Origin of the sequence: Novosphingobium sp. MD-1, assembly GCF_001014975.1 — a bacterium.
Classification (GTDB): domain Bacteria; phylum Pseudomonadota; class Alphaproteobacteria; order Sphingomonadales; family Sphingomonadaceae; genus Novosphingobium.
This window is the reverse complement of sequence record NZ_BBXA01000029.1, coordinates 288,358-346,028: the sequence shown is the minus strand read 5'-3', so window position 1 is coordinate 346,028 and position 57,671 is coordinate 288,358. Positions and strand designations below refer to the sequence as shown.

At 65.9% G+C, this 57,671-nt stretch carries 51 protein-coding genes (2 of these 51 only partly in view); 9 read left to right on the top strand and 42 right to left on the bottom strand.

Features of this window, described 5'->3' with window-relative positions:
- The 21 genes from NMD1_RS13045 to NMD1_RS12945 all read right to left on the bottom strand — a co-directional run.
- A protein-coding gene (locus tag NMD1_RS13045) for a ribonuclease J (protein WP_125955073.1) crosses the window boundary here: on the bottom strand, window positions 1–1,233 show its 5' portion. Its footprint begins 420 nt before the window's first position; the window shows 1,233 of its 1,653 coding nt (coding positions 1–1,233); it begins with the start codon at window positions 1,231–1,233; its stop codon lies off the left edge, out of view.
- Window positions 1,230–2,009 carry a type III pantothenate kinase gene (locus tag NMD1_RS13040; protein ID WP_125955072.1) on the bottom strand — a complete coding sequence of 260 codons (780 nt, stop codon included), beginning with the start codon at window positions 2,007–2,009 and terminating at the stop codon, window positions 1,230–1,232. Before NMD1_RS13040 ends, NMD1_RS13045 begins: the two co-directional genes overlap by 4 nt.
- Complete coding sequence (locus NMD1_RS13035; RefSeq protein WP_124807912.1) at window positions 1,993–2,724, bottom strand: biotin--[acetyl-CoA-carboxylase] ligase; 732 nt, start codon at window positions 2,722–2,724, stop codon at window positions 1,993–1,995. The genes NMD1_RS13040 and NMD1_RS13035 overlap by 17 nt, the downstream gene beginning before the upstream one ends.
- Before the next feature lie 21 nt (window positions 2,725–2,745).
- Complete coding sequence (nuoN, locus tag NMD1_RS13030) at window positions 2,746–4,209, bottom strand: NADH-quinone oxidoreductase subunit NuoN (RefSeq protein WP_125955071.1); 1,464 nt, start codon at window positions 4,207–4,209, stop codon at window positions 2,746–2,748.
- A complete protein-coding gene (locus NMD1_RS13025; RefSeq protein ID WP_125955070.1) occupies window positions 4,209–5,744 on the bottom strand; it encodes an NADH-quinone oxidoreductase subunit M in 1,536 nt (511 codons plus the stop codon). The genes nuoN and NMD1_RS13025 overlap by 1 nt, the downstream gene beginning before the upstream one ends.
- On the bottom strand, window positions 5,741–7,804 hold the full coding sequence (gene nuoL, locus NMD1_RS13020; RefSeq protein WP_125955069.1) for an NADH-quinone oxidoreductase subunit L: 2,064 nt from the start codon (window positions 7,802–7,804) through the stop codon (window positions 5,741–5,743). Before nuoL ends, NMD1_RS13025 begins: the two co-directional genes overlap by 4 nt.
- 10 nt (window positions 7,805–7,814) lie before the next feature.
- Window positions 7,815–8,120, bottom strand: coding sequence for an NADH-quinone oxidoreductase subunit NuoK (nuoK, locus tag NMD1_RS13015; RefSeq protein ID WP_124807916.1), 306 nt, complete (start codon window positions 8,118–8,120; stop codon window positions 7,815–7,817).
- Window positions 8,120–8,737, bottom strand: coding sequence for an NADH-quinone oxidoreductase subunit J (locus tag NMD1_RS13010; protein ID WP_124807917.1), 618 nt, complete (start codon window positions 8,735–8,737; stop codon window positions 8,120–8,122). The genes nuoK and NMD1_RS13010 overlap by 1 nt, the downstream gene beginning before the upstream one ends.
- Before the next feature lie 12 nt (window positions 8,738–8,749).
- The gene (gene nuoI / locus NMD1_RS13005) at window positions 8,750–9,235 is read right to left on the bottom strand and encodes an NADH-quinone oxidoreductase subunit NuoI (RefSeq protein ID WP_124807918.1); all 486 of its coding nucleotides are present in this window, start codon (window positions 9,233–9,235) and stop codon (window positions 8,750–8,752) included.
- Window positions 9,232–10,323: an NADH-quinone oxidoreductase subunit NuoH gene (gene nuoH, locus NMD1_RS13000; protein WP_199558122.1), complete on the bottom strand. Its 1,092-nt coding sequence runs from the start codon at window positions 10,321–10,323 to the stop codon at window positions 9,232–9,234. The genes nuoI and nuoH overlap by 4 nt, the downstream gene beginning before the upstream one ends.
- 118 nt (window positions 10,324–10,441) lie before the next feature.
- A complete protein-coding gene (nuoG, locus tag NMD1_RS12995) occupies window positions 10,442–12,451 on the bottom strand; it encodes an NADH-quinone oxidoreductase subunit NuoG (protein WP_125955068.1) in 2,010 nt (669 codons plus the stop codon).
- Complete coding sequence (locus tag NMD1_RS12990) at window positions 12,451–12,990, bottom strand: hypothetical protein (protein WP_125955067.1); 540 nt, start codon at window positions 12,988–12,990, stop codon at window positions 12,451–12,453. Before NMD1_RS12990 ends, nuoG begins: the two co-directional genes overlap by 1 nt.
- Before the next feature lie 119 nt (window positions 12,991–13,109).
- Window positions 13,110–14,402, bottom strand: a complete 1,293-nt coding sequence (gene nuoF / locus NMD1_RS12985) for an NADH-quinone oxidoreductase subunit NuoF (RefSeq protein WP_125955066.1) — start codon at window positions 14,400–14,402, stop codon at window positions 13,110–13,112.
- A gap of 3 nt (window positions 14,403–14,405) precedes the next feature.
- The gene (locus tag NMD1_RS12980; protein ID WP_124807921.1) at window positions 14,406–15,074 is read right to left on the bottom strand and encodes an NAD(P)H-dependent oxidoreductase subunit E; all 669 of its coding nucleotides are present in this window, start codon (window positions 15,072–15,074) and stop codon (window positions 14,406–14,408) included.
- Complete coding sequence (locus NMD1_RS12975) at window positions 15,074–15,397, bottom strand: nuclear transport factor 2 family protein (protein ID WP_125955111.1); 324 nt, start codon at window positions 15,395–15,397, stop codon at window positions 15,074–15,076. Before NMD1_RS12975 ends, NMD1_RS12980 begins: the two co-directional genes overlap by 1 nt.
- A gap of 38 nt (window positions 15,398–15,435) precedes the next feature.
- Entirely contained in the window at window positions 15,436–16,647 is a 1,212-nt protein-coding gene (locus NMD1_RS12970) for an NADH-quinone oxidoreductase subunit D (RefSeq protein WP_125955065.1), read from the bottom strand.
- Window positions 16,644–17,462, bottom strand: a complete 819-nt coding sequence (locus NMD1_RS12965) for an NADH-quinone oxidoreductase subunit C (RefSeq protein ID WP_125955064.1) — start codon at window positions 17,460–17,462, stop codon at window positions 16,644–16,646. Before NMD1_RS12965 ends, NMD1_RS12970 begins: the two co-directional genes overlap by 4 nt.
- 10 nt (window positions 17,463–17,472) lie before the next feature.
- Window positions 17,473–18,033, bottom strand: a complete 561-nt coding sequence (locus NMD1_RS12960; protein ID WP_124807925.1) for an NADH-quinone oxidoreductase subunit B family protein — start codon at window positions 18,031–18,033, stop codon at window positions 17,473–17,475.
- The gene (locus tag NMD1_RS12955; protein ID WP_124807926.1) at window positions 18,030–18,404 is read right to left on the bottom strand and encodes an NADH-quinone oxidoreductase subunit A; all 375 of its coding nucleotides are present in this window, start codon (window positions 18,402–18,404) and stop codon (window positions 18,030–18,032) included. Before NMD1_RS12955 ends, NMD1_RS12960 begins: the two co-directional genes overlap by 4 nt.
- Before the next feature lie 161 nt (window positions 18,405–18,565).
- A complete protein-coding gene (locus NMD1_RS12950) occupies window positions 18,566–19,996 on the bottom strand; it encodes a coniferyl aldehyde dehydrogenase (RefSeq protein WP_125955063.1) in 1,431 nt (476 codons plus the stop codon).
- Between the two features lie 38 nt (window positions 19,997–20,034).
- Window positions 20,035–20,805, bottom strand: coding sequence for an A24 family peptidase (locus tag NMD1_RS12945; RefSeq protein WP_233497610.1), 771 nt, complete (start codon window positions 20,803–20,805; stop codon window positions 20,035–20,037).
- 198 nt (window positions 20,806–21,003) lie between these two features.
- Between NMD1_RS12945 and NMD1_RS12940 the strand changes: the two genes are divergently transcribed.
- Complete coding sequence (locus NMD1_RS12940) at window positions 21,004–22,200, top strand: acetyl-CoA C-acyltransferase (RefSeq protein WP_125955062.1); 1,197 nt, start codon at window positions 21,004–21,006, stop codon at window positions 22,198–22,200.
- 28 nt (window positions 22,201–22,228) lie between these two features.
- Here the strand turns inward: NMD1_RS12940 and NMD1_RS12935 are convergent, their stop codons facing one another.
- Complete coding sequence (locus tag NMD1_RS12935) at window positions 22,229–22,705, bottom strand: SH3 domain-containing protein (protein ID WP_233497609.1); 477 nt, start codon at window positions 22,703–22,705, stop codon at window positions 22,229–22,231.
- A gap of 118 nt (window positions 22,706–22,823) precedes the next feature.
- Here NMD1_RS12935 and NMD1_RS12930 point away from each other — a divergent pair, with 118 nt between their 5' ends.
- From NMD1_RS12930 to NMD1_RS12920, 3 genes are all read left to right on the top strand, one after another.
- Window positions 22,824–23,867, top strand: a complete 1,044-nt coding sequence (locus NMD1_RS12930) for a D-glycerate dehydrogenase (protein WP_125955060.1) — start codon at window positions 22,824–22,826, stop codon at window positions 23,865–23,867.
- 108 nt (window positions 23,868–23,975) lie between these two features.
- On the top strand, window positions 23,976–25,283 hold the full coding sequence (locus NMD1_RS12925) for an ammonium transporter (protein WP_370449657.1): 1,308 nt from the start codon (window positions 23,976–23,978) through the stop codon (window positions 25,281–25,283).
- Window positions 25,284–25,423: 140 nt separating this feature from the next.
- Window positions 25,424–25,879, top strand: a complete 456-nt coding sequence (locus tag NMD1_RS12920) for a PilZ domain-containing protein (protein ID WP_124807932.1) — start codon at window positions 25,424–25,426, stop codon at window positions 25,877–25,879.
- Between the two features lie 40 nt (window positions 25,880–25,919).
- Here NMD1_RS12920 and NMD1_RS12915 read toward each other — a convergent pair whose 3' ends face one another.
- The 6 genes from NMD1_RS12915 to NMD1_RS12890 form a co-directional block, all read right to left on the bottom strand.
- Window positions 25,920–27,341 carry a nitronate monooxygenase family protein gene (locus NMD1_RS12915; protein WP_125955059.1) on the bottom strand — a complete coding sequence of 474 codons (1,422 nt, stop codon included), beginning with the start codon at window positions 27,339–27,341 and terminating at the stop codon, window positions 25,920–25,922.
- Window positions 27,342–27,350: 9 nt separating this feature from the next.
- Entirely contained in the window at window positions 27,351–28,112 is a 762-nt protein-coding gene (locus NMD1_RS12910) for a class I SAM-dependent methyltransferase (protein ID WP_233497607.1), read from the bottom strand.
- On the bottom strand, window positions 28,109–29,236 hold the full coding sequence (gene prfB / locus NMD1_RS12905; RefSeq protein ID WP_124807934.1) for a peptide chain release factor 2: 1,128 nt from the start codon (window positions 29,234–29,236) through the stop codon (window positions 28,109–28,111). The genes NMD1_RS12910 and prfB overlap by 4 nt, the downstream gene beginning before the upstream one ends.
- Before the next feature lie 114 nt (window positions 29,237–29,350).
- Entirely contained in the window at window positions 29,351–29,899 is a 549-nt protein-coding gene (locus NMD1_RS12900; protein WP_124807935.1) for a peroxiredoxin, read from the bottom strand.
- 88 nt (window positions 29,900–29,987) lie between these two features.
- Window positions 29,988–32,501, bottom strand: a complete 2,514-nt coding sequence (locus NMD1_RS12895; RefSeq protein WP_125955058.1) for a penicillin-binding protein 1A — start codon at window positions 32,499–32,501, stop codon at window positions 29,988–29,990.
- A 52-nt stretch (window positions 32,502–32,553) separates the two neighbouring features.
- Window positions 32,554–33,357, bottom strand: a complete 804-nt coding sequence (locus tag NMD1_RS12890) for an N-acetylmuramoyl-L-alanine amidase (protein WP_223806454.1) — start codon at window positions 33,355–33,357, stop codon at window positions 32,554–32,556.
- Between NMD1_RS12890 and NMD1_RS21375 the strand changes: the two genes are divergently transcribed.
- Window positions 33,347–33,559: a hypothetical protein gene (locus tag NMD1_RS21375; protein ID WP_199558128.1), complete on the top strand. Its 213-nt coding sequence runs from the start codon at window positions 33,347–33,349 to the stop codon at window positions 33,557–33,559. The genes NMD1_RS12890 and NMD1_RS21375 overlap by 11 nt on opposite strands.
- A gap of 526 nt (window positions 33,560–34,085) precedes the next feature.
- Window positions 34,086–36,827 carry a ribonuclease E/G gene (locus NMD1_RS12885; RefSeq protein WP_125955056.1) on the top strand — a complete coding sequence of 914 codons (2,742 nt, stop codon included), beginning with the start codon at window positions 34,086–34,088 and terminating at the stop codon, window positions 36,825–36,827.
- A gap of 73 nt (window positions 36,828–36,900) precedes the next feature.
- Here NMD1_RS12885 and NMD1_RS12880 read toward each other — a convergent pair whose 3' ends face one another.
- Complete coding sequence (locus NMD1_RS12880) at window positions 36,901–37,533, bottom strand: class I SAM-dependent methyltransferase (protein WP_125955055.1); 633 nt, start codon at window positions 37,531–37,533, stop codon at window positions 36,901–36,903.
- Between the two features lie 239 nt (window positions 37,534–37,772).
- On the opposite strand from NMD1_RS12880, the gene NMD1_RS12875 reads away from it, so the two are divergent.
- Genes NMD1_RS12875 through zapE form a run of 3 tightly spaced genes read left to right on the top strand, consistent with a single transcriptional unit; the run spans window position 37,773 to window position 40,133 of the window.
- Window positions 37,773–38,555, top strand: a complete 783-nt coding sequence (locus NMD1_RS12875) for a succinate dehydrogenase iron-sulfur subunit (protein WP_124807940.1) — start codon at window positions 37,773–37,775, stop codon at window positions 38,553–38,555.
- 7 nt (window positions 38,556–38,562) lie between these two features.
- Complete coding sequence (locus NMD1_RS12870; RefSeq protein WP_125955054.1) at window positions 38,563–39,018, top strand: PaaI family thioesterase; 456 nt, start codon at window positions 38,563–38,565, stop codon at window positions 39,016–39,018.
- Window positions 39,015–40,133 (top strand): cell division protein ZapE, encoded by a 1,119-nt coding sequence (gene zapE, locus NMD1_RS12865; protein ID WP_125955053.1) that lies wholly within the window; start codon window positions 39,015–39,017, stop codon window positions 40,131–40,133. Before NMD1_RS12870 ends, zapE begins: the two co-directional genes overlap by 4 nt.
- 348 nt (window positions 40,134–40,481) lie before the next feature.
- Here the strand turns inward: zapE and NMD1_RS21560 are convergent, their stop codons facing one another.
- From NMD1_RS21560 to NMD1_RS12800, 13 genes are all read right to left on the bottom strand, one after another.
- Window positions 40,482–42,695: an EAL domain-containing protein gene (locus NMD1_RS21560; RefSeq protein WP_233497606.1), complete on the bottom strand. Its 2,214-nt coding sequence runs from the start codon at window positions 42,693–42,695 to the stop codon at window positions 40,482–40,484.
- Between the two features lie 215 nt (window positions 42,696–42,910).
- Window positions 42,911–44,800 (bottom strand): XrtA/PEP-CTERM system amidotransferase, encoded by a 1,890-nt coding sequence (locus NMD1_RS12855; protein ID WP_125955052.1) that lies wholly within the window; start codon window positions 44,798–44,800, stop codon window positions 42,911–42,913.
- Between the two features lie 10 nt (window positions 44,801–44,810).
- Complete coding sequence (gene xrtA / locus NMD1_RS12850) at window positions 44,811–46,367, bottom strand: exosortase A (protein WP_125955051.1); 1,557 nt, start codon at window positions 46,365–46,367, stop codon at window positions 44,811–44,813.
- Window positions 46,357–47,661 carry a TIGR03087 family PEP-CTERM/XrtA system glycosyltransferase gene (locus NMD1_RS12845; RefSeq protein ID WP_233497603.1) on the bottom strand — a complete coding sequence of 435 codons (1,305 nt, stop codon included), beginning with the start codon at window positions 47,659–47,661 and terminating at the stop codon, window positions 46,357–46,359. Before NMD1_RS12845 ends, xrtA begins: the two co-directional genes overlap by 11 nt.
- On the bottom strand, window positions 47,595–48,656 hold the full coding sequence (locus NMD1_RS12840) for a FemAB family XrtA/PEP-CTERM system-associated protein (protein WP_125955050.1): 1,062 nt from the start codon (window positions 48,654–48,656) through the stop codon (window positions 47,595–47,597). Before NMD1_RS12840 ends, NMD1_RS12845 begins: the two co-directional genes overlap by 67 nt.
- Window positions 48,653–49,585, bottom strand: a complete 933-nt coding sequence (locus NMD1_RS12835; protein ID WP_125955049.1) for an XrtA system polysaccharide deacetylase — start codon at window positions 49,583–49,585, stop codon at window positions 48,653–48,655. Before NMD1_RS12835 ends, NMD1_RS12840 begins: the two co-directional genes overlap by 4 nt.
- A gap of 16 nt (window positions 49,586–49,601) precedes the next feature.
- On the bottom strand, window positions 49,602–50,846 hold the full coding sequence (locus NMD1_RS12830; protein WP_125955048.1) for an XrtA/PEP-CTERM system-associated ATPase: 1,245 nt from the start codon (window positions 50,844–50,846) through the stop codon (window positions 49,602–49,604).
- Window positions 50,847–50,862: 16 nt separating this feature from the next.
- The gene (locus NMD1_RS12825; protein WP_125955047.1) at window positions 50,863–52,596 is read right to left on the bottom strand and encodes a preprotein translocase subunit YajC; all 1,734 of its coding nucleotides are present in this window, start codon (window positions 52,594–52,596) and stop codon (window positions 50,863–50,865) included.
- Window positions 52,597–52,598: 2 nt separating this feature from the next.
- On the bottom strand, window positions 52,599–53,603 hold the full coding sequence (locus NMD1_RS12820) for an AAA family ATPase (protein ID WP_125955046.1): 1,005 nt from the start codon (window positions 53,601–53,603) through the stop codon (window positions 52,599–52,601).
- 16 nt (window positions 53,604–53,619) lie between these two features.
- Entirely contained in the window at window positions 53,620–55,140 is a 1,521-nt protein-coding gene (locus NMD1_RS12815) for an XrtA system polysaccharide chain length determinant (RefSeq protein WP_125955045.1), read from the bottom strand.
- Between the two features lie 31 nt (window positions 55,141–55,171).
- Window positions 55,172–55,819: an XrtA/PEP-CTERM system exopolysaccharide export protein gene (locus NMD1_RS12810; protein ID WP_124807951.1), complete on the bottom strand. Its 648-nt coding sequence runs from the start codon at window positions 55,817–55,819 to the stop codon at window positions 55,172–55,174.
- A gap of 210 nt (window positions 55,820–56,029) precedes the next feature.
- Complete coding sequence (locus NMD1_RS12805) at window positions 56,030–57,256, bottom strand: pyridoxal-dependent decarboxylase, exosortase A system-associated (RefSeq protein WP_125955044.1); 1,227 nt, start codon at window positions 57,254–57,256, stop codon at window positions 56,030–56,032.
- Window positions 57,253–57,671: the final stretch of an acyl-CoA ligase (AMP-forming), exosortase A system-associated gene (locus tag NMD1_RS12800; protein WP_125955043.1), read on the bottom strand. It continues 1,117 nt past the right edge of the window; the window shows 419 of its 1,536 coding nt (coding positions 1,118–1,536); the start codon falls outside the window, past its right edge; it ends in the stop codon at window positions 57,253–57,255. The genes NMD1_RS12805 and NMD1_RS12800 overlap by 4 nt, the downstream gene beginning before the upstream one ends.

The following is a 57,671-nucleotide window of genomic DNA, read 5'->3' as shown; positions in this document are numbered from 1 at the left end:
CAAGATCGCCTTCGGGATGCCCTCGTCCAGCCCCAGCCGGGCCTGCTCCGCCATGTGGCGTATCTCGCCATGGACTGGCACGAGGATCTCCGGCCGCAGCCAGTCATAGAGCGCGACGAGTTCGGGCCGCCCCGGATGGCCGGAAACGTGGATCATGCTCTGGCGGTCGGTCACGATGCGCACGCCGCGCCCCACCAGCGCGTTCTGCACGCGGCCGATGGCCAGTTCGTTGCCCGGTATCTGCCGGCTGGAGAACAGCACGACATCGCCTTCCTCCAGACGGATCGGGTGCTGTTCGGCGGCGATGCGCGCCAGCGCGGCGCGCGGTTCGCCCTGCCCCCCTGTCGCCAGCACCATGATCTCGCCACGCGGCAGGTCCATGGCCCGGTCCATGCTAACCGTTTCGGGGAAGTCCTCGAGATAGCCCGAAGCCTGCGCCACCGAGATGATCCGGTCCAGCGATCGCCCGGCCACGCAAAGCTGCCGCCCGGTCGCCTGCGCCACTTCGGCCAGCGTCTGCAGCCGCGCCACGTTGGAAGCGAACGTCGTCACCACCACGCGCCGCCCGCGCTGGCGGCTGACCGTCTCCAGCAGGCCGGCGCGCACCGCGCCTTCGGAACCGGATGCGGCCGGGTTGAACACGTTGGTCGAATCGCACACCAGCGCCAGCACGCCCTCGTCGCCGATCGCGGTCAGTTCCTCCTCGGTCGCCGGCGTACCGATGCGCGGTTCGTCGTCCAGCTTCCAGTCACCGGTGTGGAACACGCGGCCGTAAGGCGTGTCGATCAGCAGCGCGTTGCCTTCGGCGATCGAGTGCGCCAGCGGCACATACCGGATATCGAACGGCCCCAGCGAGAACGCTCCCTCGTTGGGAATGACATTCAGTTCGATGTCCGCGTCGATGCCCGCCTCGACCAGCTTTTCGTTGACGAGCCGCGCGGTGAACGGCGTGGCAAAGAGCGGCACGCCCAGTTCCTGCGCGAAATAGGGCACCGCGCCGATGTGATCCTCGTGCGCGTGGGTCAGCACCACGCCCAGCAGGTTTTCGCGCTGCTCCTCGATGAACTCGAGATCGGCGAAAACCAGATCCACACCGGGATAATAGGGGTCGGCGAAGGTCATCCCCAGATCGACCATCAGCCACTTGCCGTCGCACCCGTAGAGGTTGACGTTCATCCCGATCTCGCCCGAACCACCCAGGGCGAGGAAAAGCAGTTCCTTTCCTGGCTTCACGAGGGAGCACGCTCCGCAAGGATCGCGAGACCGTCCAGCGTCAGATCGGTATCCACATGATCGAAGATCGTGGTGTGATCCCCGAACAGCACGGCAAGGCCGCCGGTCGCGATCACCTTGGCCGGCCGGCCCACTTCCGCCCGCATTCGTGCTATCAGCCCTTCCATCAGCGAAACGTAGCCCCAGAACACGCCGATCTGCATCTGATCCTCGGTATTGCGCCCGATCACACTGTTGGTGCGGCTAGGCGGCGCGATGGCGATGCGCGGCAGCTTGGCGGCGGCATTGACCAGCGCTTCCAGTGAAAGGTTGATGCCCGGCGCGATGATCCCGCCCTTGTAGGCACCGTTGAAATCCACCACGTCGAACGTCGTTGCCGTGCCGAAATCGACCACGATCAGATCGCCGGGATACTTGGCGTGCGCGGCGATGGCGTTCACGGCGCGATCGGCCCCCAGCGAGCGTGGCTCGTCCACGTCGATATCGATGCCCCATTCGATCGGCGGCTGCCCGGCGATCAGCGCATCGCGATGGAAGTACTTCTGAGCCAGCACCTGCAGGTTGTGCAGCGCGCGCGGAACGACCGTGGAAACGATGATCTGATCGACGTCATCGGCCGCGAAGCCCTGCAACTGCATCAACTGGAGCAGCCAGACCGCGTATTCGTCCGCCGTCCGGCGCGGGTCGGTCGCCACGCGCCAGCGCGATTTGATCGTCCGTCCGGCATAGAGGGCAAAGACAACGTTGGTGTTGCCTACATCAATCGCGAGCAGCATCCGTTCCCACCATTTCAATATCGCCCGCGTGGATGGCACGGGTGGAGCCGTCCGCCAAGCGTAGAAGCGCCACACCCTCCTCGTCGATGCCGCCGAACGCGCCCATGATCTCGCCCTGATCGCGGTCCTTGACCGTCACCAGCGTTCCGACGGGATGCGCGCGCACCAGCCATTCGCCCCGCAGCAGCGGCCATTCGCCCCGGTGCCAGCGCAACAATGCATCGGCCCAGGCCGCCGCCAGCCGCTCCGCGAACGCATCCCGCCTCACGGGAAAGCCCAGCGCGGCAAGACTGGCGGTGGCGCGACCCGGTACCTGCGGGGACTGCGCCAGATTGACGCCGATTCCGACCACCACCGCTTCGCGCTGCCGTTCGAGCAGGATGCCCACCAGCTTGGCATGGCCCACAAGCACATCGTTGGGCCACTTGAGCCGCAGATCGGCGATCGCGGGGGCACAGGCCTTCACCGCATCGAACACGGCGACCCCGGCCACCAGCGCCAGCGTCTGCGCGGGTGGATCGCCCGCGCGCAACTGCACCGCGGTCGATCCCATGAAATTGCCGGCGCCATCGGACCACACGCGCCCGGCGCGCCCGCGCCCGGCGCTTTGCCGGTCGGCCACCAGCCAGTGCCCTTCCGGCACCGCTTCCCCCTCCCTCACCCGCGCCAGCAACGCGGCGTTGGTGGAGGGGATTTCAGCGACGGTTTCGATCAAGGCTGGACAGCCTTCGCGCGGTCAGGCGACGTGGAACAGCGCCGTGGCGGCGTTGTCGGCCAGCGTCCCGATCCACTTGGTCAGCAGATAGCCCAGCGGCGAGATGAACAGCGCCGACGCTGCCAGCAACACGCCATGCGCCAGATCGATCTCGCCCTTCACCCGGTCCGCTGCCTCGTCGAAGTACATGACCTTGACGACCTTGAGGTAATAGAACGCGCCGATCACGCTGGCTGCGATGCCGATGGCCGCGAGGGCCACGAGATTGGCCTGCACGGCGGCCTGGAACACCACGAACTTGCCCCAGAAGCCGAACAGCGGCGGAATGCCGGCGAGGCTGAACATCACCGCCGCCAGCGCCAGCGCCAGCATCGGCCGGGTCTTCGACAGGCCGGCGAGGTCGGAAATGGCTTCCACCGCATCGCCGTTCTCGTCGCGCAGCAAAAGGATGGCCACGAAGCCCGCGATCGACATCGCGACATAGATCGCGAGATAGACCAGCATGGCGGACGCGCCCTTGGGCGTCGCCGCCGCAAGGCCGATCAGCATGAAGCCGACGTTGTTGATCGAGGAATAGGCCATCAGGCGCTTGATGTTCGCCTGCCCGATCGCGCCCAGCGCGCCGATCACGATCGACAGCAGCGACGCGAAGATCACGATCTGCTGCCACGCCCCCGGCTGCGAGCCAAACGCTTCGAGGCTGACGCGCATCAGCAGCGCCAGCGCCGCCGCCTTGGGCGCGGTGGCGAAGAACGTCGTCACCGGCGTCGGCGCGCCTTCGTAGACGTCCGGCGTCCACATGTGGAACGGCGCCGCGCTGATCTTGAAGGCCAGGCCGGCCAGCACGAACACGATGCCGAACGTAGCGCCGGTCGACAGCGAGCCCGACAGGGCCAGGCGGATGCCTTCGAAGCTGGTCGTGCCGGTGAAGCCATAGGTCAAGCTCATGCCGAACAGCAGGATGCCGCTGGCGAGCGAGCCGAGCACGAAATACTTCAGGCCCGATTCCGCCGAACGATCATCGGTGCGCAGGAACGCGGCCAGGACGTAGGAGGCAAGGCTGTTGAGTTCGAGGCCGATGTAGAGCGTCAGCAGATCGCCCGCCGAAACCATCATGCCCATGCCCAGCGCCGCGAACAGCACCAGCAACGGGAATTCCGCCCGCATCGCGCGGACCCGGTCGAAGAACGCGGGCGCGACGATCAGCGTGACGCCGGCGCCGGCATAGACCAGCAGCTTGGCGAAGGCCGAGAAGGCGTCCGCCTTGTACTGGCCACCGAATGCCTCGGTATCCGGCCCCATCGCACCGCCGCACAGCGCGGGGGCGACAAGGATCGCGCAGACCGTCAGCGCGGCGACCGACAGGATCGAGATCGTCCGCGCCGCCTTGTCACCGCCCCAGGCGGCGACCAGCAGGAGCAGCAGGCCGGAGATGCTGAGCACTTCTTCCGGCGCAACGATCAGAAGGGAGCGAACGAGTTCCATCAGTGCGCCTCCCCTTCGTGCGCTTCATGTTCGGCGGCCGGCTTGGGCGCCCCCATCTTCACGTCGGCATCTCCCTTGGGCCGTGCCTGGGCAAGGCGCGCATCGAGCGCGGCGATGTCCTTCTTCATCGGATCGAGGAACGACTGCGGATAGACGCCCATCCACAGCACCACGGCGGCGAGCGGCACCATCATCGCCCATTCGCGCGCATCGAGATCGGGCATCGCGGCGGCATCGGCGTTCTTCTGTTCGCCAAAGGCCACGCGGCGGTAGAGGTAGAGCATGTAGGCCGCGCCCAGGATGATGCCCGTGGTGCAGATCAGCGCCACCCAGCTCGACGCCTGATAGACGCCCAACAGCGACAGGAATTCGCCGACGAACCCGCTGGTGCCCGGCAGGCCGATCGAGGCCATGGTGAACAGCAGGAAGAACAGCGCGTACTTCGGCATGTTGATGGCAAGGCCGCCATAACGGTCGATCTCGCGGGTATGCAGGCGATCGTAGATTACGCCCACGCACAGGAACAGCGCGCCCGCCACCAGACCGTGGCTGAGCATGACGATCATCGAGCCTTCGAGGCCCTGTTCGTTGAAGGCGAACAGGCCGATCGTCACGATCGCCATGTGCGCGACCGAGGAATAGGCGATCAGCTTCTTCATGTCGTGCTGGACCAGCGCGATCAGCGAGGTGATGACCACCGCCGCCATCGACAGGCCCCAGATCAGCGGCGCGAACTGCGCCGAGGCTTCCGGGAACATCGGCAGCGAGAAGCGGATGAAGCCGTAACCGCCCATCTTCAGCAGTACGCCAGCCAGGATCACCGAGCCACCCGTTGGCGCCTGCACGTGCGCGTCGGGCAGCCAGGTGTGGACCGGCCACATCGGCATCTTAACCGCGAAGCTGGCGAAGAAGGCCAGCCACAGCCAGGTCTGCGCGTGGACCGGGAAGTTGTAGACCATCAGCGTCGGGATATCGGTCGTGCCCGCCTCGTTCACCATCCAGAACATCGCGATCAGCATCAGCACCGAGCCGAGCAGCGTGTAGAGGAAGAACTTGTAGCTGGCGTAAATGCGCTCCGCACCGCCCCAGATGCCGATGATCAGGTACATCGGGATCAGGCCGGCTTCGAACATGATGTAGAACAGGAACAGGTCCTGCGCCGCGAAAACGCCGATCATCAGCGTTTCCATCAGCATGAACGCGGCATAGTATTCGCCCTGGCGCTTGTCGATCGACAGCCAGCTGGCGCCGATGCACACCGGCATCAGGAACACCGTCAGCGCGATCAGCATCAGCGCGATGCCGTCGATGCCAAGCTTCCATTCGAAGCCCGCGAACAGCGCGGCGTGTTCGGTGAACTGCCACTGCGCGCCGCCGGTATCGAAGTTCGCCCACAGCAACATGCCAAGGACGAAATCGATCAGCGTCCCCACCAGCGCCACGGTGCGCGCCTGTTCGCGATCGACGAGGAGGCAGGCCACCGCCGTTACGAGCGGCACCAGCAACATCACCGAAAGGATCGGAAACCCGGTCATTGTGCGATCACCCAGCTGATTGCGAGCGTCAGGCCGATCAGCATGACCAGCGCGTAGCTATAGAGATACCCGGACTGCAGCTTCACCGCCGCGCGGCTGCCCTTAGCCACCACCCAGGCGGCGCCGTTGGGGCCGAAGCGATCGATGATGCCGATATCGCCCACCTTCCAGAACACCCGTCCCAGCCACAGCGCGGGGCGGACGAAGATGAAGTGATAAAGCTCGTCGAAGTACCACTTGTTGAGAAGGAACCGGTAGAGGAAGCCGAACTGGTCGACCAACGCCGCCGGGAACTTCGTGTTCTTGATATAGGCGTACCAGGCGATCAGCAGGCCCGTGGCCATGACCGTGAACGGCGCCCATTTCACCCAGTGCGGCACTTGGTGCATCGCGTGGATCAGGTGTTCGCTGAACACGAGGCTGCCCTTCCAGAACTCGCCCGTGCCTTCGCTGACGAAGGCGTGGTTGAACACCAGCCCCGCGAAGATCGCGCCGATCGACAGGATGACAAGCGGCGTGAGCATCACCGCCGGGCTTTCATGCGGATGATAGCCGGCCGTGCCATCGCTGTGATGGCCATGATGCCCGTGGTCGTCGTGCCCGTGATGGGCGTGTCCATGGCCTTCGTGGCCGTGATCGTCATGACCATGCGCGTCGTGCACCGCGTGCTGGATGTGTTCGGACTGTTCCCACCGCGGCTTGCCGAAAAAGGTCAGGAACACCAGCCGCCAGGAATAGAAGCTGGTCAGCAGCGCGGCGAAGATGCCCATGAAGAAGGCGAAGTGCGAAAGCTCCGTCCCGCGCGCGAACGCGGCTTCGAGGATCGCGTCCTTCGAATAGAAGCCGGCGAAGCCCACCACATCGACGATGCCAACGCCGGTGATCGCCAGCGTGCCCGCCGTCATCGCCCAGAAGGTGATCGGGATGTGCTTCCGCAGGCCGCCGTAATAGCGCATGTCCTGTTCGTGGTGCATCGCGTGGATCACCGAACCGGCGCCCAGGAACAGCAGCGCCTTGAAGAAGGCGTGCGTGAACAGGTGGAACATCGCTGCGCCATAGGCACCGACGCCCGCCGCGAAGAACATGTAGCCCAGCTGCGAACAGGTGGAATAGGCGATCACGCGCTTGATGTCGGTCTGCGTCGTGCCGATCGTCGCCGCGAAGAAGCAGGTCGCCGCGCCGATGAAGGTCACGAAGCCCAGCGCCGTCGGGCTGGTTTCGAACATCGGCGAAAGGCGGCAGACCATGAACACGCCAGCGGTGACCATCGTCGCGGCGTGGATCAGCGCCGAAACCGGGGTCGGGCCTTCCATCGCGTCCGGCAGCCAGGTGTGCAGGCCAAGCTGCGCCGATTTGCCCATCGCGCCGATGAACAGCAGCAGGCACAGCACCGTCATCGTGTCGAAACGGTGGCCGAGGAAGCCGACCGTCGATCCGGCCATGCCCGGCGCGGCTTCGAGGATCGCGGGAATGGAAACCGTGCCGAACACCAGGAAGGTGCCGAAGATGCCCATCATGAAGCCAAGATCACCCACGCGGTTGACCACGAAGGCCTTCATCGCGGCGGCGTTGGCGCTGGGCTTGCGGAACCAGAAGCCGATCAGGAGGTACGAGGCGAGGCCCACGCCTTCCCAGCCGAAGAACATCTGCACCAGGTTGTCGGCGGTCACCAGCATCAGCATGGCGAAGGTGAACAGCGACAGGTACGCGAAGAAGCGCGGCTGGTCCGGCTCGTCGCTCATGTAGCCCCACGAATAGAGGTGCACGAGCGCGGAGACGCTGGTGATGACCACCAGCATGACCGCCGTCAGCGTATCGACGCGCAGCGCCCAGGCGAAATCGAGATTGCCCGAGGTCACCCAGTGCAGCACCGGCGAGACATGCGCCTCGGCATGGCCCGACAGGAACGACAGGAAAATCGGCCACGACAGCGCGCACGAGATGAACAGCGCGCCGGTCGTCACCACCTTGGCGGGAACATTGCCCAGCTGCTTGTTGCCCAGCCCGGCGATGATCGCCGCCAGCAGCGGCAGGAAGACGATGATGTGGATGGCAGACATGATCGCGTACTCAGCCCTTCATCCGGTTGACGTCGTCGACGGCGATGGTGCCGCGGCCACGGAAGTAGATGACCAGGATCGCAAGGCCGATCGCCGCCTCGCCCGCCGCCACGGTCAGCACGAACATCGCGAAGACCTGGCCGACAAGGTCGTGCAGGAAGGCGCTGAAGGCGACCAGGTTAAGGTTCACCGACAGCAGGATCAGCTCGATCGCCATCAGGATGATGATGACGTTCTTGCGGTTGAGGAAGATGCCGAGCACGCCGAGCACGAACATGATCGAGCTGACGACGACATAGTGTTCGATGCCGATCATTAGAGGCTGACCCCCTTGCCCACTTCCGGCTTCACGTTGATGGTCGCCTCTTCCGGACGGCGCGCGACCTGTTTCGCCACGTTCTGGCCGCGCACCCCGCCACGCTGGCGGTGCGTCAGCACGATGGCGCCGATCAAGGCCACCAGCAGCAGGATGCCCGCCGCTTCGAACAGGAAGAGGTAGCGCGTGTACAGCAGCGCCCCGATGGATTCGATGTTGGATGCCCCGGCCAGCGGCGCGGCCGTCCCGTCCGCCGTGCCAAGCTGCATCGCGCCGGCGCGATAGGCGCCGATGCCCAGCACCAGTTCGCACAGCAGCACCAGCGCCAGGATCATTCCCAGCGGGAAGTTCTTTACGAACCCGGCGCGCAGTTCGGCGAAATCGATGTCGAGCATCATCACCACGAACAGGAACAGCACCGCGACCGCGCCGACATAGACGATGACCAGCAGCATCGCGATGAACTCGGCCCCCACCAGGATCATCAGGCCGGCGGCGTTGAAGAACGCCAGGATCAGCCAGAGAACCGAATGGACCGGGTTGCGGGCCAGGATCGTGACGGCGCCCGAGACAATCATGAGCGTCGCGAAGAGATAGAAGGCAAATGCCTGGATCATGGTTTCGCGCCCCTACCGGTACGGTGCGTCGGCTTCAAGGTTGGCAGCGATCGCGCGCTCCCACTTGTCGCCGTTCGCCAGCAGCTTGGCCTTGTCGTAAAGCAGTTCCTCGCGCGTTTCGGTCGCGTATTCGAAGTTCGGCCCTTCGACGATGGCATCGACCGGGCAGGCTTCCTGGCAGAAGCCGCAGAAGATGCACTTGGTCATGTCGATGTCGTAGCGCGTGGTGCGGCGGCTGCCGTCCTCGCGCGGTTGCGCTTCAATGGTAATGGCCTGGGCCGGACACACCGCCTCGCACAGCTTGCACGCGATGCAGCGTTCCTCGCCGTTGGGATAGCGGCGCAGCGCGTGTTCGCCACGGAAGCGCGGGCTAAGCGGGTTCTTCTCGAACGGGTAGTTGATCGTCGCCTTGGTCTTGAAGAAATACTTCAAGGTCAGCCAGTGCGCCTTCACGAACTCCCACAGAGTGAAGCTCTTGATGAGCTGTCCGACGGTCATGAGAAATGCCCCGTAAGCATCAGGTAGCCGCTGACGAGGAACACCCACAGCAGCGAGACAGGCAGGAACACCTTCCAGCCCAGACGCATCAGCTGGTCATAGCGATACCGGGGTACGGTCGCCTTCACCCAGCTGAAGATGAAGAAGAAGAACAGGATCTTACCGAGAAACCAGATCACGCCCGGAATCACGACACCCGGGAACAATCCCAAGAACGGAATGTCCATCAACGGCAGCCAGCCGCCCCAGAACAGCGTGGCGTTGAGCGCGCACATCAGCAGCACGTTGGCGTATTCGCCCAGCCAGTAGAGCGCGAAGGCCATCGATGAATATTCGGTCTGATACCCGGCGACGAGTTCGCTTTCCGCCTCGGTCAGGTCGAACGGCGCGCGCTGCGTTTCCGCCATGCCCGAGATGAGGAACATCACCCACATCGGGAACAGCAGCGGGTTGAACACGAAGCCGTTGAACAGCCCCAGCACATGACCCTGCTGCGCCTTGACGATCTCGTTCATGTTGAACGAGCCGGACCACAGCACCACGCAGATCAGGATGAAGCCGATCGAGACTTCGTAGCTGATCATCTGCGCCGAAGCGCGCATGGCCGAGAAGAACGGGTACTTCGAGTTCGAGGACCAGCCGGCGATGATCGTGCCGTAAACGCCCAGCGACGAAATCGCGAGGACATAGAGCAGGCCGACGTTGATGTTGGCGAGGATCGCGCCCGAATTGAACGGGATCACCGCCCATGCCATCAGCGCCACGGTGAAGGTGATGATCGGGGCGATCAGGAACAGGCCCTTGTTGGCCGCCGAAGGAATGATCGTTTCCTGCAGCATGACCTTGAGGCCGTCCGCGAACGACTGCAGCAGGCCGAACGGGCCGACCACGTTGGGGCCGCGACGGAGCGCCATCGCCGCCCAGATCTTGCGGTCGGCATAGATGATCATCGCCACGCCGAGCATCAGCGGCAGCGCGATCAGCAGGATGCCAACGATCGTAGCGAGCGTCCACGCAGCCTCATAAGACATCGTGACATGAAGCCACGAAATCCAGAGAATGTGAAAGTCCTGAAAGAAAGCGGTCATGACGGCTCCCTCAAGCCGTCACCCCAGCGCAGGCTGGGGTCTCGTGCTTCAGGCGAAGCGCCATCCGGAGCGAGATGCCAGCCTTCGCTGGCATGACGGGCAATGGTGTTGGACGTGCTCACTCGGCCGCCTCCGCGAAGCTTTCACCATGGAGCAGTTCGGCCGAGCAGCGCTGCAAAGTGGGGCTGGCGCGGCAGATCGCGTTGGTGAGGTAACGATCCTTGATCGGGTAGCCGGCGATCACGCCTTCCGCCTTCGCCCCGGCAGGAGCGGCGGGCAGCGCGCCGTAATCGGCCAGTCCCTCGGCACCCAGTGCCGGCACGTCCGCGATCATGGCAATGCGCAATTCGTCGAAGCTGTCGAACCCGACCGAGACTTTCAGCGCATCGGCCATGGCCCGCAGGACGCTCCAGTCCTCGCGCGCGTCGCCGGGCGCGAAGACGGCCTTTTCGGCATATTGCACGCGGCCTTCGGTGTTGACGTAGGTGCCGTCCTTCTCGCTGTAGGCAGCGCCCGGCAGTATCACGTCGGCGACATGGGCCGCCTTGTCGCCGTGATGGCCGATGTGGACGATCATGCTGCCGGCGAACTGGGTCCAATCCACTTCGTCCGCGCCGAGCGAAATCACCAGCTTGGGCTTGGCTGCGACGATATCGGCAAGGCCGCCCTTCTGCGCATAGCCCAGCATCAGCCCGCCCATGCGCGCGGCCGCCATGTGGACCACGTTGAAGCCGTTCCAGCCTTCTCGCACCAGGTTGAACTTTTCGGCGAAGGCCAGGCCCGCCTCGCGCGCGCCTTTCACGATGCCGGCGGCACCGATGATGATCGCGGGCTTGGCCGCCTTGGCGAACACATCGGCGACATCGGCCGGCAAAGCGTTCAGCGTGGCGGCATCGTCGCCGAGGAAGGTCGCCGGATAGGTCGGTTCCCATGCCGGGCCGATGATGAAGACCTTCGCGCCCTTCTTCACCGCCTTGCGCAGGCGCACATTGAGCAGCGGGGCCTCGTCGCGGATCTGGCTGCCCACGATCAGGATCGCGTCGGCATCCTCGATCCCGGCCAGCGTCGAATTGAAATTCACCGCCGCCAGGCTCGACGTGTCATAGGCCATGCCCGTCTGGCGACCTTCGAGCAGCGAGGACCCCAGCGCGCCGGCCAGCTTCTTCGCGGCGAACATCGTTTCGCAATCGACCTGATCGCCCGCGATCACCGCGACCGATGAGCCCGGATTGATCCGGGCGATGGCATCGAACGCCTCGGCCCAGCTGGCCGCCTGCAGCTTGCCGTCACGGCGCAGCCACGGCTTGTCGAGCCGACGACGGGTAAGGCCATCGACCATGTAGCGGCCGCGGTCCGACAGCCATTCCTCGTTCACGTCGTCGTTCACGCGCGGCAGCGCGCGCAGCACTTCGCGGCCCCGGCTGTCGAGCCGGATATTGGCCCCCACCGCGTCCGAAACGTCGATCGAGAGCGTCTTCTTCAGCTCCCACGGCCGCGCTTCGAACGCATAGGGGCGGCTGGTCAGCGCGCCGACCGGGCACAGGTCGATCACGTTGGCGGAAAGTTCGTGCTTCGCCGCGTGCTCCAGATAAGTCGAAATCTGGGTGCTTTCACCGCGATAGAGCGCACCGATCTCGTCCACGCCGGCGATCTCTTCGGAGAAGCGCACGCAGCGGGTGCAGTGGATGCAACGCGTCATCACCGTCTTGATGAGCGGCCCCATGTACTTCTCGGTGACCGCGCGCTTGCTCTCGTGATACCGCGAACCGCCCCGGCCATAGGCCACCGACTGGTCCTGCAGATCGCATTCGCCGCCCTGGTCGCAGATCGGGCAATCGAGCGGATGGTTGATGAGGAGAAACTCCATCACCCCTTCGCGCGCCTTCTTGACCATCTCGCTGTCGGTGCGGATTTCCTGCCCTTCGGCGGCCGGCAGCGCGCACGATGCCTGCGGCTTCGGCGGTCCGGGCTTCACTTCGACCAGGCACATGCGGCAGTTGCCCGCGATGCTCAGGCGCTCGTGATAGCAGAAGCGGGGGATTTCCTTGCCGGCCAGCTCGCACGCCTGCAGGACAGTGGCGCCTGTCGGAACTTCGAGTTCTACGCCGTCGACTTTGAGCTTGGGCATTAGTCAGGTTTCCCATCACCAACCTTGCCTGAGGCAGGTGGATCGTTCGGTGCACACACGTAGCGGGCAAAGGCGCGCGTGGTTTCTGCACGCAAAGCTTGCAAGGACATCGAGAGATTTACCCCCTTATCAACACACCGCGTAAGCGAAGGCGTTAGCGCAGAGGCAAGCTTTTTTTCATTGTTAGAGCCGCTCCGACTCTTGATGAAGCGAAAGGCGTTGTTGGTGTCTACGAAGACAAGGCACTTCGCCATTGCCGACCGCAATGGATAGCCTTGTGATTGTAAAGCCATCATTTGCGCTGCTGCATCAAGATTCGGCCGGCCACTCCAGCCACTGTGGTACACAGTTACCGGCGCAAGTATCTTTGAAGAAATCGCCCCCATAAACAGCGATTTCTGATCAATACTCATGCCGCCGGGAGGAGTGCCTTTGCAATTTAGAATTGTCGGATTCAACTCTGCAAACAGTCTATTTTCCTCAGCGGAGCCGGGAATTGACAACGCAACAGCCCTTGCGAGTGGGCGCGCCATGCGCATGACGCACTCGCCTAGTTTGATCGGATCGTTGCCAGTTTCTTGAATACGCGCGACAGCCCCTCCAGAGGGCAGGGTCACCCCTCCCAAGAACAACAATACCAAAGATGGGGCGCTTCGCCTCACTCCGCCGCCTCCCGCACGGTGCCGTGTTCGGCAATCCGGCGTTCCAGTTCGGGGCGGAAGTGGCGAATCAGGCCCTGGATCGGCCAGGCGGCCGCATCCCCCAGGGCGCAGATGGTGTGGCCTTCGACCTGCTTGGTCACGTTGAACAGCATGTCGATTTCCTCGACCGCCGCGTCGCCCGTGCGCAGGCGCTCCATCACGCGCCACATCCAGCCGGTGCCTTCGCGGCACGGCGTGCACTGGCCACAGCTTTCGTGCTTGTAGAAGTGCGACAGGCGGGCGATCGCGCGGACGATGTCGGTGGACTTGTCCATCACGATCACGGCGGCGGTGCCAAGGCCCGAGCCTAGCGCGCGCAGCCCGTCGAAATCCATCGGCGCGTCCCAGATTTCCGCCGCCGGAACCAGCGGGACCGAGGAACCGCCGGGGATCACGGCCAGCAGATTGTCCTTGCCGCCACGAATGCCGCCGCAGTGCTTCTCGATCAGTTCGCTGAACGGGATCGACATCTCTTCCTCGACCACGCAGGGCCGTTCGACATGCCCGCTGATCTGGAAGAGCTTGGTGCCCTTGTTGTTCTCGCGCCCGAAAGAGGAGAACCACGAGGCGCCGCGCCGCAGGATCGTGGGCGCGACCGCGATCGATTCGACGTTGTTCACCGTGGTCGGGCAGCCATAGAGGCCGGCGCCGGCCGGGAACGGCGGTTTGAGGCGCGGCTGGCCCTTCTTGCCTTCCAGGCTCTCGATCATCGCGGTTTCTTCGCCGCAGATGTAGGCGCCCGCGCCGCGATGGACGAAGACGTCGAAGTCATAGCCCGAACCGCAGGCGTTCTTGCCCAGCAGGCCGGCGGCATAGGCCTCGTCCCGCGCGGCGAACAGCGTCTCGGCCTCGCGGATATATTCGCCGCGAATGTAGATGTAGGCCGCCCGCGCGCGCATCGCGAAGCCGGCGACCAGCGCGCCTTCCAGCAGCTTGTGCGGATCGTGGCGGATGATCTCGCGGTCCTTGCACGAACCCGGCTCGGATTCGTCGGCGTTGATCACCAGGAAGCTGGGCCGCCCATCCTTGCTTTCCTTGGGCATGAAGGACCACTTCATGCCGGTGGGGAAGCCCGCGCCGCCACGGCCGCGCAGGCCGGACGCCTTGATTTCCTCGATGATGCCGTCCTGCCCACGTTCGAGCAGCGCCTTGGTGTTATCCCAGTCCCCGCGCGCCTGCGCGGCGGGCAGGTTCCACGGCTGGTAGCCGTAGACGTTGGTGAAAATGCGGTCCTTGTCGGCGAGAGCCATGGCTTACCATTCCCCCCGATAATCGTGGTTTTCACCGACCATCGCGGTCAGGTTGCTGAGCGCGCCGGCCGGTTCCACCGTGTGGCGGCCGGGAAGCTGCGTACCGGTCTTGGGCTGCTTGCCCGCCGCCAGTTCGTCGAGGATGCGTTCCATGTCGGCGGGGGTCAGATCCTCGTAGTTGTCGTCGTTGATCTGGACCATCGGGGCCGATGCGCAGTTGCCCATGCATTCGACCTCGGTGAACGACCACAGGCCGTCATCGGTGATGTGCCCCGCCTTCATCCCGCGCTTCTTGCAGGCGGCGATGATGTCGTCCGATCCGCGCAACATGCACGGCGTGGTGCCGCAGACCTGCACGTGGAAACGGCCGATCGGCGCGATGTTGTACATCGTGTAGAACGTCGCGACCTCGACCACGCGGATGATCGGCATGGAGAGATAGGCGGCGACGTATTCCATCACCGGGATCGGCAGCCAGCCTTGCGTGTTCAGTTCCGCGCCGACCTGCCGCTGGGCCAGATCGAGCAGCGGCATCACCGCCGAGCGCTGCCGCCCTTCGGGATAGCGCGCCACGATCTCTTTCGCCTTCTCCGCGTTCTCGGCAGTCCAGGCAAAGGCGCCCCAGCGGGCGCGCAATTCCGGGGTATCCGGTTCGATGTAGCGGTCAGCCATCAGCGAATAAACTCCACTCGAGAGCACTTGTCGCCCTCGAAAGTATAGACTGCGATCACGTCGAACGGTTCGACCAGGGCCGATCCGTCAGTGGCGGGGCCACGCGTGACGTGTTCGCGCATCAGCACGTAATTGCCGATCGCCTGCGCATCGCGGATCTCGGCATGGTTCTGCGGCCAGCGGGCGAACGCGGCGGCAAGGCCGGAACGCGTGCCTTCCTTGCCTTCACGCACCACATCCCCGCGATAGTTCGCCTCGCAGGCATCGTCGGTCATGTAGGAGACGTAGGTGTCCACGTCCTGCGCGTTATAGGCCGCGATCATTGCCTTCGCGGTGCGCAAGTTGGATTCTTGGGGACTGCTCACCGGTCGCACTCCCCGAACACCACGTCGATGGCGCCAAGGATCGCGGTCGCGTCGGGCAGCATGTGGCCCTTGCACATGAAGTCCATCGCCTGAAGGTGGCTGAACGCCGTCGGCCGGATCTTGCAGCGGTACGGCTTGTTGCTGCCGTCCGAGACGAGATAGACGCCGAATTCGCCCTTGGGGCTTTCGGTGGCGACATAGACTTCGCCGGCCGGAACGTGGAAGCCTTCCGAATAGAGCTTGAAGTGATGGATCAGCGATTCCATCGAGCTCTTCATCTCGCCGCGCTTGGGCGGGACCACCTTGCGGTCGGTCGAGCTGACCGGGCCTTCGGGCATTTCTGCCAGGCACTGCTTCATGATCCGCGCGGACTGGCGGACTTCCTCCACGCGCACCATGAAACGATCATAGCAATCGCCGCTGGTGCCGACCGGAATCTCGAAGTCCATGCGATCATAGACGTCATAGGGCTGCGCCTTGCGCAAATCCCACGCGATGCCCGAGCCGCGGATCATCGGGCCGGAAAAGCCCCAGCGGATCGCGTCTTCCTTGCTGACCACCGCGATATCGACGTTGCGCTGCTTGAAGATGCGGTTGTCGACAAGGAGGCTCATCGCGTCCTCGAACAGCTGCGGCAGGCGCGTGTCGAGCCAGTCGCCGATGTCGGTCAGCAGCTTCAGCGGCACGTCCTGGTGCACGCCGCCGGGACGGAACCAAGCCGAATGCATCCGCGCGCCCGAAGCGCGCTCGAAGAAGTTGAGGCAGTCCTCGCGGATTTCGAACAGCCACAGGTTCGGCGTCATCGCGCCCACGTCCATGACGTGCGACCCGATGTTGAGCATGTGGTTGCAGATGCGCGTCAGCTCCGCGAACAGCACGCGCAGGTACTGACCGCGCAGCGGCACCTCGAGGTTGAGCAGCTTTTCGACCGCGAGCACGTAGGAGTGCTCCATGCCCAGCGGCGAGCAGTAGTCGAGCCGGTCGAAGTACGGCAGCGCCTGGGTATAGGTCTTGTACTCGATCAGCTTTTCGGTGCCACGATGGAGCAGACCGACGTGCGGATCGATCCGCTCGATGATCTCGCCGTCCAGCTCCATGACCATGCGCAGCACGCCGTGCGCCGCCGGGTGCTGGGGGCCGAAGTTGATCGTGTAGTTGGTGATGACCTCGTCGCCGGTGGTCGGCGATTCTTCGAGCTGGAAGCTCATGCGCCGTCTCCTTCAACCTTGCGGTCGGTCTTTGCCGGAGCGCCGGGTTCGTCCTTGGCCGTCGTCTTGGGCGAGCCTTCGACCGGCTTCGCCGCCTCGGCATTGGCCTTGTCGCCCGCGCCGGTATCGGCGGGCTTTTCGGTGACCTTCGGCGTATCGACCTTGGGCGCAGGGGCGGGCGCCGCCGGCGCGGGCGAAGCCGCCGCCTTTTCATCGCCCGGCAGCACGTATTCCGCGCCTTCCCACGGGCTCATGAAATCGAACTGCCGCAGGTCCTGCGCCAGCTCGACGGGTTCATAGACCACGCGCTTGTCCTCTTCGGAATAGCGCAGCTCGACATAGCCGGTCAGCGGGAAGTCCTTGCGGAACGGATGCCCCTGGAAGCCGTAGTCGGTCAGGATGCGGCGCAGGTCCGGATGGCCGGCGAACAGCACGCCGAACATGTCGTAAACCTCGCGCTCGTACCAGCCGGCGACGGGCCACAGCGTCGTCACCGTCGGCACCGGCGTCGCCTCGTCCGTCGAAACCTTGACGATCACGCGATGGTTCTTCGTCAGCGACAGCAGGCAGTAGCAGACCTCGAAACGGTCGGGCCGCTGCGGATAGTCGACGCCGGCGATTTCCATCAGCTGCTGGTATTCGTGCGCGTCACGCAGCAGGCGCAGCGCGTCCTCCACGCGGTCGCGCACGACGGTCAGCAGGACTTCGCCATGCTCTTCCTTCGCCGAAACCAGCATGGCGCCCAGCGCCGCCGAAAGCGTGTCCAGCACGCCTTCGTTCGAGGTGAAGCGCGGGGCGGAATGAACGACCGTCATGCCCTTCTCCTCAACGCTCGAGCGTGCCGACGCGGCGGATCTTCCGCTGCAGCTGCATCACGCCATAGAGTAGCGCCTCGGCAGTGGGCGGGCAGCCCGGCACGTAGATGTCAACCGGCACGATGCGGTCGCAGCCGCGCACCACCGAATAGCTGTAGTGGTAATAGCCGCCGCCGTTGGCGCACGATCCCATCGAGATGACGTACTTGGGGTCCGACATCTGGTCATAGACCTTGCGCAGCGCCGGGGCCATCTTGTTGCACAGCGTGCCGGCCACGATCATCACGTCCGACTGGCGCGGGGATGCGCGCGGCGCGACGCCGAAGCGCTCCATGTCGTAGCGCGGCATGTTCACGTGGATCATCTCGACCGCGCAACAGGCCAGGCCGAACGTCATCCACCACAGCGAACCGGTGCGCGCCCACTGGAACAGTTCCTCGGTCGAGGTGACGAGAAAGCCCTTGTCCGAAACCTCGGCATTGAGGCTTTCGAAGAACGCCTGATCGGGCGCGGTGATGGCGGAGCCGGCGGCAGCGCCAGTTGCAGTCGGAGCGGTGACCATGTTGCTCATTCCCAATCCAGCGCTCCCTTTTTCCAGGCGTAGGCAAACCCGACGACCAGTTCCGCCAGGAACAGCATCATCGTGAACCAGCCGGCCCAGCCCGTTTCCTTCAGGCTGACCGCCCAGGGAAACAGGAACGCCGCTTCCAGATCGAAGATGATGAACAGGATCGCGACCAGGTAGAACCGGACGTCGAACTGGCTGCGCGGGTCCTCGAACGCGGGGAAGCCGCATTCGTACTCGCTGAGCTTCTCCGCGTTGGGATTGTAGGTTCCCGTCAAGCGGGAAACACCCATCGGCAGGAACACAAAGGCACTGGAAAGCGCAAGAGCGATCCCGAGGAAGATCAGGATCGGCAGATATTGTGACAGATCGACCAAGGGGCTGACTCGCCTAGCTGGTGTTCGCTCCGCGCCCTAGTCCCGACGCCGCCCGCGCGCAAGTGCCGTGCAGCGCCCGCAAGGGCAGTTTCTCCACCCTTTTGGCCTTCCCGTGCCGATTACAGCCCCGTTTCCGGGCCTCCCGCGATCGTATGCGGGGCTTACTTAAGTTGCATCTTCAGGGTGCGCTGCGTCGCGGCACCATAGGGCGGCCGCAACCCTGCCAGCTTCGCAAGATCGACCTTCGGCTGACGATAGACCGCGCGCGCATGGCTGAACGTGCGGAAACCTTCCACGCCATGATAACTGCCCATTCCCGAAGGCCCGATTCCGCCGAACGGCAGGTCGTCGGCCGAAACGTGGAAGATCACGTCATTGACGGTAACGCCGCCCGAGATGGTGCGGGTCAGTACCTTCTCCGCCTCGGCCTTGTCCTGACCGAAGTAGTACAGCCCCAGCGGACGATCGTGCGCGTTGACGTAATCGATCACCTCGTCGATCGCGCGATAGGTCTTCACCGGCAGGACCGGACCGAAGATTTCCTCCTGCATCACGCGCATGTCGTCGTTGACGTTGCGCAGGATGGTCAGCGGCATCTTGTTGCCGTTGGTGCCGGCGAAGTCCTCGCCGCCCGGATTGACGACGATCGCCTCGGCGCCTTTCTCTCGCGCGTCCTCCACGAGCCCGGCCAGGCGATCGCGGTGGCGGCGGTTGATGACTGAGGTGTAGTCGTCATTGGCCAGCAGCGTCGGATACATCGAGCTGACTCCGGCGGCGACGGCGGCGATGGCGCGGTCCTCCAGTTCCTCGGGCACCATCATGTAGTCGGGCGCGAGGCATATCTGCCCCGCGTTCATCATCTTGCCCAGCGCCACGCGCTCCGCGCTGCGCTGGAGATCGGCGCTGCGGCCGAAGATCGTGGGCGACTTGCCACCCAGTTCCAGCGTGACCGGCACGAGGTGGTCGGCCGCGGCATGAAGCACATGGCGGCCGATCGGCGTCGCGCCGGTGAACAGCAGATGGTCGAACGGCAGCCCGCAGAACGCCTGTCCGGTTTCCGGCCCGCCCGTGATGACGGCCACTTCCTCTTCCGCGAAATAGCGCGGGAACAGTTCCTGCATCAGTTCGGACGTGCGCTCGGTAAACTCCGAAGGCTTGAGCATCGCGCGGTTGCCGGCGGCGAAAGCCTGCGCCAGCGGAGCCATGGTCAGCCCGACCGGGAAGTTCCACGGCGCGACGATGCCGATCACGCCCTTGGGTTCGTAGCGCACTTCCGCCCGCGCACCGAGCAAGTTCAGCGGGAAGTTGACGTGGCGCTTTTCCGGACGCGACCAGCGCTTCATCCGCTTCTGCGAATAGCGCACGATACTGACCGAGGGCATTATGTCGGTCAGCATGGACTGTTCGTGGCTGCGATGGCCGAAATCGGCGCTCATCGCTTTGGCAAACGCCTCGCCATGCTCCTTGAGCATGGTGGCGCAACGCTCCAGCCGGTCGTGCCGCACCGAAAGCGCTTCGGGGCGCGCCGCCGTGAAGGCCGTCCGCTGGCGTTCCAGAACGGCCAGCATGTCCGTGCGATTCGTCTCGTTCATCACAATCCCCGTCCCCGAACCGCTTGTGCCGGTCCGATTTATCCGAAGCCCTGGAACAGGAAGACCGGCCAGCCGGCGGCGGCGAGACAGGTTCCGAGCGGCAGGGCCGTTTGGCGCGAGACCTTACGGCCTCCCGCCAGCAAAGCAACCGTTGCGAGAAGCCCGATCACGCTGCCTCCCAGCAGGGTGGCGACCGTCCCCACCGGCCCCAGCCACAGGCCGATCGCGCCCAGCAGCAGCGGGTCCCCTCCCCCCATGCCTTCGCGGCCGCGCACCCGGCGATAGTAGGCGGCGATCAGCCAGAGCATGCCGAAACCGGCCAGCGCGCCCGCCCCGGCCCACAGGACCGGACCGCTATCGCGCTCCATCGCGCCGCGCAGCAGCGCCAGGGCGCCTCCCGAACCGGCGAGCGTGCCCACCAGCGGCGAGGGCAGCCAGAAGTGCCGCAAATCGAGCAGCGCCAGCAACAGCAGTTGCCAGCCCAGCACCATCGCGGCCAGCGCGGTGCGATCGGGCATGGCGATCACGGAAACCAGTGCCACCGCCGCGCCACCCAGTTCGCAGCCAAGCTGCCATCCACCGATCGCACCGCCGCAGGTCCGGCAGCGGCCCCGCTGCACCAGCCAGGACAACACCGGCACCAGTTCCAGCGGGCCAAGCGTCCGCCCGCAGTGATCGCAGGCCGACCGGCCGGTCACGACCGACCGCGCCTCCGGCAACCGCGCCAGCGCCGCGCCCAGGAAGCTCCCGACGATCGCGCCCAGCATCGCCGACGCGGACCAGATCAGCGGCAGGCTGGCATATGCCACGCGTTCGTGACTCCCCCGTCGGCTCGATTGCCATGAGCGCGGCGTGGCAGTATGGCCCCGCCAAGTCCAGCCCCGGCGCGATCGTGGCCACAGGAACCGCCAACGAACCGCAACGGATCGTCAGATGGTTGCCGCCCGCCCGGACCGACCCCATATCCGGGTCTTTCCTGACCCGACCATTGAAGGAGTGTGATCGCCATGGCCCAGTTTTCCGCCGCAGATCCGGTCGTCATCCTGTCTTACGCGCGCACTCCGATGGGTTCGATGCAAGGCGCGCTGTCCGATGCCGCCGCCACCGACCTCGGCGCCACCGCCGTCAAGGCCGCCGTCGAGCGTGCCGGCGTGGCGGGTGACAAGATCGACCGCGTCTACATGGGCTGCGTGCTGCCCGCCGGCCTCGGCCAGGCGCCCGCGCGCCAGGCCGCGATCAAGGCTGGCCTGCCCAAGTCCGTGCAGGCAACCACCGTCAACAAGGTCTGCGGCTCCGGCATGCAGACCGTGATCATGGGCGCCGAGGCGCTGGCTTCCGGCAGCGTCGACATGATCGTCGCCGGCGGCATGGAAAGCATGACCAACGCGCCTTACCTGCTCAAGAAGCACCGTTCGGGCGCGCGCATCGGGCATGATACCGCCTACGATCACATGTTCCTCGATGGCCTGGAAGACGCCTACGAGCCCGGCCGTGCGATGGGCACGTTCGCGCAGGATACCGCCAACGAATACCAGCTGACCCGCGAAGCGCAGGATGGCTACACGATCGAATCGCTGCGCCGCGCGCAGGCCGCGATCGCCGAAGGCGCCTTCGTGGACGAAATCGCGCCGGTTACCGTGAAGTCGCGCGGCGGCGATGTCGTGGTCGATACCGACGAACAGCCCGGCAAGGGCCGCCCGGACAAAATTCCGACGCTCAAGCCCGCCTTCGCCAAGGACGGCACGATCACGGCCGCCACCTCCAGCTCGATTTCCGACGGCGCCGCCGCCGTGGTGATCACTCGCCAGAGCGTTGCCGATGCGGAAGGCCTGAAGCCGGTGGCGAAGGTTGTCGCGCTGGCCGCGCACGCGCAGGAGCCGAAGGACTTCACGGTCGCCCCGGTCGGCGCGATCAACAAGGTGCTGGAACGGGCCGGCTGGTCGATCGCCGATGTCGATCTGTTCGAAGTGAACGAAGCTTTCGCCTGCGTCGCGATGTTCGCGATGCACGATCTGGGCATCCCGCACGAGAAGATCAACGTGCACGGCGGCGCCACGGCGCTGGGCCATCCGATCGGCGCCAGCGGCACGCGCATCGTCACCACGCTGATTGGCGCGCTGAAGCGCCACGGCAAGACCAAGGGCGTGGCCAGCCTGTGCATCGGCGGCGGCGAAGCCACCGCGCTGGCGATAGAGCTGGTCTGACCCGGAAGAAAATGGCGGGGCGCCGGCGTTACGGTGCCCCTGCCCCCCAGATGGCCGCTTGCTGGGCATAGCCCTTGCGGCCATTGACATCGAACTGGCACCAGCCGGCGCCGCAATCGCCGATCGTGCCCACCACGCCGGGCGCCAGCCGCCACAGCAGCCGGCCCGAACCGTCGGCCCTTTCGCGCATCTCCGCGACGCCGCCCTTGACCATGCCGGTATGCGCGCGCGCCAGGAACTGGGCGAGCATCCACCCGCGCGAACCGTCCGGGTCCTCCACCAGCCGCCAGCCGCCCATCACGCGCAGCACCTTCATCGGCAGCCCCTTGCGCACGTAGGTCCAGTTGATCCGGTATTCCCGGCCGGGGCCGACGCGCATGTTCGATTCATCCTTGCGCAGCGAAACCCAGTATGGCGCGCCGCCATCCTCCGCGCGCGCGGCGTGGCTGGAAAGACCGGCGGACACGGCAAGGACGCAGGGCAGGACATACTTCACGGCACGCACGACACGGAAACCCCAGACCAAATCCAACAAAAACTTGCCCGCCATGCGATACAGCATTGGCACGACAGGGCAACCACGCGCTTGACCATCCCTGTCCCGCAGGCATAGCGATACGATCATGCCAACGCACCAGAGCGCCGCCGGCGCGCGCACCGCGCACGAAGCCGTCAAACGCCGGATCGAGGGGAAACCCTCGGTCATCGTCACCCGCCGCCTGCTGCCGGAAACCGAACAGCGGATGCGCGAACTGTTCGACGTTACACTGAACGCCGATGACCGGGCGATGACGCGCGACGAGCTCGTCGCCGCCATGCAATCCTGCAATGTGCTGGTGCCGACCGTGACCGACACGATCGACGCCGGGATGATTGCCGAAGCGGGCGACCGGCTGGGCCTGATCGCCAATTTCGGCGCCGGCATCGAACATATCGACCTGGCCGCCGCCCGCGCCCGCAAGATCATTGTGACCAACACGCCCGGCGTCTTCACCGACGATACGGCGGACATGACGCTGGCGCTGATCATTTCCGTCGCGCGGCGGCTCAACCATGGCGGCCGCATCCTGCGCGCCGGCAAGTGGGAAGGCTGGGCGCCATCCACGCTGCTTGGCCACCGGCTCAACGGCAAGACGCTGGGCATCATTGGCATGGGCCGGATCGGGCAGGCCGTGGCGCACCGCGCCCGCGCCTTCGGCCTGCAGGTCGCCTATCACAACCGGCACCGCCTGCCCGAAGCGCTCGAAACCATGCTGGGCGCACGCTACGTCGCCGATCTCGACACCCTGATTGGCGATGCGGACATCCTGTCGCTGCACTGCCCCGCCTCGCCCGAAACGCACCACCTGCTCGATGCCAGGCGGATCGCGCTGATGAAGCCCGAAGCCTACCTCATCAATACCGCGCGCGGGCAGATCGTGGACGAACAGGCGCTGATCGAAGCGCTCGTGGCAGGGCGTATCGGTGGCGCGGGACTCGACGTGTTCGAGCACGAGCCGCAGGTCGATCCGCGCCTCCTGGAGCACCACAACGTAGCGATCCTGCCTCACATGGGCAGCGCCACGTTCGAGGGCCGCATCGCATCGGGCGAAAAGGTCATGGCCAACATCCGCTTCTGGGCCGACGGACATCGCCCGCCCGATCAGGTGCTGGAAGGCTGGGTCTGACGCCGCCGATCCGGCGCCATCGCCTCCTCTGCCTGTACAGGGCCAAGCGCTTCGCCTAGGGGCTTGAACGGACACCGCATAACCGCAAGCGCGGACGGAGGGGCAAGAGTGCGCAAGTTTCTGGCAACGGCCGCGATGGCCGCGACATCGGCCATCCCGGCACTGGCGCAGGCCCAGACCGCCACTACGCTCGATTCCGCCGACAGCGGCGATACCGCCTGGCTTCTCGCGGCTTCGGCGCTGGTGCTGATGATGGCCGCGCCGGGCCTTACCCTGTTCTACGGCGGCCTGGTGCGCGCCAAGGGCTTCCTGGCGGTGATGGTGCAGACCGGCGCAATCATCGCCGTTGCCTCCCTGCTGTGGATCGCCGCTGGCTATACACTGGCCTTCGGCGAGGTAACCAATGGCTGGATCGGCGCCGGCAATGCCTGGATGCTGCTCAATCTCGGCAACGTGCGCGGCAGCTATGGTGTGCCCGAAAGCGCGTTCGCCCTGTTCCAGATGTGCTTCGCGCTGATCACCCCCGCGCTGATGGTCGGCGCCTGGGTCGATCGCGCGCGGTTCGGCTGGGTCGTCGCCTTTTCGGCGTTGTGGAGCCTGATCGTCTATGCGCCCGTCGCGCACTGGATCTGGGGCGGCGGCTGGCTGGCGACCAAGCTTGGCACGCTGGATTTCGCCGGCGGCATCGTGGTTCACACCACGGCTGGCGTCTCGGCGCTGGTCGTTGCAATGCTGCTGGGCAAGCGCAACGGCTTTCCCAAGTCGCTGATGCTGCCGCACAGTCCTGCGCTGACGCTGGCGGGCGCCGCGCTTCTGTGGGTGGGCTGGTTCGGCTTCAACGGCGGCTCGGCGCTGGCCGCCAACGACGACGCGGCCTCCGCTATCATCAACACCCACGCCGCCGCCAGCGCGGCGGCGCTGGCCTGGCTGCTGATCGAAAAGCTGACCGTGGGCAAACCCACCTCGGTGGGCTTCGCCACCGGCGCGATCGCCGGCCTCGCCACGGTGACGCCGGCCGCCGGCTTTATCGCGCCGGGTGCGGCGATGCTGCTCGGCGTTGCCGCTGCGGCGGTATGCTATCCGATGATCCTGCTTGTGAAGCACAAGCTCCATATCGATGATTCGCTTGACGTTTTCGCAGTGCATGGCGTGGGCGGCATGCTCGGGTCGATCCTGCTCGCGGTGTTCGTCTCGCCGTCGCTGGGCGGCACCGGCTATGCCGATGGCATGGGCATGGCGCGCCAGATCGTCGGGCAGGTCGGCGGCGTGGGCATCGTGGCGATCTGGAGCGCCTTTGCCACCACCATCGCCGCCCTGATGGTCTCGATGGTGATACCGATGCGCGTCACCGAAGACGAGGAACGGGACGGTCTGGACCTGACCAGCCACGGCGAACGGGCGTGGGAAATGGACTGACGGCGAGCGACCCGGCCTTCCCCGAACGTTCGGGTCATCGTCCCGAAATCACCGTCGATGCCGATTTTGCTTCTTACCCTGCTGATCGATAACGATTCTTTTACCGGCCATTGATACGTCATCTCCGAAGGAGTGATGTGATGGTCCAGCACAAATTGGCGGACGCCCTCGAGGCGAGGACCGCGCATCGACGCCGCCTGACGCTGTCGGTAGAAGCCAATGTCACCGCAGCGGGTACGCCCGTCGACGCCAGGCTGCTCGACTTGTCGGAACGCGGCTTCCTGCTCGAAAGCGATACCGCGCTGGACGAAGGCGATGTGGTAGACATCGGTCTGCCCGAAACGGCCGCGGCCACCGAGGCGGTCGTCGTGTGGACAGCGGGCACGCGCCACGGCTGCGAATTCGTTACGCCGATCAGCCGCGCCACCGTCAGCGCGCTGCTGCTGCGTTCGCCCGCGCTGCATGGCCAGGTGACGATCCCGGCGGACCAGCGATCGCAGGAAGTGTTCTCGCCCCGCGCGAAGTTGGCGATCTGGATCGGCCTTGCCCTGCTGGCATGGCTGCCGATCATCGTCGCCTTCAGCCTCTGGGGCTGAAGGCGCGGCCGCACCACTTACCCGCGCAAGGTCTTCGGCGTCAGTCCCCCGTCAGGATACGATCGACCAATTGCTTCACGCTGGGCGTGAAGTTGTTCGAATAGAACGGGTCCTGCTTGAAACGATAGGCTGCGTGGCCGGCGAACATGAGGTTCTGATCCACCGGGCCGCCGTGCGCGATGTCCTGCAACGTCTTCTGGATGCAGAAGCTGCGCGGATCGGCGAGCCGGCCGGTGGTATAGTCGTCATGATCCTTCCAGGACGAAAAGCCACAGTGGGAAAGACAGCCCATGCAATCGGCCTGATCCTTGCGGATTTCCTCACGCTCGGCGGGCGTCACGAACACGATGGTATCGTCCGGCGTGCGCAGCGCATCGGTATAGCCCGCACCGAACCAGTTTCGCGCGCGATCGAGATCGGCTGGTGTGACCCAGAAGTTCTTGCCCTTCACCCCGACATCGAGTTGCACGGTGTGTTCGCCCGCCGCGACCTTGGAATAGGGAATCTGGCGTTCCGAACGCGCTTCGAGATTGCGCAGGAAGGGGTTGCGCACGGCCGAGCTGTAGAATCCCGTGGGGGAAAAGCGGTGCAGCAGCACGTCACCCGGTTCCAGCGTGCGCAGATGATCCTTCCACGCCTGCGGAATGGGGCTTTCGTGCGTCAGCAGCGGCCGCGTGCCGAACTGGAAGGCGATGCTGCCGAGTTCCGGATTGTCGATCCAGTCGTTCCATTCGCGCAGGAACCATACGCCGCCGGCCATCACGATCGGCACGTCGTCCGAAACGCCTTCCTTGCGCATCGTATCGCGCAGCGCGGCAACGCGGGGATAGGGATCTTCCGGCGTCAGCGGGTTTTCCGCATTCGACAGGCCATTATGGCCGCCCGCCAGCCACGGGTCTTCATAGACCACGGCGGCCATCAGATCGGAAACCTTGTGGTAGGCCCGCTTCCACAGCGCGCGAAAGGCGCGCGCGGAGGAGACGATCGGCAGATAGTTGACGTTGAACCGCGCCGCGATTTCCGAAAGCTTGTAGGGCATCCCCGCGCCGCAGGTCACGCCGGTAACAAGGCCGCGCGTCTTTTCCAGCACGCCTTCCAGCACCTGCTGCGCACCGCCCATTTCCCACAACACGTTGATGTTGATCGCGCCACGCATGCCGTTGGGGCCGCTGGCGATATCATAGGCGCGCCGCACCTGCTCGACCGCGCCGTCGATCGCGTAGCGGATCAGTTCCTCGTGCCGCTCACGGCGAGTCATGGCGTTGTAAATCTGCGGAATGATCTTGCCTTCGGCGTCATAGCTATCGGCGTTGACGGCGCTGACCGTACCGATTCCGCCCGCAGCCGCCCATGCCCCCGAACTGGCATGGTTGGTGGCCGCCACGCCCTTGCCGCCTTCAACCAGCGGCCAGACTTCACGGCCGCCATACAGAATCGGCTTCAACCCCTTGAACGCAGACATAAACCCCTCTCAACGACCCTTCGCGCGCGTGACCTGCCCGGCTTCCAGCCGACACGGCTTTATCTTACCGGGTTCGGGCCGCCTGGGCGCGGCTTCGAACTGTGCATAATAGCCCGCTATTTCGGGCTTACGTTGAAATTCACTCAAGCGGAAGCCCACCGCCTCAAATTCGCAGAACAGAAGCGCCGGCGGCGTTCCGTGCTGTTCGGTCGGCCGGTCCAGATCGACCACGATCACGCGTCCACCCGGCCGCAGCGCGGGCCAGAGGCGCCACAGGAACGCATAGGGCTCCCCCACTTCGTGATACATGTGGATCAGGAACACGCGGTCGAAACTGTGTTCCGGAATGCGTGGATCGTCGACCGCGCCGGGCTTGATCGACACGTTGTCGAGCCGGTCATGCTCGACGCGCGCGCCCAGCTTGCGCAGCGCCGCCTCGTCGATGTCCTGCGCCAATACGCGCCCCTTGGCGCCGACACGGGCCGCCAGACGGACGGTGTAATAGCCCTCGCCCGCGCCGATATCGGCCACGGTCATGCCCGGCTGGATCGCGGCCAGGTCCATGACCGTCTGCGCTTCCTTGCGGTTGTCGCGCTCCGCCTCGGTGGTGAAGCCACTGCCGCCCGGTCCCGATACGGGCCTGTCCGCACGCGGGAACGCCCGCGCAGTCGGAGCCCGATCCTCGTCGGACGACCGCTGGCACGACGCCAGCGCCACGCAGGCCACCCCGATCAGGCCCGCCCGCAGGCCCAGGGCAGCCAGCCTGCTCAATCGTCGTCTTCCACGGCGACCTTTTCGCCGGTCACCTTTTGCGAGAGCGCCGCCGCCATGAACGGATCGAGCGCGCCATCCAGCACGTCCGTGGGATTGGTCGAAACCACACCGGTGCGCAGGTCCTTCACCTGCTGGTAGGGCTGCAACACGTAGGAACGGATCTGGTGGCCCCAGCCGATCTCGGTCTTGGCGGCATATTCGCCGCTGGCCGCCGCCTCGCGCTTGGCCAGTTCGGCTTCGTAGATCCGCGCCTTCAGCATGTTCATCGCGGTGGCGCGGTTCTTGTGCTGCGAACGGTCGTTCTGGCTGGCGACGATGATGCCGGTCGGCACGTGGGTGATGCGCACCGCCGAATCGGTCGTGTTGACGTGCTGCCCGCCCGCGCCCGACGCACGGTAGGTATCGATCTTCAGGTCGGCCGGATTGATATCGACCTCGATGTTGTCGTCGATTTCGGGATAGACCCAGACCGAGCTGAACGAGGTGTGCCGCCGCGCCGAGCTGTCATAGGGGCTGATGCGGACGAGGCGGTGGACGCCGCTTTCCGTCTTGGCATAGCCATAGGCGTTCTCGCCCTTGATCAGCAGCGTGGCCGACTTGATGCCGGCGGCTTCGCCCGCGTGATAGTCGACCAGATCGACCTTGTAGCCATGCCGTTCGGCCCAGCGCGTGTACATGCGCTGGAGCATTTCCGCCCAGTCCTGGCTTTCGGTGCCGCCCGCGCCGGCGTGGACTTCGAGATAGGCGTTGTTGGCATCGGCCTCGCCGGCCAGCAATGCCTGCACCTTGTCGTTGTCCGCCCGTTCGGCCAGCGCCGCCAGCGTCGCCAGCCCTTCGTTGATGGTGGCTTCGTCGTCCTCCATCTCGCCCAGTTCGACGAACTCGATCGCGTCGGCCATTTCCTGGCCGATCTGGTTGACTGTGCCGATCGCGGCTTCCAGCCGGCGACGCTCGCGCATCACTTCCTCGGCCTTCTTGGGATCGTCCCACAGCTTCGGGTCTTCGACGCGCGCGTTGAGTTCATCGAGCCGGCGGACGGCGCGATCCCAATCGAGGAACTTGCGCACCAACGCCAGCGACGCTTCGATGCGATCGATATGAGCCTGACCTTCGGCCCGCATGACACCTGAACTCCGTAAATGAGCGGAACCGCTTAGCGAAGCGGCGCGCCAAGTAAAGGCCGGTTATCATTGCCCGGCGCCCGCCTATGCGGGTTATGGCGCTCGAAAAGGGGCCTAGCGGCGCGCGCGCAGGCGCTGCACCGCTTCCAGCGTCAGGCGGACGTGATCGCGATAGTCCATGTCCGAATGCACCAGCACGACCCGGCCATCGCGCCCGATCACATAGCTGGTGCGCTTGGTCAGCCCGGTGGACGTGCCATCGCGCTTGAGATCGACGTCATAGGCCGCGATCACCTGCGGCGTGGCGGCGGCCACGGCGAACTTGTCGCGGCAGGCTTCGCGCGAAAACTTCTGGAGCGTAGGCAGGTCATCGGCCGACATCCCGACCACGGTGGCCCCGGCGGCACGGAACTGGTCCGTCGCCTCGGCAAAGGCGTGTGCTTCCAGCGTGCAGCCTTGCGTGAACGCCTTGGGGTAGAAATAGAGCACGACCGGGCCACGGCGCAGCGCCTGGCGCAGGTTGAACTGGAACGTCCGCCCGCCCAGCGCGCCTTGCGCCGCGAAATCGGGCGCGCGCGCCCCTTGCGGCAATTCCGCCTGCGCGGCGAACGGGAGGACAAGGGCGATGGCCGCGGCGGCAGCCTTGATGGAGCGTGGGATCATCCCTTTAATATAGCAGGCTCCGCGCCACGCGGGGAGATGCCAAAACGCGGGCTGCCCGATAGGGCGACGAAGCGGGAACAGGGCCGGGTCAGTAGATCCCGCCCTGTTCCTCCACGAAGCCTTCCTCCCCGCCTTCGGGCGCGGCCGCCGCCCCGTGGCGCGCGGCGCGGGCGCGGCGCAGCGCATCGAGCACGGCTTCCTTGGTCGTCAGTTCTTCCTGGTGGATCGTGCGCCGTGGCTCGGTATCGGGCTTGAACGCCTCCCAGATAACCGACGCCTTGGGTTCATCGTTGTTCGGCATGCCGCCGAACACGCGCTTGCCCGAGACGCGATCGATGCGCACCATACGCACGCCTTCGGGCACCGGGAACGGCACATCGGCCCAGCGCGCGCGGGTGGACTGGACGAACTGCTTGAAGATCGGGGCGGCGATGCGACCGCCCTGCGCATAGCCGCCCAGGCTGCGCGGCTGGTCGTAGCCCATGTACACACCGGCGATGATGTCGGGCGAACCGCCCACGAACCATACGTTCGTCGGCCCGGACGTCGTGCCGGTCTTGCCGAACAGTGGCAGGTTGAGATCGCGCAGCGTCACCGCCGTGCCGCGAATGACCACACCTTCGAGCATGTGGACGACCTGGTAGGCGGTGCGCGCATCCATCACCTGACGGCCCGACGGCTTCAGGCGGGGCATGGGCTTGCCGTCCCACCGCGCCATGTTGCACCCGTCGCACGGCCGGTTGTCGGCGCGCCACACGACCTTGCCGTTGCGGTCCTGCACGAAATCGATCACCGACGGATCGTGCTGGCGCCCATGGTTGGCCAGCGCCGAATAGGCGTTGACCATGCGCAGCACCGTGGTGTCTCCAGCGCCCAGCGCCATCGACAGGAACGGCTTGTAATCGCCGATGCCAACATCACGGATCGTCTTCACCACGCGATCCATGCCGGTATCGTTGGCGATGCGCACGGTCATCAGGTTGCGCGACTGTTCGAGGCCCCAGCGCATCGTGTGGCTGCCCGAACCGCCTTCGCCACCGAAGTTGCGGAAGCACTTCTGGCCCAGCGCCGCGCCCTGATAGACGCAGAACGTGCCGTCGACGACCATGGAGGCCGGTGTCATCCCGTTATCGAGGCCAGTGGCATAGACGAAAGGCTTGATCGTGGAGCCGGGCTGGCGCTGTGCCTGCGTAGCGCGGTTGAACGAGCCCAGCCGCGCATCGAAACCGCCCTGCATGGCCAGAACGCGCCCGCTCTGCGGGTCTTCGACCACCATGCCGCCCGAGACTTCCGGCACGGTCCGCACCGCCCAGGCATTGCCGTTGGGCGCCACCGTGATCACATCGCCCGGCTTCATCGCCTGCGGCATGCCATAGAGCGGCCCCGTGGTGCCATCGGCAAAGCCGATCTGGCCGCTATCGCCCCTGCGCGAAAGCACCACGCCGACGCGCCAGTCGAGATAGCGGATCGAGAGGTTGCTGGTGATGAGCTGGGTCTGCCAGTTACCATCGGAGAGGTCGATCGTAGCCACCGGTCCGTGCCACGGACGCCCGCCCGAATAGCGCAGCAGGCCCGCGCGCAACGCATCCTGTGCCGCCGTCTGCAACTGGGTATCGAGCGAGGTCCGCACCCACAGCCCGCCGGCATAGACGCTGTTGGGGCCATCCTCGGCCTTTTCGCCGAACTTGTCGATCAGCTGGCGGCGCACTTCCTCCAGGAAATAGCCGGCATCGGCGGTGTAGTTCTCCGCCCGCCGCGCCACCAGGCCCAGCGGTTGCGCCTTGGCCTCGTCCGCCTGCGCCTGCGTCGCCCAGCCGTTGCGGACCATCTGGTCCAGCACCCAGTTGCGGCGCGTCACCGCCTCGTCATGGAACTTGGCGCGGCCATACTTCTCCGGCGCCTTGGGCAGGATGGCGAGAAAGGCCACCTCGTGCAGCTTCAGATCGCCCACATCCTTGTCGAAATAGGCCCGCGACGCCGCCTGCACCCCGAAGCTCTGGCGGCCCAGCGGGATTTCGTTGAGATAGAGCTCAAGGATCTGCTGCTTGGTCAGCACGCCCTCGATGCGCCGAGCCAGGATGAGTTCCTTGAGCTTGCGCGTGATCGAGTATTCGTCGCCCAGCAGGATGTTCTTGGCGACCTGCTGGGTGATCGTGGACCCGCCCCGCGCGCGCTGGCCGGAGCCGAACTTGGTGGCATAATCGAACACCGCGCCGACGAAGCCGGTGTAATCGATGCCGCCGTGCGTCCAGAACGTCTTGTCCTCAGCCGAGAGGAAGGCGTTGATCAGCGGCTCGGGGAAATCGACGAAGCGCAGTTGCACGCGCCGTTCGCGCGCATAGGACGACGCGATCTCGCCATCCGCGCCGCGCACCATCGTGGGCAGCGGCGGCTGATAGGTCAGCAGCTTGTCGGCCGAGGGCAGCCCCCGCGCCACGAACACCCAGACAACGAAATAGAGCGCGACCAGCGCGCCAAGGGCATAACCCCCGAAACGGAACCACTTCCTTTCGCGCCAGGTTTGGCGGAACCATGCAAACAGCCCCGATGCCTCGCGGCGGATGCGGTAGCTGATGCTCTTCTGGGGCGTATCTTCGGCCATCGTGCGCGCCCTCTAGCACGCCCTTTCCGTCATAAGCCAGTAGGCGCGCGCATCATGGAGCAATCCCCGCCGCCTCCTGCCGGGCCAGGAAAATCTCCACGGCCTGCGCCACGCGCCCCGCAAACTGCTTGCGCCAGGCGGGATCGATCAGGCGCCGGGCATCGTCGGGGCTGCTGATATAGCCCGCCTCCACCAGCACCGAAGGAAGATCCAGCGATTTCAGCACGACGAAAGCGGCCTGCCGCTGCGGATTGGCATGAAACGTGACCACCCCCTGCCCTTCCCGCACCACCAGATCGGAGAAGCGCTGCGACCGTTCCCGCATCTCGCGCCGCGAAAGATCGACCAGAATGGTCGCGACCGCATTGGACTTTCCGCCCAGCGCCACGCCGTTGACATCATCGGCGCGGTTTTCGCGTTGCGCCACCAGATCGGCGACCGCATCGGAACCGCGATCCGACAGAGTATAAACCGTTGCGCCGTTTGCGTCCGGCGTTTCCGCCGCATCCGCGTGAATCGACACGAACAGGTCGGCCTTCAACTGTCGGGCTATGCCGGCGCGTTCCTCCAGCACGAGAAACCGGTCGCTGTCGCGCGTCATTGCCACGCGCACGCGGCCATCGGCGAGCAGCGCTTCGCGCAGCGCCTTGGCGAGGGCCAGCGTGACGTTCTTTTCGCGCAACGTGCCCTCGCCGCTCGCGCCCGGATCGTGACCACCGTGACCGGCATCGATCACCACCAGCGGCCGGCTGGCATCCGCCGGCCCTTCGACGGGTGGCAGGCCAATCCCGCGCGATCCATCAGGCAGCGTCAGCCGCAGGACGTATCCATCGCCGGGATTGCCGATGCGCAGCACGAAATATCCCCACAACAGAAAGGCCGCCAAAGGCAGCACAAACCCCGCGATGATCCCGACCCGCCGCAACATCGCCATCCGCTATGCAGGTCCGGTTTCGGTCGGTCCAGCCGGAATCGTGGACGGCACTTCCCGCCCGCCCGACACGCATCGAAAAATGCCGCCGGAAATTGCTCCGGGGAAATCATCGCCATTGTTTTAATTGCTGGTTTGGATTTGTAATGCTAGCACCCTTCCACCGGGGCAAGCCAGCACCGGCGCCAGCCTTGAATATGCCCTCCCTGCCCCCATTTGACCGGACAGGACGGCGGAACCAGGCAATGTGGAGCCGCTGGCAAAAATCCGGAACGCGGGGATGACGAAGCAGAAACGCTCACTCACCCGCGCCGTGAAGGTTGATGCTGTGATGATGAGCCGAGTTTCGATTGAGCAGAAGCGCCCCGGAAGGGCCGCTCGCGCTTGGTCGATACCGCTTCCGACAGGCCGGAGCCTGACGGAAGCCGGCGCGCGCATTTCGCCGCGCATTGTCAGCACTGCAGACGCAAACCAACCGCCGCCGGGCGGAGAGCGCGACAGGACCGAGGTTCAGGCGCTCCGAACCGGCATTTCCGCATTCGCGATACGTCATGGCCGGGCCATCGCCCGGCTGTCCGGCGTTCGCGCTTCACCAAAGAACCGCGCCCGGTACCCGGATACAATCCCGTGGCGGCGCGGCTGGAGATTCCATAATGACCACGCGCATGCTAATCGATGCGCGCCACCAGGAAGAAACCCGGGTGGCGGTGCTCAAGGGCAACCGTATTGAAGAATTCGACTTTGAATCGGCTGATCACAAGCAGATCAAGGGCAACATCTATCTCGCCAAGGTAACCCGCGTCGAACCGTCGCTGCAGGCGGCGTTCGTCGATTTCGGCGGCAACCGTCACGGGTTCCTGGCCTTCAGTGAAATCCATCCGGATTACTATCAGATCCCCAAGGAGGATCGCGAGGCGCTGCTGGCGGAAGAAGCCGCGCATGCCGAGGAAGAAGCCGCCCTGCGCGCGGCCGAGGAAGACGCGGACGACGGCTTTGGCGATGAAGGCGATGCCTTCGGCGATGAAGAAGGCGTGACCGAAGTCGATACTTCGGAAAAGGACGATGTCGCCACGATCGAAGGCGGCGTAGTCGAAGGGGAAAACGAAGAGGCCGAACAGGACGCCGAGGCGGAAGACGCCTCTGCCGATAACGGCGGTCGCCGCCCGCGGCGCGGACGCCGGCAGGGCCGCGGCCAGGCCAAGGAAGCCGATGAATTGCGCGCCAAGCGCATGGCGCTGCGCCGCCGCTACAAGATTCAGGACGTGATCCAGCGCCGGCAGGTGCTGCTGGTCCAGGTCGTCAAGGAAGAGCGCGGCAACAAGGGTGCGGCGCTGACCACCTACCTGAGCCTTGCGGGCCGCTATTGCGTGCTCATGCCCAATTCCAGCCATGGCGGCGGCATCAGCCGCAAGATTTCCAGCGCTTCGGACCGCAAGCGGCTGAAGTCGATCATCGGCGAACTGGAACTGCCCAAGTCGATGAGCTGCATCGTCCGCACTGCCGGGCTGCAGCGCACCAAACCCGAGATCAAGCGCGACTTCGATTATCTCGCCCGCCTGTGGGACGAAATCCGCGAGCGCACGCTGCATTCCAGCGCGCCGGCGCTGATCCATTCGGACAGCGACCTGATCAAGCGCGCGATCCGCGACATCTACAACCGCGACATCGAGGAAGTGATCGTCGAAGGCGAAGCCGGATACCGTGCCGGCAAGGACTTCATGAAGCTGCTGATGCCCAGCCACGCCAAGCGGGTGAAGCACTATGCCGATCCGGTGCCGCTGTTCCAGCGGTACGGCGCGGAAGACCAGCTTACCGCGATGTACGATCCGGTGGTCCAGCTGAAGTCGGGCGGCTATCTCGTCATCAACCCGACCGAAGCGCTCGTTTCGATCGACATCAACTCGGGCCGCTCCACCAAGGAGCACGGCATCGAGGCGACCGCGCTTTCCACCAACCTGGAAGCGGCCCGCGAAATCGCGCGCCAGCTTCGCCTGCGCGACATGGCCGGCCTTGTCGTCATCGACTTCATCGACATGGAATACGGATCGAACATCCGCAAGGTCGAGAAGGCGATGAAGGACGCGCTGAAGAACGACCGCGCGCGCATCCAGGTGGGCCGCATTTCCGGCTTCGGCCTGATGGAAATGAGCCGCCAGCGCCTGCGCACCGGCGTGCTGGAAGCGACCACCCGCGCCTGCCCGCACTGCGATGGTTCGGGCCTGGTCCGCACCGCCTCGTCCGCCGGCCTTTCGGCGCTGCGCATGATCGAGGACGAAGCCGCCAAGGGTCGCGGCAGCGTCATCACGCTCTATGCCAGCCAGGAAGCGACGATTTACGTCCTCAACACCAAGCGCGCCGATCTTGCCGAGATCGAGGCCCGCTATGGCGTGACGGTGGAAGTGATCCCCGAAGGCGAGAACGAAGGCGCCAAGATGCGCGTCGCCTCGCGCGGACCGAAGCCTGAGTTCCAGCCGCGCTTCGAACCCATCGTCGAACCGGAGGAAGACGACCTCGCCGACGAGGCGTTCGACGACGAGGACGAGGAAGAAGAAGCCGAGGCGCGCGGCGACGACCGCGACAACGGCGATGGCAATGGCCGCCGCAAGCGGCGCAAGCGCCGTCGCGGCCGTGGCCGGCGCGACGACGAAACGGCGCAGGCCGAGGACGCCCGTTCGGCCGACGACGGCGATGGCGAAACCGAAGCGCCAGACGCTGAAACGGCAGACGATGCCGATGATGCCGAGGAAACCGAAAGCACCGTTGCCGCTGGCGAGGAGGCCGAGGGTGACCGCGGCCCCCGCAAGCGTCGCCGGCGCAGCCGTCGCCGCCGTGGCGGCGGTCGTGAAACGGATGGCACCGAAGGCGGTGAAGAGCTGAGCGCGGCGGAAGAAGCGGCTGCTCCGGAAGAAACGCCGGAAGAAACGGTTGCCGAAGCACCGGCTGAGACGGTCACTGCCGAAGCCGCGCCTGCGGACGAGGCGCCGGCCAAGCCCAAGCGCACCCGCCGCAAGAAGGCCGAGGCCGCTCCGGTGGTCGAGGAAGCGCCGGCTGCGGAAACGGCCCCCGCTGAACCGGCTGCCGCCGAGGAAGCTCCGGCCAAGCCCAAGCGCACCCGCCGCAAGAAGGCCGACGCTGCTCCGGTGGTCGAGGAAGCGCCCGCTGCGGAAGCGCCCCCCGCCGAACCCGCTGCCGCCGAGGAAGCTCCGGCCAAGCCCAAGCGCACCCGCCGCAAGAAGGCCGACGCTGCTCCGGCGAACGAAGCGGCAGAACAAGCGCCCGTGGCCGTCGAGGCAGCCAATCCGGTTGCCGCCGATCCGGCCGCCGACGCCGAAAATGCCGAAGCCGAAGGCGGCGCATCGCGTCGCGGCTGGTGGCAGCGCACGTTCGGCGCCTGACGGCACCCGTCATTGGACAACAAAAAGCCCTCCCCGGACAGCCGGGGAGGGCTTTTTCGTGCAGGCCGGCGCATCAGGCTGTCTTGAGCGCGCTGCCCCATTCCATCCAGGACGCCCAGCGCGGCATCTTCGGCATGTACCGCTGACCGCTGTCTTCCATGGCGAAGCCCGCCTGCCGGACGGACGCGATCACCGGCCGGGTCAGATGGCATCCCCCCATCAATGGAACCCAGAGCGGCTCCAGCCGGCGCTGCCAGCGCTGCACGCCGGGATCGGGCGCCTGCCCGTGTTCGAGGAACAGCAACCGCCCGCCGGGCTTCAGGATGCGCCGCATTTCGCGCAAGACCTGCGCGGAATCCCCCACCGAGCACAGCGTGTAAGTGCAGACAACCGTATCGAAACTGTCGTCCGCGAACGGAATGGCCTCGCCCACGCCTTCGCGGATATCGGCCTGCCAGCCCTTCCTTTCGGCTTCCGCGCGGGCATAGTCCAGCAGCTTGCCCGAAGGGTCCAGCCCGGCGAACGCGGTTACCGCATCGGCATCGTAGAACTGCTGGTTTATGCCCCCGCCGCAGCCGAGCTCGAACACGCGGCCGCGCGCCTTGGGCACCACGCCGGCCCGCAATTCCATGATCGCATCGGCGCTGCACGCGCATCGGATCATCCGTGGCAGGATCTTGTCCTCATACCATTGTCTGATACCCATCCCTCTCCCTCTCGCTCGCCTTTCACGCTTCAGTCGCAGAGTGCGCATGCCCGCAATCTTCGACAAGCCGGAAACACCGCGCGTTCCGCAGCATGGTTCCGCCAGAGCGACGGCAAGCCGCCCCCCCCCCAATTGTGCATCGCAAGAGGCATTACCCCTCTGTCCCCCTTGCCCCGCGCGCCGGTTTCGCTAATGACCGACTCGAATTGGAGCCAACCACGCGCAACGGGGACATTTTGATGGCGACCTTCTCGCTTCCGAAGAATTCCAAGATCACCGGAAAGTCCCGTCATCACGCGGCGGCGACCCAGGGGCGGATCCGGAAGTTCAAGGTCTATCGCTACGACCCCGACAGCGGCGAGAACCCCCGCTACGACACGTTCGAGATCGATCTGGACCAGTGCGGCCCGATGGTGCTCGACGCGCTGATCAAGATGAAGAGCGAGCAAGACCCGACGCTGACGTTCCGCCGGTCCTGCCGCGAGGGCATCTGCGGTTCGTGCGCGATGAACCTCAACGGCCGCAACGGCCTAGCCTGCACCACGGCGATCGAGGATCTCAAGGGCGATATCCGCATCACCCCGCTGCCGCACATGGAAGTGATCAAGGACCTTGTTCCCGATTTCACGCACTTCTACGCGCAGTACGCCTCGATCCGTCCCTGGCTGCAGACGGTTTCGCCCACGCCTTCGGGCAAGGAGCGCCTGCAGTCGCCGGAACAGCGCGAAAAGCTGGATGGCCTTTACGAATGCATCCTGTGCGCGTGCTGCTCCACCTCCTGCCCGAGCTACTGGTGGAATTCGGACAAGTTCCTTGGCCCGGCAATCCTGCTGCAGGCCTACCGCTGGCTGGCCGACAGCCGCGATGAAATGACCGGTGAACGGCTGGACGAGCTGGAAGACCCCTTCCGCCTCTACCGCTGCCACACGATCATGAACTGCGCCAACGTCTGCCCCAAGGGCCTGTCGCCGGCGCGCGCGATCGCCGAAATCAAGAAGATGCAGGCCGAGCGGGCGGTCTGACCCGCAGATGGCCTTCAGCTACGGGCCTTCGGACCAGCATCCCGGCTGGTTTACCTGGAACCTCGCGGACCCGACCCGGTTCAACGCCCAGACGATGGGCGACCTTGTGGTGCGCGAGGAAGAGGCGCCGGGCGGCAAGCGGCAGGTTCGCCTGCGCATGTTTCCCGAACGCCGCCACAGCAACCTGCTGGATGCGGTCCACGGTGGGGTCACGCTGGCGCTGATCGACATCTCGCTGTTTTCCGCGATGCGCCTGCTGCTGAACGGCGATGCGGCGGGTTCTGTCACGCTCGACCTCGCGACGCAGTTCATCGGCGCCGGCCGGATCGGCCAGCCGCTCGATTCGGTGTGCGAAGTCCTGCGCGAAACCGGCCGGCTCGTGTTCCTGCGCGGCCTGGTGGTGCAGGAAGACGAAACCGTCGCGTCCTTTACCGGCACGGTCCGCAAACCTTCGCGCAAATGATCCGCGTTTCGGAACGCTATGCCGAACTGGTCGCGGCGGGAGAACTGCGGCCCGATCCGGAACAGGCCGCCGCCGCCGCCAGGCTCGACCGACTCCAGCAGGAACTGGAAGCACCAGCGCACACGCCCGGCTTTTTCGGCAAGCTGCTGGGCCGCAAGGCGCAAGACCAGCCGCGCGGATTGTACATGTGGGGCGGCGTGGGGCGCGGCAAGTCCATGCTGATGGACCTGTTCCACGACAACCTTGCCATCACCGCCAAGCGCCGCTCGCACTTCCACGAATTCATGCTCGACGTGCACGCGCGCCTGCGCGAGGAGCGCAAGAAGGAAAGCGGCGATCCGATCATGCCGGTCGCCGCCGCGATCGGGCAGGAAACGCGCGTGCTGTGTTTCGACGAGATGGTCGTGAACAACAGTGCCGACGCCATGATCATGAGCCGGCTGTTCACCGCGCTGATCGTGGACCATGCCGTTACCGTGGTGACCACATCCAACCGCGCGCCGTCGGAACTGTACAAGGACGGGTTGAACCGCGAGCACTTCCTGCCGTTCATCGCGCTGGTCGAAAGCCGGCTGGACGTGCTGACGCTCAACGGCCCCACCGATTACCGGCTGGAGCGGATGCGCGGCGTCGGCACCTGGCATGTGCCCAACGGACCGGCCGCCACGGAGGCCACGCGCGAAGCGTTTTTCCGGCTGACCGACTATCCCCCCGAAGACAGCCTGCACGTTCCTTCCGCGGACATCGACGTGGGCGGCGGGAGAATGCTGCACGTGCCCAAGAGCCTGAAGGGCGTGGCCGTGTTCAGTTTCAAGCGGCTCTGCGCCGAAGCCCGCGGCGCCGCGGACTATCTGGCCATTGCCCGCAAGTACCACACCGTGATCATCGTCGGCATCCCGCGCCTGGGGCCGGAAAACCGCAACGAGGCCGCGCGCTTCGTCACGCTGATCGACGCGCTCTACGAACACAAGGTAAAGCTGATCGCCGCCGCGGATGCGGAACCGGCGGATCTTTACGAAAGCGGCGATGGTCGCTTCGAGTTTGATCGCACCATCAGCCGCCTGATGGAGATGCAAAGCCAGGACTATCTCGCGCTGGGACACGGCGAGAACTGACAACGCCTACTTGGCGAACCTGCCTGGCTCATGCCGACAGCGGCTGCCGCACTTTTGCGCCCCCAGCGACCCGATCCACCAATCCGCTGGCGCGAATCACCCAACAAAAAACCCGCGCGAAACCGCACGGGTTAACCAAAAAACTCAAAATCAATAACCCGGGCTCCACCAAAATCCGTGGAAATCAGAAAACCCAGGAATGACAGAAAACGGGCACTTCCTTGCGGAAATGCCCGTATTTTCAGTGCTTCAGATCAGCTGAAGCAGCCAACGCCAAATCGACATAGCTTTTGCCTCCATCCACGGTTGGAAGCAAAAATTATCATTAACGTCGAGGGTTAACAATCCCTAAACGATTCCGATCTGGATGTCGGCCGATCTGCGGTAGGTCTGGATGAAGTCCGCGAAGGATTGCGGTTTGCCGAGGTAGTACCCCTGCGCGTAGTCGCAGCCCAGCTCCATCAGAAGCTGAAGCGTCGCCTCGTCCTCGATCCCCTCGGCCACCACTTCCTGGTGAAGATCGTGCGCCAAGGCGATCGTATAGGCCACGATCGCGCGTTCACGCTCTGCCGTGGTGATTCGCGAAACGAACCGGCGGTCGATTTTCAACTCATCGCTCGGCAATTCGGCCAGGTAGGAAAGGCTCGCCTCGCCGGTGCCGAAATCGTCGATCGAAAGACGGAAGCCCAGTGCGCGCAATTGCGAAAGATTGTGACGTGCCGCCGGGCGGTTGTGGACACTGGAGGTTTCGGTGACCTCGATGGTCAGAAGCGAGGGATCGATCCCGCGCCGCTGCACCACCTCGGCGATGTTCGACACCAGGTTCGGCTTGTCGACCATCTGTGCCGAAAGGTTGATGCTCATCTGGAAACGCGGCCCCAGGGCGTTGATTTCCAGCGCGGCCGTAATCGCCTCTTCCAGAACCCAGAAGGTCAGCGCGTCGATCCGCCCTGCCCGCTCCGCCTGCAGGATGAAGGCATCGGGCGCAATCGGCCCGCGCGTGGGGTGGTTCCAGCGGATCAGGGCTTCCGCGCCGCAGAAGCGCTTTTCGGCAAAGTCCCACTGCGGCTGAAAGGCCAGCCAGATATCGCCGTTGCGCAGGCCTTCATCGATGCGCGCATGAAGCGAAAGTTCCCACGGCGCTTCGGCAAGGCGAGCCGCTTCGAACAGTTCGATCGACCGGCCGCTGGTCAGCGCCTCGTTGGCGCTCGCGAGCGCGGAATTGACGCGCGCAAGGGCATCCACGCCCTCGTTGCGGTCGAGACCGAAATGGATGTTGGTGTCGAACGTGTGCTCGCCGATCTGCAGCGGAGCCGAAAACAGCGCGCGCAACCCTTCAAGGTGGTTGAGCTGCATTTCCAGCGGCCGCGCTTCCTCGGTCCAGGCGAAATGACCGCCATCGCCGTTGTAGATCTCGCTGCGTCCCGAGCCGACGGACAGGCGGCGCGCGATCTGCCGCGCGCATTCCCCATGGAGTTCCTTGGGCAGCGTCGCGAGGATTTCCTCATAGCGCGCGATCACCGCGACCACCACGTCGCGCCCGACCTCGATTTGTTTCGAGGTGAGCGACAGAAGATTGGGCAGGCCCGACGCGCTCGTGTGCTGCACGCGACGGCGCCACTTCTGCCACAGGCGGATGCTGCCATAGATCGCCATCGTGGCGAGAAGCTGATCGGTGAAGCTGAGGATGCCAAATTCGACGAGAATGGCGGGCAGCACGAACGTGACGCCGCAGGCGGCGATATAGAACAACGCCTTTTCCCGACGCGATCGGGCATTCGCCGCCAGCGCGAGGCAGACCGCCAGCAGGCCCAGCAGCACAAGGCGAGGCAGCACGATGGCGAAAGGACGCCGCAAACCCTCCGACCCGGCGAAGGCCAGCGCGATGTCGGGCGTGCGACCGTGCCCGAAGTATCCGATCGGTCGGCCTGCCGTTCCGAAATCGCTGATGACGACGGTGCGGCCGGTCAGCAGGCCCGGCGCGAACTTGCCGTTGAGCAGCTTGCTGACAGGAAGCTGCGGCACCGAATCCGGATCGAGCGAGAAATCGGGAACATAGACCCCGCCCTCACGCCCGCGGATACCGGCAACCGCCGGGCCGACCGTGGGATAGGACTTGCCGTCGATCCGCACCGCATAGGGCGCGGTCGTGGCAAAATCGATGAAGTTCGCATTCCATTTGGAAATGGCAATGCGCGAACGCGGCACCACGGAGGAGGCAGGGAACAGGAACTCGCCGTGCGAATCCGCATCCACGCTGTTGTTGCGCAGAACCAGCGAGAAATCGTCCCCCAGTTCACCGATGGCACGCGCCAGCGCGCGATCGCCCCAGATCGACTGACCGGTATCGACGCGCGCGTCGAGCACGACCTTGCGCGGAACCTGCCGTCGCACCAGTTCGAGCAGCCGGGCCTGTTCCATCGTGGTCCAGCCGCTGCTCTTCGTCGATCCCGAACCCTGGTTATCCAGCGGGATAACGATAACCGGCTGCGAGATCGCGTGGCTCGACAGGCGATAGCGAACGTTCCAGTAGATCTGGTCCAACGGCTCGGCAATGAACACCAGGCTGCATATCAGCCCAATGAGCACCGAGATTGAAACTGGCGATCGCAGAAAGTTTCGCATGGACCGTCACGAAAAAGGTTACGATCGGCGTCTAATCCGAAATGGTTTATATGACATTACCATGGTTACCGCCCATCAACCAAATTGAACAGGCGGTGAAGCACGCTCCCGGCGATCGCACGGAAGCCCACGCCCTCCCGCGGCGGGGCGGATCAGGATAGCAGCGCCAGGCTGCGATCCAGCATCAGCACTTGCCACAGCAGGCGGGAATGGTCGGCGCGGCCCGCGATATGAGCCTCGGCGATATCGCGCAGCACAGGAGCACGGAACCAGCCCGTTCGCGCCAGCACGCCACCTTCTGCCACCGCCCTGGCCTCTCCGGCCAGCGGTCCGCGCAGCCATGCGGCGATCGGGGTGACGAAACCCATCTTGGGGCGAAACAGCACGTCTTCGGGCAGATAACGGCGCATCACGTCCTTCATCAGCCATTTGCCCGTCGCGCCGCGCACCCGCATGGCCTCGGGCAGCCGCGCGCCGAATTCCAGCAAGCGATGATCGAGCAGCGGCTCGCGCGCTTCAAGGCTGACCGCCATGCTCGTCCGGTCCACCTTGGTCAGAATGTCGCCGGGCAGATAGAACTTGAGATCGGCGTATTGCGCCCGGTCCAGCCCGGAACGCCCCGGCGCCCGGCGCATCATCTCCACAAAAGGCTGTTCGGCACGATAATCGCCCCGCAGCCGCAGGAAATCCTCGCCATACAGGCGTTCCCGCAGTTCGACCGGCGTGACGGAGAGCGATCGGGCATAGCCCTCCTCTCCGCTCCGCGCGAGATTGAGGAAGGTTGCCTTGGCCCGCAGCGGGCGTGGCGCCCAGTCCGCCTTGGGCCAGAGCCGCCCCAGCGTGCCGAACACCGGCGTTCGCAAGCCTTGCGGCAGCAGCGCCCGCACGGATTCCTCGCGATGCTGGAACACCTGCCGGCGGTATCCGGCGAAAGCTTCGTCCGCGCCATCGCCTGAAAGCGCCACGGTCACATGCTCGCGCGCAAGTTCGCAGACCCGGAACGTCGGCAGGGCGGAGGCATCGGCGAAAGGCTCGTCGAACATGCCCGCCAGCCGGTTGATCAGCGCGAAATCGTCCGACGCCACCACCCGCTTGCGGTGTTCGGTGCTGAACAGCGCGGCCACCTTGTCGGCATAGGCCGTCTCGTCCAGCGCCTGCACGTCGAAGCCGATGCTGCAGGTCTTCACCGGATCGGTGCTGGCTTCCGCCATCAGCGCCACGACGCTGGAACTGTCGACCCCGCCCGAAAGGAAGGCACCCAGCGGCACATCGGCCATCATGCGCGAGGTCACCGCCTCACGCAGGCGATGCAGCAGGTGCGCGCCCAGATCGGCGGTATTGCCCGGCTCCCGGTCGGCAAAGGAGATGTCCCACCACTGCACCGGGGCGGCCGGCGGGGCATCGTGCCGCAGCAGGCGGTAATGGCCCGCCGGCAGCTTTTCCACGCCCTTCAGGATGGACCGGTGATCCGGCACGTAACCCCAGGCGAGGTAGTCCTCAATCGCCAGCGGATCGATATCCCGCCGCAGCATGGGATGGGCCAGCAGGGCCTTCAGCTCCGAACCGAAGATCACGCTGCCATCGGCCAGTTGCGCGGTGAACAGCGGTTTCACGCCCAGCCGGTCGCGCGCCAGCAGCAGCGTCCGCTGCCGCAGGTCATAGAGCGCGAAGGCGAACATGCCGTGCAGGCGCGGCAGGCAATCGACGCCCCAGCGCTGCCACGCAGCCAGAATTACCTCGCTGTCGCCGTCAGTGTGGAACTGCGCGCCATCGGCCTGCAATTCGCGGCGCAATTCGCGGAAATTGTAAATCTCGCCGTTGAAGACGAGCATCGCCGAACCATCGGTGGCGGCCATCGGTTGAGGCGATCCCGCCAGATCGATGATCGCCAGCCGGCGGTGCCCCAGCGCCACGCCGGGAGCAGTCCATATCCCCTGCCCGTCTGGCCCGCGATGCGCAATGGCATCGCACATCCGCTCCAGCCGCGCCGGATCGACCGGCTTCATGCCCTCCGTGTGGAAAATGCCCGCGATGCCGCACATGCCTCCGCGCCTATCGCATGTTGCCGGTGCGGTCCATCCAGGTCGCTACCGGACCGGTAGCACCCAGGAACGCGCGAACGGCGGCTTCCGCCTGCCCATCGCTGCCTTCGGACGACACGATCAACGCGGCTGTGGGCCGGCGACGCAACAGCAGCCGGTCAGCGATGTTGGCCAGCTTGAGCCGCGCGTTGCTGCCGGTCAGCAGATCGCCGGTGCGATACCAGGTGAGCGCGAGGCGGTGGACCGGCCCCGGCGCCTGGATCACATCGGACTTCGCACCTTCCAGCGCCAGGCCCGGCTTTTCCCAGGCCCAGCTGCTGCCCAGCGGCAAGGCACCCTGCCCGAAGCCGCCAGCCTCCTTGCCTTCGGCCTGCCCGGCATAGAGCGCGTAGGACACCTCCACCCGATGGCCCTTCGCATCGGCGTAACTGCCCAGCAAGCGATGCTCGGCACCCGTGTGCAACGGCTGCCAGGGCGCGGCAGGCGCCATGTCTACCCGGTGCCAGCCCGGCACGTCGGGCAGCAGTATTTGCGCAGGGACGGGCGCTTCCAGCCGGTTGGCCATCGCCCCCCAGCCCATGAACAGCGCGGCGGTTCCCGCCAGCGCACCCAGCGCCCGGCCTTCGGGCCAGCGCAAGCGGGCCAGCCGGCCCAGCAGCGGAGAGGCCGCGATCGCATCCGCATCGATCATCGGATCATCGATCGCGCGGTCGAAGAACTTCCAGCCGGCGGCCATGACCAGCGCCATCACGATGGCGAAGAACACCCAGCCATAGAACACATGGTCGAAACCGGCGGCGAAGCCGATGCCGACCTTTCCGGCGATGAACACCGTGCCCCATGCGCGCACCCCGTTGGCCAGGATCGGCACCACCAACGCCATCGCCATGAACGCCGCACGGCGCGGCCAGCTGCGGAAGCAGACGTTGGCGACCAGCGTGCCATAGGCCACCATCGCGATCAGGAATTTCACGCCCGAACAGGCTTCGGCCACTTCGAAGTAGCCGCCCGGGGCGGTGATGAATACGCCGTCGATCGTGGCGGGGCCTCCCGCCACAGACAGCAGCAGCATCGTGATCCTGGCCGTCACGGTCTGCAGCGTCGGGATCATCTCGTCCCCGGCGGGCACCAGAAACAGCATGTAGAACAGCGGAAACGCCAGCGCCACGCCCACGCGCGGCCCCAGCAGCGTCAGCACGCTCGCCTGCAACATGACCACCACCGCCAGTTGCCGCGCCAGCGAAAAGCCGGAGAAATCGCCCAGCATCCACAGGAAGCACGCCCCGCCGAACGGCAGCAGCGCCGGCCACCAGGCGGAAGGCACGAGGCGCAGCAATCCGTCCGTCCGCAGCCAGACCAGCCAGCCGAGTATCAGCGGGATGAGCAGCGCGTGGTTGTAGGTCGAACTGTCCCACCATTGCAGCGCCATGTCGCGCCAATCGCCGGCGAACAGCGCGAACACGCCCAGCCATGCCGTGGCAACGAACAGCAACGGCCGCCGCCAGCTTTCCGGCACGGCCAAAACGAAACGCTGGATTGAGGACAAGGGCGCGGCATCAGGCCGCATGGCGATCCCCCCTGCGGTCCGCGCCCAGCAGGGCCGGCAGCGGGTCGAGCGCGCGGTCCCAGCCGCACCGGTCGACCACGAAGCGCCGCCCCGCCGCGCCCATGCTGCGCGCCAGCGCCGTATCCGCAAGCAGCGTCATCGTGTGCGTGGCGAAATCCTCCGGCCCGTCCGCGACCGCGAGGTCCTGCCCCACGCGCGCGGGAATACCGGTGGCCGCCGCGCGCGTCGCCAGCACGGGGCGCGCCATGGCCATCGCCTCCAGCACCTTGTTCTGCACCCCGCGTGCGATCAGCAGCGGCGCGACCACCAGATCGGCCCCGGCCAGCCACGGACGGACATCGGGCACCGTGCCGGTCACGCGGCATCCGTTGCGCCCGTGTAGCGCCTGCACCTCGGCCACGGGCGCGCGACCGACCACGTTGAATTCCGCCTGCGCAAAGCGTTCGCGCACGCGCGGCATGACCTGGCGCGCAAAGAATTCCACCGCCGCCACGTTTGGCGGATAGTCCATCTGGCCGGTGAAGACGATCTGCGGCCCGGCGCGCAGCATGTCCGGCGCGGGGACGATGCCCGACGGATCGTAGAACCGCCAGTCGATGCCGTTGGGCAGCGCCATCACCCGCGTACCGCGCCGATGCTGCAGGCGATCGCGGAACAGCGTGGCTTCCTCATCGGTCACCAACACGCTGGCGGTGGCGCGATGCGCGATCTTTTCCTCGAACCGGCGCAGGAGGTTCGCCTCGCGCCGGTACATCACCCGCACCGCTGGATTGCCTGCGCGCGCATAGGCTTCGAACTTGGCGGAATCGACATCCACAAAGTCCATCACCACCGGCCCGGTGAAATCCTCCGGAATGTATTGCGCCATCTGCCCGGAGAACACGAAGATCGCCGAGATCGGCCGGGTGGCCAGCGTTTCGCGCACGAAGCGGCGGATGGCCGGCGAGGAAAACGCGGTCAGGCTGACGGGCTTGCCCGTTGCCAGCGCCTGCGCGGCGGCTACGGGAACCGACTTGGTCCGCGCGACAAGGCACAGGCTGGCCGAAATCGCCGCCAGTTCCGGTTCGTGCGACCAGTCCGCCTCGTCATCGGCAAAGCACGCGACATGAACCGGCGCCAGCGCGCTGATCCGGCGCAGCATGTGGCACGAGCGGATCTTGTCGCCGCGATCGGGCGGAAACGGCATCCGGTGCGCCAGAAACAGGATTTCGCCCATGGCCGCTCCCGTCAGGCCAGCCCGGTCGCGATCAGCGGACCGAGCCGGTTCGCGATCGGCAGCGGCAGTTTCTGCCACGCGGCGATCTTGGCGCGATAGCGCGGGCTGAGCGGATTGACGTCGCGCGGAGGAACGCCATCGGCGGACCAAGTGGCATAGGACAGCGGCTCTGGCACGAAGCCCCAGTTGCGCTTGAAATGATAGGCGCCGCTGTCGGTCTTGGACCGGCCAAAATCGAACCGGTCGCAGCCCCGGCCGCGCGCGTGGTTCATCAGCGCGTAGTACATCACGTCGTTGGCGCGCAGCGCGCGCGCCGCGAACACGCCACCGCCCCAATAGGGCATGACCGCGCCGCGATGGTACAGGCTCAGCACGCTGGCGACCGGCTTGCCCTGGTGCAGCACCGTCAGGATATCCGCATCCGCAACGAAGAGGTCCATCACCGCATCGAACAGGCGCTTGGGGAATACCGGCGTGCCCAGGTTGCGCACGGATTCGGCATAGACCGCGTAGTGCATCGCGCGATCCGCCCCGGACCGGCCGACCCGCACTTCCAGATCGTTGCCCAATCCCTTGCGCACTTCCGCGCGCTGTTTGCGCGGAACGGCAAGCAACTGCGCCTCGTCGTCGGCAGCCAGCGGCAGGACGAAGCCGGCATGGCTATCCTGCTTGATGTGCCAGCCCGTGCCTTCGGGCATCAGGCCGCCGCGCAGCTCGATCGTGGGCGTGGACAGGCGGCGGGCCAGTTCGCGCGCGGCATCGAACAGCGCCGTGGCTTCGCCCGCATCGCCGATCAGCCCGCCGCCCACTGCGAACCCGGTCGAGACCAGCGCGCGGCCGAAAAGCGGGGAGTGCGCCGCGTGCAACGGCAGCATCGCGGTAATCGCGCCATCACGCTCGGCCAGCAGCAGGTGCGCGCGGTGCCCGGTGGCGCGCTCCACGGCGTCGATCCATTCCAGGCGGTGGAAGGCCGTGGCGGCGGGGTCTTCGGCCAGGAACCGCGCCATAGCCGGGCGGTCACCCGGATCGGCAAGGCGCACGCGGGCCGCCAGGAAGCGGAATGGCGCGTTCATGCCGCCTTCCCCAGTACGGGTTGCGCCGGCAGAGCCAGGGCCATCTGGCCTGCGGCCACCTCGTCCATGCGCCCCCAACGGAAATCGCGGATCAGCCGGTCCAGCTTGGCTGCCATGACCGTGAGGTTGGTATAGTGCCGCACCTTCGAGCGCAGCGGCGCGGAAGCGACGCGTGGCTGTTCCGGATCGATTTCCCACGGATGGAAATAGAACACGGCCGGCCGGCCATCCACGGTGTTAACCTGCCGGATCGCCCAGCGCGAAACGGTATAAGGCAGCAGGCGGAAGAAGCCGCCGCCGCCCGCCGCCATGCGCCGCCCGGCCACTTCGGCCGTCGTTACCGGGATCTCGATGAGGTCCGCACCCGCGACCGGACGGAAGGCGAAACGCGGCGCCTCGCGCCAGCCGTAGTGATCGTGCACGATCGGCGCGACGCTGGAAGAATAGGCATAGCCCTGCTCGGCCAGCACCTCGTGCGCCCAGGGCGTACGCGCGTCGATCGAGAAGCTGGGCGCGCGATAGCCGGTCACGCGCTGGCCGCCTGCATCTTCCAGCACCGCCCGCGCCCGCGCGATATCCTCGGCAAAGGCCTTGGCGCCCAGCGTGAACACGCGGGCATGGTCCCAGCCGTGGCTGGCGATCTCGTGCCCTTCATCGGCGATACGGCGGATCATCGCCGGATAGCGTTGCGCCACCCAACCCAGCGTGAAGAACGTGCCCTTCACCCCGGCATCGGCGAACATGCGCAGAATCACGTCGCAATTGCGCTCGACACGGCAGGAAAGGCCATCCCAGTCCCCGCGATCGATCACGGTTTCGAACGCGCCGACCTGGAACCAGTCCTCGACATCGACCGAAAGGCCGTTGCGCGGCGCCTGGTCGGGCCCTCTGCTGGGCCCTGAGCTGGGCCCTGAGCTAGGCCAGGTCATCGGCACGCTCCCTTCCTCAAGCCGCGAGGCGCGGCTTCTGTTCGCTTTCCAGCCATTCGATCAGCATGGTCAGGACATGGCGGATCGCCTGTTCCTGCTCGGCCAGCCGCGTTTCCAGCGCAGCGACGCGACCGTTGGCATCCGCCAGAGCGGCGGCGAGTTCATCGCGGGCCGGGTCTTCCGTCGTTGCGGCCGGGCGCAGTTCGGCAAGTTCGATCACGGCCTGCTGCAGTTCGGCGATCTGTTCGTCGCGGCTGGCCAGCGCCTGCTGGATCATGGACAGGTCGAACGCTGGCTGGGCATGCGCCTGGGGCGCGGCTTCGCCAACCGGCTGAACGCCGTGCTCCAGCGCTGGTTCGGGCGCGGCGAAGGAATCCATCACCGGCAATGCATCGGCCAGCGCCGGTTCGGCTGCGGGGGCCGGCCGCGCGGCGACGGCACCGCCCGCCGCATCGCGATCCAGGTCGGTCAGCACGTCCTTCAGCATGGCGCTGTCAATGCGCGGGGACTGCTCGATTGCCCCCATCAGCAGCAGGCGGCTGACGATCTGGTTGATCCGGCGCGGCACGCCACCGCTTGCGCGCGCCAGGTCGGCATAGACGCGCGGCTCGAACGCGGGATTGCCCGTCCAGCCCACACGCGCGAGGCGATGTTCGATATACGGCCCCACCTCGCCCGCTTCCATGGCATCGAGATGGTGCGAGGCGATCACGCGCTGGCGCAACTGTTCGAGTTCGGGCGATGTCTGCAGCAGCGTACGAAATTCCGGCTGCCCCAGCAGGAGCATCTGCAGCAGCGGATGCGCGCCAAGCTGGAAGTTCGACAGCATCCGCAATTCTTCGAGTGCGCCGATCGAAAGGTTCTGCGCCTCGTCCACCACCAGCAGACAGCGGCGGCCGGCACGGGCCTCTTCGTGCAGGAACACCTCGATCGCCGCGAGCGCGGACGCTTTGTCGTGCCCCGGCACATGCAGCCCGAACGCGCGCGCGGCCACGTGGATCAGTTCCTCGCCGTCGAGCTTGCTGGTGACGATCTGGCCGGCGGTCAGCCGCTGGCGGTCGATCGTCGCCATCAGGTGCGCGGCCAGCGTGGATTTGCCCGCGCCTACCTCACCGGTGATGACGATGAAGCCTTCGCCCTGCGCCAGACCATAACCGAGGTACGACAGCGCCTTGCGGTGCGTCGTGCTCTCGAAATAGAAATCCGGGTCCGGCGTGAGCTGGAAGGGACGTCCTGTCAGCCCATAGAACGTATCGTACATCGAAGCCCCCCGGGGGTTAGAAATTGTAGCGCAGGGCGATCCGGCCCGATGCGACGAGTTCATCCGGCGCCGCCTTGCGGCTGAAGCCATCGATCCCCACCGCCGCGCTGCCGACCAGACGATCGGTCAGGTTGCGGAAGTAGGAAGCGTTCGCGCCCACCGCGTTGCTCTTGGCATTGCCAGCCGAACCGCTGTTGTACCAGGCGCTGTACACGGCCACGGCGAAACTGGATCGCCGGTCGAGCCGGCCGGACACGCTGCCATCGACATACCAGCTTTCGTCCACCGTGCCATCCGCAAGGCCCAGCACGGTCCCGCGCGCGGCAATGAACTTGCGCCGCACATAGCCGGCGCCGATCCCCGCGCGCAGACGGCCCACGGTCATGCCGTAGGTCGCGTTGACGCCGCGGGCGCGGAACACCGACGACGACAGCGAGGCCAGCGCGCCGTTGACGCAGCCGCCGCCTGTCGAACCGATGCCGCAACCGCTGATGTTGCCGTTGAACGGATCACGGCCGACCTCGAAGTCGGTCGGCACGTCGCGCAGCGCATTGCCGAGCGAGGAGCCGAAGCCCGAAATGCCGTCATAGACCGAGATACCCAGCGCGCTGCGCGCATTGGGCGCATAGCTGAAGCTGCCGTAATAGGTCGTGCTGTCATACCGGCGGCCGACGAAGGCCGAAAGCGATGTGCGCCGGCTGGGCCGCCACATCACGCCGGCATCCCAGCTAAGGCCGCTGAAATCATAGGCGATGGCGCGCGGCTTGGACTTGTCGGTAACGAAGCGGCCGTTGCTGCCGATCACCGGCACGCCGTTGACATCATAGACCGCATCGCGGGCCGAAACCTGTACGTCCTGATACCCGACATCGCCCACCAGCGCGAGGCCCTGCGTCACCGGCAGGGTCACCTGCACGCCGGCGTTCAGTTCGCGATAGCGCTGGTCGAGGTTGGAAATGTCTTCCTGCGCATAACGGCCGCTGGCGGTCACGCCCACCGGTGCGATCACGCCGGGGCGTACGCCTGCCGAAAGCTGCGCCGATTGCGAAAGCGAATGATCGAAGATGTTGGAACTGGGCTGCCCGGCAACGGCGGTCACGCCGTTCTTGGTATCCACCTTGGTGTAGCCCACCATGTAGGAGCCGTTGACCGCCACGTCGCCGACATGGGTTGCCAGCGCCGGCCCGGCATAGGCCGAATAGATCTGGGTGGTCGCGCTGCTGGTGGCCACGGGGTTGAGGCTGCCCGCCCCGGTGGCATCCACGCGGGTCCGCGTCGCCAGGCCGCCGGCTTCCACCGACAGCGTACGGGGGATCAGATCATGCTTCACGCGAGCGAGGCCCGAGATCGTGTCGCCGTTGGCGGTATTGCCCTTTTCGGTGATGCGCCGTTCATAGCGGAAGGACACCGCCCCTTGCGTGTTGCGCCCGTTGAGCGCGACATCAACCCCGGCCGCAATCGCGGTATAAGTCAGCACATCGTCGCCCGGCTTCAGTTCGGCTAGCAGGTTCTGCGACACCTCGAGATAGGGCTGGATGGTGGTCCGCGCCCCGCCACCGGCGGAACGGATCGAGTGCCCGCCGCGTCCTTTCGCGCCGGCATCGCCGCCCGTGGCGCTTCCGCCCGAGGCATCATCGACGTTGCCGTAGTCAAGCTGCTGCGCAAGCGCTGGCGCACCATGAAGCGCCAGCAGCGCGACGGCACCGTACAGGGCGGATTGCGCACCCCGGCGCGAGGAAAAGCGGGCCATTATCATTCCTTGTACCCGTAATAAGAACCGAACCGCCGGCCCGTGGGCGAGAAGCGGGTGCAGTTGAGCAACAGCCGGATGTTCTCGCAGCCGGAAAGGATGTTCACGGCGTCGCGCAGCTCGGCTTCGCCGGTTTGGTCCGCGCGAACGACCATCATCGCCTGCCCCACGTGCATGGCCAGCTCCGAAGCCGGAGAGGCCGCCAGCGCTGGCGGGCTATCGAAGATGACGATGCGATTGGGTGCGTGCGCCGTCAGCCGGTCCAGCACCGTACGGGTGCGCGCGGACGCCAGGAATTCGGTGTCCGACCCGGTCGAATTGCCAGCCGGCAGCACGAACAGGCCCGGAATGTCCGTACCGAGGATGCAGTCCTCTACTCGCACGGACGGATCGGCCAGCGCGTCCATAAGGCCGGGGCCGCCGGGCAGGCCGAGCGCGGACAGCACGCTGGGCTTGGCGAAATCGGCATCGACCAGCAGGACCTCGTTGTCCTTTTCCGCCGCGATCGACAGCGCCAGATTGGTGGCGCAGAACGTCTTGCCCTCGCCCGGATGGGCGGAGCAGACGAGAATGCGCTCGCCATGCGGGGCACCACGCCCCGCGCGCGAATCCGCCGCCGTCAGCAGCAACTGGCGCTTGACGATGCGGAATTCCTCCAGCAGCTCCGTCACCGCGCCATCGGGTTCGATCAGGCACTGTTCGCGCAAGTGCAGGCGGTCGATGGGATGCAGCTTGCCCTTGAAGACCTGCTCCGCCGGGATACCGTCGAGCACGGGCTGCGCGTCCACCGGGGCAGGACGATCCACGGCCGCAGGCAGTGGTGGCACGGGCGCGAGGGGCGAAACGGGCGCAGCAACGGGCGGAGGCGCAGGCGTCTCCGCAGCCGGCGCGCCAGGGGTGGCGGGCACGGGAGCCTGCAACACCTTGCGGAAATCGAACGTCCCCGCAGCCCGCTCGATCAGCGATGGGCCGGTAGGCGGCAGCGGAATCTTGCTCTGGTCGGTCATCTTCAACCCCGCTTCCTCACGCCACCATGCCGCGCTTCATGAACTCGACCGCCAGCAGCACCACCAGCACGGCCACAAGGCCCGCGCTCGCGCCGGCAAACCATTTGAGGTGCCGGTTGCGCAACGCGCGCGCCTGGCGCGTCAGCGTCAGCGACACGGAACCCAGCACCGGCATCCCGGAGGCCCGTTCGAGCTGGCCGGTGGTGGTATAGGTCGATCGCAGTTGCGCCACCGCGAAAGCCGCGCCGCAGCCCGCTCCAAGGCCCACGATCAGCACTAGCATGAGCAGCAAGGGCCGATCCGGGGCCGTCGGCGCGCGCGGCGTGGACGGCGGATCGATCACGTCGAACTTCACCGCATCGTGTTCGGATTCCACCTGCCCGCGCAGGCGAAGCTGTTCGCGATCGCGCAGCAGCTTGTCGTACTGTTCCTTCAGCACGTCATAATCGCGATTGATCCGCGCCGCTTCGGCGGCGACCGCCGGTTCGCTGTATTGCTTACCGGTAAGCTGGCCGATTTCGCCCTGGAGCGATGCCTTGCGCGATTGCAGCGCCACCACGCTTGCCTCGCGATCCGCCTTGATAGACTGGAGCGAGGAATAGGCCGGGTTGGGCGTACCGCCGACGTGCCCCGTTTCCGATGCCGCCTGCCGGGAAAGGCTGGCGATCTGGCTCTTGAGCGCGATCACGTCGGGGTGGCTGTCGGTAAGGCCGCGCGCGCGCATCGAAGCGAGATCGGACTGCGCCTGTGCCAGCGCACCCTTGGCGCCGCCCGATACGCCGGGCACCATGATCGTCGGCGGCGTGCCCGAAAGCTGGCCGTTGATCGAGGCGAGCGCGCTCTGAGCCGCCAGCAGATCGGATTCGACGCCGCGCAGTTCGGAACGCGCGCTTTCCAGCTTCGCGCCCAGCGATCCGCTGCCGGGAATGAGATCGGTGTTCTTCGCCTCGAATTCCTGGCGCTTCTGCTCCGCGGTTTCGAGGTCCTTCTGCCGATCGGCCAGCTGCTGGTCCATGAAGGCCAGCGTGCTGCTCATCTCGCCACGGCCGCCGGCCAGGTTCTCCTCGCGGAAGATGTCGATCATCTTCTGCACGATGTCCTGCGCCAGCTTGGCGTTCTGCACGTCGGTATAGCCGCCGCTACCGGAGCTGGCCGAAATCTCGAACAGGTTGTCCTGCTGGCTGACCACCTTGATCCGCGCGCCCAGGCCCTGGACCGCCGATTCCATCTGCTTGTCGCTGGTGATCTTGTCGCCCAGCCGCGTCGCGCGGATGACCTTCTCGAGATTGACCGAGCTGGTCAGCGTCTGGCGCACGCGCTCGATATCGCGCTTGCCGTCGTTGCCCACGCCGATCTGGTCGGACAGCACATTGTCGGTCTGGACGAAGATGCGCGCTTTCGATTCGTAGCTGTTCGGCACCATCGCCACGAAGACCCACCCGACAAGGCAGACCAGCCAGGCGATACCCAGCGCCAGCCAGCGCCGGTGCCAGATGCCGTAAAGCGCGATGCGCACTTCTTCATAGATGTTGGTCATCGCCGGAAAGGCCCCCTGGTGCCGCCGCCGCTCAGAACGTGCTCTCGGGGATGATGATCACATCCCCGGGCATGAGCAGGACGTTGGCCTTGCTGTCCCCCTTGCGCAGCAGATCGCCCAGCTTGACGGCGTATTCCTTCTGCTTGCCGGTCTGCTTGTCGAAGCGGATCAGGCGGGCGCGATTGCCGGCGGCGTATTCCGAGAGGCCACCGACCGCGATCATCGCGTCCAGCAGCGTCATGTTGGCGCGATAGGGGATCGAGGCCGGCTTTTCCGTGGCCCCCACGATCCGCACCTGCTGGCTGAACGTGCCGGCGAATTTGTTGACGATGACCGAGACGATCGGCTCCTGGATGTACTGCGACAACTGGAGCTTGAGGTCTTCCGCCAGCATCGACGGCGTCTTGCCCACCGCCGGCATGTCGGTGATCAGCGGCGTGGTGATGCGCCCGTCCGGCCGCACCTGCACGCTGGCGCCGAGTTCGGGGTTTCGCCACACGAAGATCGTCAGTTCGTCGAGCGGACCGATCACGTATTCCTCGCCCGGCCCTTCCTGCAGCGAGACGAACGAGGCCGGCGGAAGCTGCGGCTTGCCGCCCGAACCCGCGCAGCCCGTCAGGGCAAGGCTTGCCATGGCGGTGCCGGCAAGCAGGCGGGTCAGACGCGTATCGATCGGCATGGACTGTCCTTTTCCGAGCCAGCGGCATCGCTTCCGCCGTCCCGCCAAGGGACGCGAAAGGCACCGCTATTCAGTGTCGGCTATCGCCAAAAAGGGTGAAGATACCGTTAGCCTTCACTGAACCGCGCCCGCGAAACAGCGGGAATTTGCGGCCAGTCCCGAAACGGCACGGATCGGGCGGACAGTATGAAAATCCGCTCCGTTACGGATTCATAAGAGGATTTCGGCCGCCGGCCCCTGCCCCAGGAACATCGCCGGGCTGGCGCTGGCGCCATAGGCCCCGGCACAGAAGATCGCCACCAGATCGCCCGGATGGGCGCGGGGAAAGCCGCCCTTGTCGGCCAGCCGGTCCAGCGGGGTACAGAGGCAGCCGACGATGCTCGCCTCTTCCTCCACCGGGGCACCGAACCGCGTGGCGATGGCGCTGGGATAGTTGCGCCGCACCACCGTGCCGAAGTTGCCGCTGGCGGCAAGCTGGTGATGCAGCCCGCCATCGGTAACCAGATAGATCTCGCCGTGGCTTTCCTTGCGGTCGACGATGCGGGTCAGATAGACCCCCGCCTCGCCCACCAGATAGCGGCCCAGCTCGATGCAGAAGTGCGTGTCGGCGAGCACCGCCGGCAGGTCCGCGAAGCGTTCGGCCAGCGCCGCGCCCACGGCCGCAACGTCCACCGGCTCGTCGCCCGGGAAATAGGGAATGCCCATGCCGCCGCCCAGGTTGCACTTGGGCAGCGGTGCGCCGCTTTCCTCCGCCAGCCGCGCCGCCAGCTGCAGCGTCTGCGCCTGGGTATCGGCGATGGCGGCGGCATCAAGCGCCTGACTTCCCGCGAAAATATGGAAACCGCGCCATTCCGCGCCCGCCGCGATCAGGCGGCGCGCCAGCGCCGGCACGCGCTCCGCATCGATCCCGAACGGCTTGGCCCCGCCGCCCATCTTCATGCCCGATCCCTTGAGATCGAAATCGGGATTGACGCGGATGGCAAGGCGCGGCGTCCGCCCCAGCCGCTCGGCGATGGCCAGGGCGCGCTCTGCCTCGCCTTCCGATTCGAGGTTGAGCGTCACGCCCCTCGCAATCGCCGCCTCCAGTTCGGCATCGCGCTTGCCCGGCCCGGCGAAGCTCACCAGCGCCAGGTCGATGCCGGCCGCCTCCACCATCGCCAGTTCGCCGCCCGACGCGATATCGAATCCATCGACCAGCCCGGCCATGTGCGCGAGCAGCGGCCCGAACGGATTGGCCTTCACCGCATAGTGGATCGCCAGCCGCTCCGGCATCGCGGCGCGCAACCCGGCCATCTTCCGGTCGAGCAATTCGCGCGCATAGACGAACAGCGGGGTATTCCCCGCGTCCGCCGCAAGATCGCTCGCCTTGCGACCAGCGATGGCCAGTTCCCCGTCGATCGCGGCGAAACCGGGCGGGATGGGGCCGAGCGGCTTCATGCGTTATCTCCGCCCGCGAGTTCGGCGGCCAGCGCCACGCGGTCCAGCTTGCCGTTGGGGCTGACCGGCATGTCCGCCCGCCAGTGGACGTGGCGCGGCACCATGAAATTGGGCAGCGCGCGGGTCAGCGCGGGCAGCAGTTCCGCCTCGGCTTTCTCCGGCGCCACGGCGGGCCGGGCGACAAGATGGATCGCGTGCCCCAGGTGCGGATCGGGCAGGCCCAGCGCGACGGCTTCGGCGACCAGGCCAGTGGCCACCGCCGCTTCCTCCACTTCCTGCGGGCTGACACGGTTGCCCGAGGTCTTGATCATGGCATCGCGCCGCCCCACGAAATGCAGCAGCCCTTCGGCGTCGCGCCGCACGCGGTCGCCCGACCAGACCGCCATGCCGCCAAGCGCGGAGAACGCCGGCGCGG

What these genes read in the sequence shown, in the direction of transcription:
- NMD1_RS12825 (WP_125955047.1), bottom strand. Translation starts at nt 52,596, where the DNA reads ATGGCCCGCTTTTCCTCGCGCCGGGGTGCGCAATCCGCCCTGTACGGT.
- NMD1_RS12900 (WP_124807935.1), bottom strand. Translation starts at nt 29,899, where the DNA reads ATGATCCCACGCTCCATCAAGGCTGCCGCCGCGGCCATCGCCCTTGTC.
- NMD1_RS12840 (WP_125955050.1), bottom strand. Translation starts at nt 48,656, where the DNA reads ATGAACGCGCCATTCCGCTTCCTGGCGGCCCGCGTGCGCCTTGCCGAT.
- NMD1_RS12885 (WP_125955056.1), top strand. Translation starts at nt 34,086, where the DNA reads ATGACCACGCGCATGCTAATCGATGCGCGCCACCAGGAAGAAACCCGG.
- NMD1_RS12920 (WP_124807932.1), top strand. Translation starts at nt 25,424, where the DNA reads ATGGTCCAGCACAAATTGGCGGACGCCCTCGAGGCGAGGACCGCGCAT.
- NMD1_RS12930 (WP_125955060.1), top strand. Translation starts at nt 22,824, where the DNA reads ATGCCAACGCACCAGAGCGCCGCCGGCGCGCGCACCGCGCACGAAGCC.
- NMD1_RS13010 (WP_124807917.1), bottom strand. Translation starts at nt 8,737, where the DNA reads ATGATCCAGGCATTTGCCTTCTATCTCTTCGCGACGCTCATGATTGTC.
- xrtA (WP_125955051.1), bottom strand. Translation starts at nt 46,367, where the DNA reads ATGCGGCCTGATGCCGCGCCCTTGTCCTCAATCCAGCGTTTCGTTTTG.
- NMD1_RS12875 (WP_124807940.1), top strand. Translation starts at nt 37,773, where the DNA reads ATGGCGACCTTCTCGCTTCCGAAGAATTCCAAGATCACCGGAAAGTCC.
- NMD1_RS21375 (WP_199558128.1), top strand. Translation starts at nt 33,347, where the DNA reads ATGCGCAGCACGAAATATCCCCACAACAGAAAGGCCGCCAAAGGCAGC.
- nuoK (WP_124807916.1), bottom strand. Translation starts at nt 8,120, where the DNA reads ATGATCGGCATCGAACACTATGTCGTCGTCAGCTCGATCATGTTCGTG.
- NMD1_RS12815 (WP_125955045.1), bottom strand. Translation starts at nt 55,140, where the DNA reads ATGACCAACATCTATGAAGAAGTGCGCATCGCGCTTTACGGCATCTGG.
- nuoH (WP_199558122.1), bottom strand. Translation starts at nt 10,323, where the DNA reads ATGACCGCTTTCTTTCAGGACTTTCACATTCTCTGGATTTCGTGGCTT.
- NMD1_RS12980 (WP_124807921.1), bottom strand. Translation starts at nt 15,074, where the DNA reads ATGGCTGACCGCTACATCGAACCGGATACCCCGGAATTGCGCGCCCGC.
- nuoL (WP_125955069.1), bottom strand. Translation starts at nt 7,804, where the DNA reads ATGTCTGCCATCCACATCATCGTCTTCCTGCCGCTGCTGGCGGCGATC.
- NMD1_RS12820 (WP_125955046.1), bottom strand. Translation starts at nt 53,603, where the DNA reads ATGACCGACCAGAGCAAGATTCCGCTGCCGCCTACCGGCCCATCGCTG.
- NMD1_RS12960 (WP_124807925.1), bottom strand. Translation starts at nt 18,033, where the DNA reads ATGAGCAACATGGTCACCGCTCCGACTGCAACTGGCGCTGCCGCCGGC.
- nuoF (WP_125955066.1), bottom strand. Translation starts at nt 14,402, where the DNA reads ATGGCTCTCGCCGACAAGGACCGCATTTTCACCAACGTCTACGGCTAC.
- NMD1_RS12855 (WP_125955052.1), bottom strand. Translation starts at nt 44,800, where the DNA reads ATGTGCGGCATCGCGGGCATTTTCCACACGGAGGGCATGAAGCCGGTC.
- NMD1_RS12975 (WP_125955111.1), bottom strand. Translation starts at nt 15,397, where the DNA reads ATGATCGCGGCCTATAACGCGCAGGACGTGGACACCTACGTCTCCTAC.
- NMD1_RS12965 (WP_125955064.1), bottom strand. Translation starts at nt 17,462, where the DNA reads ATGACGGTCGTTCATTCCGCCCCGCGCTTCACCTCGAACGAAGGCGTG.
- NMD1_RS13025 (WP_125955070.1), bottom strand. Translation starts at nt 5,744, where the DNA reads ATGACCGGGTTTCCGATCCTTTCGGTGATGTTGCTGGTGCCGCTCGTA.
- NMD1_RS12830 (WP_125955048.1), bottom strand. Translation starts at nt 50,846, where the DNA reads ATGTACGATACGTTCTATGGGCTGACAGGACGTCCCTTCCAGCTCACG.
- NMD1_RS12805 (WP_125955044.1), bottom strand. Translation starts at nt 57,256, where the DNA reads ATGAAGCCGCTCGGCCCCATCCCGCCCGGTTTCGCCGCGATCGACGGG.
- prfB (WP_124807934.1), bottom strand. Translation starts at nt 29,236, where the DNA reads ATGCGGGCCGAAGGTCAGGCTCATATCGATCGCATCGAAGCGTCGCTG.
- nuoG (WP_125955068.1), bottom strand. Translation starts at nt 12,451, where the DNA reads ATGCCCAAGCTCAAAGTCGACGGCGTAGAACTCGAAGTTCCGACAGGC.
- NMD1_RS12990 (WP_125955067.1), bottom strand. Translation starts at nt 12,990, where the DNA reads ATGCGCATGGCGCGCCCACTCGCAAGGGCTGTTGCGTTGTCAATTCCC.
- nuoI (WP_124807918.1), bottom strand. Translation starts at nt 9,235, where the DNA reads ATGACCGTCGGACAGCTCATCAAGAGCTTCACTCTGTGGGAGTTCGTG.
- NMD1_RS12870 (WP_125955054.1), top strand. Translation starts at nt 38,563, where the DNA reads ATGGCCTTCAGCTACGGGCCTTCGGACCAGCATCCCGGCTGGTTTACC.
- NMD1_RS12810 (WP_124807951.1), bottom strand. Translation starts at nt 55,819, where the DNA reads ATGCCGATCGATACGCGTCTGACCCGCCTGCTTGCCGGCACCGCCATG.
- zapE (WP_125955053.1), top strand. Translation starts at nt 39,015, where the DNA reads ATGATCCGCGTTTCGGAACGCTATGCCGAACTGGTCGCGGCGGGAGAA.
- NMD1_RS12970 (WP_125955065.1), bottom strand. Translation starts at nt 16,647, where the DNA reads ATGAGCTTCCAGCTCGAAGAATCGCCGACCACCGGCGACGAGGTCATC.
- NMD1_RS12880 (WP_125955055.1), bottom strand. Translation starts at nt 37,533, where the DNA reads ATGGGTATCAGACAATGGTATGAGGACAAGATCCTGCCACGGATGATC.
- NMD1_RS12915 (WP_125955059.1), bottom strand. Translation starts at nt 27,341, where the DNA reads ATGTCTGCGTTCAAGGGGTTGAAGCCGATTCTGTATGGCGGCCGTGAA.
- NMD1_RS12950 (WP_125955063.1), bottom strand. Translation starts at nt 19,996, where the DNA reads ATGAACGAGACGAATCGCACGGACATGCTGGCCGTTCTGGAACGCCAG.
- NMD1_RS13040 (WP_125955072.1), bottom strand. Translation starts at nt 2,009, where the DNA reads ATGCTGCTCGCGATTGATGTAGGCAACACCAACGTTGTCTTTGCCCTC.
- NMD1_RS12835 (WP_125955049.1), bottom strand. Translation starts at nt 49,585, where the DNA reads ATGACCTGGCCTAGCTCAGGGCCCAGCTCAGGGCCCAGCAGAGGGCCC.
- nuoN (WP_125955071.1), bottom strand. Translation starts at nt 4,209, where the DNA reads ATGGAACTCGTTCGCTCCCTTCTGATCGTTGCGCCGGAAGAAGTGCTC.
- NMD1_RS12895 (WP_125955058.1), bottom strand. Translation starts at nt 32,501, where the DNA reads ATGGCCGAAGATACGCCCCAGAAGAGCATCAGCTACCGCATCCGCCGC.
- NMD1_RS12940 (WP_125955062.1), top strand. Translation starts at nt 21,004, where the DNA reads ATGGCCCAGTTTTCCGCCGCAGATCCGGTCGTCATCCTGTCTTACGCG.